The 57,671-nt window shown below is 49.2% G+C and carries 53 protein-coding genes, 1 tRNA gene and 1 pseudogene (1 of these 55 running past the window's edge); 16 read left to right on the forward strand and 39 right to left on the reverse strand.

The features are described 5' to 3' along the window. Nucleotides 1–732: 732 nt before the first annotated feature. The 7 genes and pseudogenes from XMA152_RS04370 to XMA152_RS12695 all read right to left on the reverse strand — a co-directional run bounded on the left by XMA152_RS04370 (nucleotide 733) and on the right by XMA152_RS12695 (nucleotide 8,598). Nucleotides 733–1,290: a hypothetical protein gene (locus XMA152_RS04370; RefSeq protein WP_173482834.1), complete on the reverse strand. Its 558-nt coding sequence runs from the start codon at nucleotides 1,288–1,290 to the stop codon at nucleotides 733–735. A gap of 491 nt (nucleotides 1,291–1,781) precedes the next feature. Beyond that, on the reverse strand, nucleotides 1,782–2,096 hold the full coding sequence (locus XMA152_RS04375; protein ID WP_173482835.1) for a hypothetical protein: 315 nt from the start codon (nucleotides 2,094–2,096) through the stop codon (nucleotides 1,782–1,784). 187 nt (nucleotides 2,097–2,283) lie between these two features. Beyond that, the gene (locus tag XMA152_RS04380; protein WP_173482836.1) at nucleotides 2,284–2,883 is read right to left on the reverse strand and encodes a hypothetical protein; all 600 of its coding nucleotides are present in this window, start codon (nucleotides 2,881–2,883) and stop codon (nucleotides 2,284–2,286) included. A 189-nt stretch (nucleotides 2,884–3,072) separates the two neighbouring features. Next, nucleotides 3,073–4,094, reverse strand: a pseudogene (locus XMA152_RS04385) (IS5 family transposase). 95 nt (nucleotides 4,095–4,189) lie between these two features. Next, nucleotides 4,190–7,228: an efflux RND transporter permease subunit gene (locus tag XMA152_RS04390; protein ID WP_173482838.1), complete on the reverse strand. Its 3,039-nt coding sequence runs from the start codon at nucleotides 7,226–7,228 to the stop codon at nucleotides 4,190–4,192. Between the two features lie 4 nt (nucleotides 7,229–7,232). Further along, complete coding sequence (locus tag XMA152_RS04395; RefSeq protein WP_173482839.1) at nucleotides 7,233–8,312, reverse strand: efflux RND transporter periplasmic adaptor subunit; 1,080 nt, start codon at nucleotides 8,310–8,312, stop codon at nucleotides 7,233–7,235. A gap of 31 nt (nucleotides 8,313–8,343) precedes the next feature. Then, on the reverse strand, nucleotides 8,344–8,598 hold the full coding sequence (locus XMA152_RS12695) for a transposase (RefSeq protein ID WP_173482840.1): 255 nt from the start codon (nucleotides 8,596–8,598) through the stop codon (nucleotides 8,344–8,346). Between the two features lie 356 nt (nucleotides 8,599–8,954). On the opposite strand from XMA152_RS12695, the gene XMA152_RS04405 reads away from it, so the two are divergent. Beyond that, nucleotides 8,955–9,248, forward strand: coding sequence for a type II toxin-antitoxin system RelB/DinJ family antitoxin (locus tag XMA152_RS04405; protein WP_173482841.1), 294 nt, complete (start codon nucleotides 8,955–8,957; stop codon nucleotides 9,246–9,248). Beyond that, complete coding sequence (locus XMA152_RS04410) at nucleotides 9,241–9,528, forward strand: type II toxin-antitoxin system RelE/ParE family toxin (protein WP_173482842.1); 288 nt, start codon at nucleotides 9,241–9,243, stop codon at nucleotides 9,526–9,528. The genes XMA152_RS04405 and XMA152_RS04410 overlap by 8 nt, the downstream gene beginning before the upstream one ends. A gap of 63 nt (nucleotides 9,529–9,591) precedes the next feature. On the opposite strand, the gene XMA152_RS04415 is transcribed toward XMA152_RS04410, so the two are convergent. The 12 genes from XMA152_RS04415 to rpsU all read right to left on the reverse strand — a co-directional run bounded on the left by XMA152_RS04415 (nucleotide 9,592) and on the right by rpsU (nucleotide 18,918). After that, nucleotides 9,592–10,206, reverse strand: coding sequence for a tyrosine-type recombinase/integrase (locus tag XMA152_RS04415; protein ID WP_173482843.1), 615 nt, complete (start codon nucleotides 10,204–10,206; stop codon nucleotides 9,592–9,594). A gap of 286 nt (nucleotides 10,207–10,492) precedes the next feature. Beyond that, entirely contained in the window at nucleotides 10,493–11,044 is a 552-nt protein-coding gene (locus tag XMA152_RS04420; protein ID WP_173482844.1) for a hypothetical protein, read from the reverse strand. Further along, complete coding sequence (locus XMA152_RS04425; RefSeq protein WP_173482845.1) at nucleotides 11,044–11,667, reverse strand: inovirus-type Gp2 protein; 624 nt, start codon at nucleotides 11,665–11,667, stop codon at nucleotides 11,044–11,046. The genes XMA152_RS04420 and XMA152_RS04425 overlap by 1 nt, the downstream gene beginning before the upstream one ends. A gap of 4 nt (nucleotides 11,668–11,671) precedes the next feature. Further along, nucleotides 11,672–11,875, reverse strand: coding sequence for a hypothetical protein (locus tag XMA152_RS04430; protein ID WP_173482846.1), 204 nt, complete (start codon nucleotides 11,873–11,875; stop codon nucleotides 11,672–11,674). Continuing rightward, nucleotides 11,872–12,078 (reverse strand): AlpA family transcriptional regulator, encoded by a 207-nt coding sequence (locus XMA152_RS04435; RefSeq protein ID WP_173482847.1) that lies wholly within the window; start codon nucleotides 12,076–12,078, stop codon nucleotides 11,872–11,874. The genes XMA152_RS04430 and XMA152_RS04435 overlap by 4 nt, the downstream gene beginning before the upstream one ends. 83 nt (nucleotides 12,079–12,161) lie before the next feature. Next, nucleotides 12,162–12,749 (reverse strand): hypothetical protein, encoded by a 588-nt coding sequence (locus tag XMA152_RS04440; RefSeq protein WP_173482848.1) that lies wholly within the window; start codon nucleotides 12,747–12,749, stop codon nucleotides 12,162–12,164. After that, a complete protein-coding gene (locus XMA152_RS04445; RefSeq protein ID WP_173482849.1) occupies nucleotides 12,746–13,948 on the reverse strand; it encodes an integrase arm-type DNA-binding domain-containing protein in 1,203 nt (400 codons plus the stop codon). The genes XMA152_RS04440 and XMA152_RS04445 overlap by 4 nt, the downstream gene beginning before the upstream one ends. Nucleotides 13,949–14,123: 175 nt before the next feature. Next, nucleotides 14,124–14,200, reverse strand: a tRNA-Ile gene (locus tag XMA152_RS04450). Between the two features lie 62 nt (nucleotides 14,201–14,262). Then, nucleotides 14,263–16,095 (reverse strand): RNA polymerase sigma factor RpoD, encoded by a 1,833-nt coding sequence (gene rpoD / locus XMA152_RS04455; RefSeq protein WP_173482850.1) that lies wholly within the window; start codon nucleotides 16,093–16,095, stop codon nucleotides 14,263–14,265. 141 nt (nucleotides 16,096–16,236) lie between these two features. After that, entirely contained in the window at nucleotides 16,237–18,153 is a 1,917-nt protein-coding gene (gene dnaG, locus XMA152_RS04460) for a DNA primase (RefSeq protein ID WP_173482851.1), read from the reverse strand. Nucleotides 18,154–18,188: 35 nt separating this feature from the next. After that, nucleotides 18,189–18,632 (reverse strand): GatB/YqeY domain-containing protein, encoded by a 444-nt coding sequence (locus tag XMA152_RS04465; protein WP_173482852.1) that lies wholly within the window; start codon nucleotides 18,630–18,632, stop codon nucleotides 18,189–18,191. 70 nt (nucleotides 18,633–18,702) lie between these two features. Next, complete coding sequence (gene rpsU, locus XMA152_RS04470; RefSeq protein WP_169451420.1) at nucleotides 18,703–18,918, reverse strand: 30S ribosomal protein S21; 216 nt, start codon at nucleotides 18,916–18,918, stop codon at nucleotides 18,703–18,705. A 175-nt stretch (nucleotides 18,919–19,093) separates the two neighbouring features. On the opposite strand from rpsU, the gene tsaD reads away from it, so the two are divergent. The 9 genes from tsaD to XMA152_RS04515 are packed head-to-tail and all read left to right on the forward strand — an operon-like array spanning nucleotide 19,094 to nucleotide 26,814. After that, entirely contained in the window at nucleotides 19,094–20,143 is a 1,050-nt protein-coding gene (gene tsaD, locus XMA152_RS04475; protein ID WP_173482853.1) for a tRNA (adenosine(37)-N6)-threonylcarbamoyltransferase complex transferase subunit TsaD, read from the forward strand. After that, nucleotides 20,143–20,499 carry a dihydroneopterin aldolase gene (folB, locus tag XMA152_RS04480; protein ID WP_173482854.1) on the forward strand — a complete coding sequence of 119 codons (357 nt, stop codon included), beginning with the start codon at nucleotides 20,143–20,145 and terminating at the stop codon, nucleotides 20,497–20,499. Before tsaD ends, folB begins: the two co-directional genes overlap by 1 nt. Continuing rightward, complete coding sequence (gene folK / locus XMA152_RS04485; protein WP_173480405.1) at nucleotides 20,499–20,978, forward strand: 2-amino-4-hydroxy-6-hydroxymethyldihydropteridine diphosphokinase; 480 nt, start codon at nucleotides 20,499–20,501, stop codon at nucleotides 20,976–20,978. The genes folB and folK overlap by 1 nt, the downstream gene beginning before the upstream one ends. A 43-nt stretch (nucleotides 20,979–21,021) precedes the next feature. Next, a complete protein-coding gene (locus XMA152_RS04490; protein WP_173482855.1) occupies nucleotides 21,022–23,814 on the forward strand; it encodes a monovalent cation/H+ antiporter subunit A in 2,793 nt (930 codons plus the stop codon). Continuing rightward, nucleotides 23,814–24,158 (forward strand): Na+/H+ antiporter subunit C, encoded by a 345-nt coding sequence (locus XMA152_RS04495; protein WP_173482856.1) that lies wholly within the window; start codon nucleotides 23,814–23,816, stop codon nucleotides 24,156–24,158. The genes XMA152_RS04490 and XMA152_RS04495 overlap by 1 nt, the downstream gene beginning before the upstream one ends. Further along, nucleotides 24,155–25,666: a monovalent cation/H+ antiporter subunit D gene (locus XMA152_RS04500; RefSeq protein WP_173482857.1), complete on the forward strand. Its 1,512-nt coding sequence runs from the start codon at nucleotides 24,155–24,157 to the stop codon at nucleotides 25,664–25,666. The genes XMA152_RS04495 and XMA152_RS04500 overlap by 4 nt, the downstream gene beginning before the upstream one ends. Beyond that, nucleotides 25,663–26,160: a Na+/H+ antiporter subunit E gene (locus tag XMA152_RS04505; RefSeq protein ID WP_173482858.1), complete on the forward strand. Its 498-nt coding sequence runs from the start codon at nucleotides 25,663–25,665 to the stop codon at nucleotides 26,158–26,160. Before XMA152_RS04500 ends, XMA152_RS04505 begins: the two co-directional genes overlap by 4 nt. Beyond that, nucleotides 26,154–26,423: a K+/H+ antiporter subunit F gene (locus XMA152_RS04510; protein WP_173480400.1), complete on the forward strand. Its 270-nt coding sequence runs from the start codon at nucleotides 26,154–26,156 to the stop codon at nucleotides 26,421–26,423. Before XMA152_RS04505 ends, XMA152_RS04510 begins: the two co-directional genes overlap by 7 nt. Nucleotides 26,424–26,442: 19 nt before the next feature. Then, a complete protein-coding gene (locus tag XMA152_RS04515; RefSeq protein ID WP_173480399.1) occupies nucleotides 26,443–26,814 on the forward strand; it encodes a Na+/H+ antiporter subunit G in 372 nt (123 codons plus the stop codon). On the opposite strand, the gene XMA152_RS04520 is transcribed toward XMA152_RS04515, so the two are convergent. Further along, nucleotides 26,799–28,577, reverse strand: coding sequence for an O-antigen ligase (locus XMA152_RS04520; RefSeq protein ID WP_173482859.1), 1,779 nt, complete (start codon nucleotides 28,575–28,577; stop codon nucleotides 26,799–26,801). The two genes, XMA152_RS04515 and XMA152_RS04520, sit on opposite strands and share 16 nt — an antisense overlap. A 130-nt stretch (nucleotides 28,578–28,707) precedes the next feature. Between XMA152_RS04520 and galU the strand changes: the two genes are divergently transcribed. From galU to mnmC, 4 genes are read left to right on the forward strand one after another with little or no spacing between them, the layout of a single operon-like run. Continuing rightward, entirely contained in the window at nucleotides 28,708–29,586 is an 879-nt protein-coding gene (gene galU / locus XMA152_RS04525) for a UTP--glucose-1-phosphate uridylyltransferase GalU (RefSeq protein ID WP_173482860.1), read from the forward strand. Nucleotides 29,587–29,595: 9 nt separating this feature from the next. After that, nucleotides 29,596–31,215 (forward strand): glucose-6-phosphate isomerase, encoded by a 1,620-nt coding sequence (gene pgi / locus XMA152_RS04530; RefSeq protein WP_173480396.1) that lies wholly within the window; start codon nucleotides 29,596–29,598, stop codon nucleotides 31,213–31,215. Continuing rightward, nucleotides 31,212–32,477 carry a UDP-glucose/GDP-mannose dehydrogenase family protein gene (locus tag XMA152_RS04535; RefSeq protein WP_173482861.1) on the forward strand — a complete coding sequence of 422 codons (1,266 nt, stop codon included), beginning with the start codon at nucleotides 31,212–31,214 and terminating at the stop codon, nucleotides 32,475–32,477. Before pgi ends, XMA152_RS04535 begins: the two co-directional genes overlap by 4 nt. Before the next feature lie 15 nt (nucleotides 32,478–32,492). Then, nucleotides 32,493–34,460: a bifunctional tRNA (5-methylaminomethyl-2-thiouridine)(34)-methyltransferase MnmD/FAD-dependent 5-carboxymethylaminomethyl-2-thiouridine(34) oxidoreductase MnmC gene (mnmC, locus tag XMA152_RS04540; RefSeq protein ID WP_173482862.1), complete on the forward strand. Its 1,968-nt coding sequence runs from the start codon at nucleotides 32,493–32,495 to the stop codon at nucleotides 34,458–34,460. 45 nt (nucleotides 34,461–34,505) lie between these two features. Here the strand turns inward: mnmC and XMA152_RS04545 are convergent, their stop codons facing one another. The 16 genes from XMA152_RS04545 to XMA152_RS04620 all read right to left on the reverse strand — a co-directional run bounded on the left by XMA152_RS04545 (nucleotide 34,506) and on the right by XMA152_RS04620 (nucleotide 50,562). Continuing rightward, a complete protein-coding gene (locus XMA152_RS04545; protein ID WP_371731417.1) occupies nucleotides 34,506–34,757 on the reverse strand; it encodes a YheU family protein in 252 nt (83 codons plus the stop codon). After that, on the reverse strand, nucleotides 34,757–37,084 hold the full coding sequence (gene ligA, locus XMA152_RS04550) for an NAD-dependent DNA ligase LigA (RefSeq protein ID WP_173482863.1): 2,328 nt from the start codon (nucleotides 37,082–37,084) through the stop codon (nucleotides 34,757–34,759). Before ligA ends, XMA152_RS04545 begins: the two co-directional genes overlap by 1 nt. An 11-nt stretch (nucleotides 37,085–37,095) precedes the next feature. Next, nucleotides 37,096–38,739 carry a cell division protein ZipA C-terminal FtsZ-binding domain-containing protein gene (locus XMA152_RS04555; protein ID WP_173482864.1) on the reverse strand — a complete coding sequence of 548 codons (1,644 nt, stop codon included), beginning with the start codon at nucleotides 38,737–38,739 and terminating at the stop codon, nucleotides 37,096–37,098. A gap of 46 nt (nucleotides 38,740–38,785) precedes the next feature. Next, complete coding sequence (gene ccmI / locus XMA152_RS04560; protein ID WP_173482865.1) at nucleotides 38,786–40,033, reverse strand: c-type cytochrome biogenesis protein CcmI; 1,248 nt, start codon at nucleotides 40,031–40,033, stop codon at nucleotides 38,786–38,788. After that, entirely contained in the window at nucleotides 40,033–40,494 is a 462-nt protein-coding gene (locus XMA152_RS04565; RefSeq protein WP_173482866.1) for a cytochrome c-type biogenesis protein, read from the reverse strand. The genes ccmI and XMA152_RS04565 overlap by 1 nt, the downstream gene beginning before the upstream one ends. Further along, nucleotides 40,491–41,024, reverse strand: a complete 534-nt coding sequence (locus XMA152_RS04570; RefSeq protein ID WP_173480389.1) for a DsbE family thiol:disulfide interchange protein — start codon at nucleotides 41,022–41,024, stop codon at nucleotides 40,491–40,493. Before XMA152_RS04570 ends, XMA152_RS04565 begins: the two co-directional genes overlap by 4 nt. Nucleotides 41,025–41,033: 9 nt before the next feature. Beyond that, the gene (locus XMA152_RS04575) at nucleotides 41,034–42,995 is read right to left on the reverse strand and encodes a heme lyase CcmF/NrfE family subunit (protein ID WP_173482867.1); all 1,962 of its coding nucleotides are present in this window, start codon (nucleotides 42,993–42,995) and stop codon (nucleotides 41,034–41,036) included. Continuing rightward, nucleotides 42,992–43,453, reverse strand: a complete 462-nt coding sequence (gene ccmE / locus XMA152_RS04580) for a cytochrome c maturation protein CcmE (protein WP_173480387.1) — start codon at nucleotides 43,451–43,453, stop codon at nucleotides 42,992–42,994. Before ccmE ends, XMA152_RS04575 begins: the two co-directional genes overlap by 4 nt. Further along, nucleotides 43,450–43,629 carry a heme exporter protein CcmD gene (gene ccmD, locus XMA152_RS04585; protein WP_173480386.1) on the reverse strand — a complete coding sequence of 60 codons (180 nt, stop codon included), beginning with the start codon at nucleotides 43,627–43,629 and terminating at the stop codon, nucleotides 43,450–43,452. The genes ccmE and ccmD overlap by 4 nt, the downstream gene beginning before the upstream one ends. A 55-nt stretch (nucleotides 43,630–43,684) precedes the next feature. Then, nucleotides 43,685–44,434, reverse strand: coding sequence for a heme ABC transporter permease CcmC (gene ccmC / locus XMA152_RS04590; RefSeq protein WP_173480385.1), 750 nt, complete (start codon nucleotides 44,432–44,434; stop codon nucleotides 43,685–43,687). 5 nt (nucleotides 44,435–44,439) lie between these two features. Continuing rightward, nucleotides 44,440–45,120 (reverse strand): heme exporter protein CcmB, encoded by a 681-nt coding sequence (gene ccmB, locus XMA152_RS04595; RefSeq protein WP_173480384.1) that lies wholly within the window; start codon nucleotides 45,118–45,120, stop codon nucleotides 44,440–44,442. Further along, nucleotides 45,120–45,770, reverse strand: coding sequence for a cytochrome c biogenesis heme-transporting ATPase CcmA (gene ccmA / locus XMA152_RS04600; RefSeq protein ID WP_173482868.1), 651 nt, complete (start codon nucleotides 45,768–45,770; stop codon nucleotides 45,120–45,122). Before ccmA ends, ccmB begins: the two co-directional genes overlap by 1 nt. A gap of 79 nt (nucleotides 45,771–45,849) precedes the next feature. Beyond that, on the reverse strand, nucleotides 45,850–46,470 hold the full coding sequence (locus XMA152_RS04605) for a 3'-5' exonuclease (protein ID WP_173480382.1): 621 nt from the start codon (nucleotides 46,468–46,470) through the stop codon (nucleotides 45,850–45,852). Nucleotides 46,471–46,510: 40 nt separating this feature from the next. Continuing rightward, complete coding sequence (locus tag XMA152_RS04610; protein ID WP_173482869.1) at nucleotides 46,511–48,337, reverse strand: DUF294 nucleotidyltransferase-like domain-containing protein; 1,827 nt, start codon at nucleotides 48,335–48,337, stop codon at nucleotides 46,511–46,513. Between the two features lie 244 nt (nucleotides 48,338–48,581). After that, nucleotides 48,582–50,297 carry a sodium:solute symporter family protein gene (locus tag XMA152_RS04615; protein WP_173482870.1) on the reverse strand — a complete coding sequence of 572 codons (1,716 nt, stop codon included), beginning with the start codon at nucleotides 50,295–50,297 and terminating at the stop codon, nucleotides 48,582–48,584. Nucleotides 50,298–50,307: 10 nt separating this feature from the next. Then, nucleotides 50,308–50,562, reverse strand: coding sequence for a DUF4212 domain-containing protein (locus tag XMA152_RS04620; RefSeq protein WP_173482871.1), 255 nt, complete (start codon nucleotides 50,560–50,562; stop codon nucleotides 50,308–50,310). Nucleotides 50,563–50,841: 279 nt separating this feature from the next. Here XMA152_RS04620 and XMA152_RS04625 point away from each other — a divergent pair, with 279 nt between their 5' ends. Beyond that, complete coding sequence (locus XMA152_RS04625) at nucleotides 50,842–54,762, forward strand: NahK/ErcS family hybrid sensor histidine kinase/response regulator (RefSeq protein WP_173482872.1); 3,921 nt, start codon at nucleotides 50,842–50,844, stop codon at nucleotides 54,760–54,762. Between the two features lie 97 nt (nucleotides 54,763–54,859). On the opposite strand, the gene XMA152_RS04630 is transcribed toward XMA152_RS04625, so the two are convergent. The 3 genes from XMA152_RS04630 to XMA152_RS04640 form a co-directional block, all read right to left on the reverse strand. Beyond that, on the reverse strand, nucleotides 54,860–56,488 hold the full coding sequence (locus XMA152_RS04630; RefSeq protein ID WP_173482873.1) for an NAD+ synthase: 1,629 nt from the start codon (nucleotides 56,486–56,488) through the stop codon (nucleotides 54,860–54,862). 257 nt (nucleotides 56,489–56,745) lie between these two features. After that, nucleotides 56,746–57,240: a prepilin-type N-terminal cleavage/methylation domain-containing protein gene (locus XMA152_RS04635; protein ID WP_173482991.1), complete on the reverse strand. Its 495-nt coding sequence runs from the start codon at nucleotides 57,238–57,240 to the stop codon at nucleotides 56,746–56,748. A gap of 43 nt (nucleotides 57,241–57,283) precedes the next feature. Continuing rightward, nucleotides 57,284–57,671, reverse strand: partial view of a hypothetical protein gene (locus XMA152_RS04640; RefSeq protein WP_173482874.1) — the end only. 1,616 nt of this gene lie beyond the right edge of the window; 388 of the gene's 2,004 nt are visible here — the last part of the coding sequence; its start codon lies beyond the right edge, outside the window; its stop codon occupies nucleotides 57,284–57,286.

Genomic DNA, 57,671 nt, shown 5'->3' on the forward strand with positions numbered 1-57,671 from the left:
AAGTATGCAGAATCCATTGGGGCTAGAAGAAAGAGATCTTCATCAAAAGCCGGATATATGACTGCAGCTCACCTTAACCATTGGTACTTTTATCTTGCATAACGCGGGACGGACCATATATGACCTTTGGTCTGAAACCACTCTTCAATTAAACACCAATCTATCGCGGCCTTTGCAAGACCGCTCCAACTTCAAAATCAAAATGCCGAACTCGATCGGACGTGGACGATTGGCACGAGATTCGAATCTGGCACCCCGTTCCCCGTCCGACTGAGAACGAGCACGGTGCTCTTTTTCGTTAAGACGTTGAAAGGATCGAGCCCCGGATGGGCGAGAGTTTCAGCGCCTGCACGGAGCAGGCTCTGAAATGTGCCTTTCGATGTTAGAAAAAGAGTATCGCGCGCAGTGTGCCGAAGGCCGAAGGAGCGGGGTGTGTTTTCTTGCTTCTTCTTTGCTCACACAAAGAAGAAGGCTAGCCGACGCAGTCGGATAGACAGCTTTTGATCTTAAAAAAACAGAGAGAAAAGAGTGGTGGGCCCAGCAGGATGCGAATAACACCCTTAACCTATTGATATAAATATTATTATATAATTTGTTATTCAATATATACCGCAAAAAATACCGTGTATTTATTTTTCCATTAAGTGCGAAAGAAGATCAGTTAACTCTCTAATATCTGAGCAACTAGCCCCTCCCTTAAGTGCATTCATACAAGTAATCGACTTACCCTCTTCAGTCTTCGGACCTGTCGACTTCAACCAAGGTTTCCATTCTTTGATCCGCTCTGCCTGTTCTGCTCGGGCTTTGTCTGTCCATCTCATGAATGTCACCTGTGTTTAGTTCGTTTTCTAGGTTTTTTTCTGAATAGTTAATCTGTTGATTGGTAGCCACATTTGCCGTGTCAGTGCGGATGTAGTTATTAGCTACTTTAGGGTGGGTAAGTTCGTTTATGGTACTAGCGGTCCGGCGAGTATTGTTTTGAACCTTCAGAGCCATGTCCATTAGCGCCAGCATTCGCTCTGGAGTGTTTTGATTAACGGCAAGTTGCATCGTACGTGTAAACAATACATCAAGAAGGTGTACTTGAGATGCTAACTTATCTACAAGTGGCTGGCTGTCGCCCAAATTAAGTTGTTGAGCCATTCTGCGAGCTTGTTTTGCGAATTCAGTCACATCAAGAGTAGTGCTATCTTCTGTGCTGAAGAGCTCTTCAGAGAGCTTTGCAGAGACGAAGACACTACCCTCGCCGGCGATTATAGATTGTTCGAGCTTTGAATTCTTGGATCCCATGACTGTGCATCAATAACTGTTTAAATATACAGTTAATGATAACATGAATGGGTACCAACCAAACACATTCAGCGTCTGTTACCGGCACACTCCGGACCCTAGCCTCAAAACGGTGAATAGTTGCAAAGTGTAAACAGCGACCCAAAGGCTACTGAAGAGAATCCTCAGAAGCGGACGTTAGCCAAACTAACGAACGTAGAGTGACAAGTGACTGCAAGTATCGGGATTAGTATTTAGCCTCTCGGAATTGAAGGCTGTGCTTTACCCTCTGGAACCGCGTGAACAAGTGAACCCAATAACTCTGTGAATGACTGCGCAATACCAGACATTAGCTTCCAATTTTCTCAGAGCTGATAAGCGCACATTGCAGCACTTACACGATCTGATAGATTTCCCTGAAGCCGACATTTGCAGAGAGATCCTATTCCTACTCTCATCTCAGGAAAACCCGAAGAATTCTGCCCTCAAACGGGAGGCTGCCTCAAACCCGGTCAACCATTGAACGACAGACCCAACGGTTTGGCGACACCTGCGGGTATTCTAGAACTGAGAATTACGGGAAGGCTGTAAAGCTTAGATTTTGACAAGAACACTGCACCAACACTCTCGCACTCTCGTTTGATGGCTTCGTTGTCATCATCACTCAAAATCACTACGAGCGGTATTTTCAGATCAAAGCGAATGAGTCTTGAACAGAACTCTATGGCCGTTTCGTCTATTAACCAGTAATCGACTACTAAAACTTCGGTATTTAAGTACCTCATCAACAGAGCAAACGCCTGTGATGCTCGCTCGCAGGCAGGCATGCGCTTTAAAGCCCGACATATTCAGTAAGTGCTCAATCATGGCACAACTCGTATCGTTTTTATCAAGTATCAAGACGGTGGTCATGCGGAAAGCCGAGCAAGGTTAAGCAATAGAATCATAGTAGTCGCAAACGTACCATTAAATCGTGTACTTTTTATGACTCCTAACCCATCAGGACAACCAAGACTAGTCGCGCCACTCCTGACGAATTCGCTTCAATTTCTCCTTCCATGCATCTGCATCGCCATACTCGAAAAAATTGTCAGAACGCTGATGCCAGCCTCTTGGACGTCTAGCGTGCTTTATCGGACACCAAAACTGCTCAGTTCTAGCGGTGATCTCGCGACCATAAGCCATTACCCCATTTCCGTAGCCACAATAAACGCAGTTTAACTTCTCGATCGTATTCAGGTATTGTAATAGGTGACGGTCGAACACAAAGTACTTCGCACGCTTCACGCGTGGTATTCCGTATAGTCGAAAGCAGATCTGTTGGTAGATGGTTAACGAAAGATCGAGCAATGCGATCGGGACGACCATGCCATAAATGATTGGTGCTGAGAGTATGTAACTTAATTTTGCTTCGCGAAGATATTGCCATGATCCAACTCGGTAACGACGCTGAAGGTCTGCAAAGGCCTCTTCAAACTTAACCTTACCTCGCTCAAAGGTGTAGTGAAATCGTTGTTTGTGCTCTTCGAGAAGCCGGTCGACCTCTTCCGAAACATCGTTTTCAGCTTTGCGAAGTCGTTCAAGCAGTTCGTCTAACCTTGAATCTTTTGCCACCAACAACGTCTCCTGTCATAAAAACCTGATTAGTTCTTTTTATCTAACACAACTCAGCATTTCGGCGCAAAGACCACAACAGAATGCCCCTTCAGTTGAGTGAGGCTAGGGAACCTACGATCAAGTATCCAGTTTTCGGTAATCAGATCTTTTAGCCACCATTTTCGCTGGATTTGAGCCAGAACTCCCCTAAATTTCACTGTCTGGAAGCTGATTGGCAGATTCCAGACGGATTTGCCCTGCTATCGAGCCCGTAACATCTGATCTACACGCACAATGTTCGCCAGAGTAAACAGCATCGCCAACTTACCATCATTCTTGTGTAGGCCTCGGTAGCGAGCTTTTACAAAACCAAACTGGAATTTGATGATCCGAAACGGATGTTCAACTTTAGCCCGTATGCTGGCTTTCAGATATTCAGTGCGGATCTTTTCTTTGTTTATCCTTGGGTGTTTTTTCCAGGCACGGATCTTCCCAGGCTGTTCAGCGACATGCCAGTCAGCCTTCCCAGATTTCAGACTTTCGCGCTTATGAGCACCGCGATAGCCAGAGTCTGCAAAGACAAACGATTCCTCGCCATGAAGAAGGGTATCGGCATGATTCAAATCGTGCTCGTTTGCCGATGTTGTTGTGAGGCTGTGAGTTAATCCAGTACGAGCGTCCACTCCAATATGCGCTTTGAGTCCAAAGTGCCATTGATTACCCTTCTTCGTTTGGTGCATCTCTGGATCACGATCTCTTGATTTATTCTTAGTTGATGTTGGAGCCTCGATAATTGTGGCGTCAACCAAGGTGCCTTCTTTCAGGAGAACTCCTGCTTCAACTAACCACTGGTTAACTTCGGCGAATAGCTTTCGTGCCAGACCCTTGCGCTCCAGCAAATGTCGAAAGTTCATAATCGTAGTATGGTCAGGAATCGTCTTATCTAGCGATAGTCCTGAAAACTGGCGCATAGAGGCTATCTCATAGAGGACATCCTCCATGGCAGGATCGCTTAGGTTGTACCAATGTTGCATGCAATGGATCCGCAGCATCGTCGATAGCGGATAGGGTCTGCGACTATTGCCAGCTTTAGGATAGTGCGGCTCTATGATCGATTCCAAACGAGCCCATGGAATCAACTTATCCATTCGCCCTAAAAAGACCTCTTTCCGAGTCTTGCGGCGTTTTTGATTGAACTCGCTATCAGCAAAGGTGAGTTGGTGATCCATTGGATGATCCGATCAGGAGAAAGACGTGGATTCTCTCAGGCAGTAGGACTTATTCGCAACATCCATAGCTGTATACCCAACGTAAACACCAACCATTATTTTCGGTAACTCACCCGATAGAAAATACTGTAAAACACAGGTACTGCTATCAATGTCAGTACTGTAGCGAACGCTAGTCCCCCCATTATCGTTACCGACATATCCGCAAAAAACGCATCAGACAGCAATGGCGCCATACCCAAAATAGTGGTTATTGCTGCTAACGCTACAGGTCGTAACCTTGATGCACTTGCCGTTAGAATGGCAGTATTCGGCGCGCGTCCTTCAGCGATTTGCAGATCTATCTCTTCTAACAGCACGATGGCGTTTTTGATCAACATGCCAAATAAGCTCAAGAAACCTAGCAAGGACATAAAGCCAAACGGCATATCAGTAGCAAGCAGCCCGCTAACAACACCAACAGCTGCCATCGGCACGATTAACCAAATAATCAATGGCTGTCGTACTCGACCAAACAACAACACTGAAATCAGTAGCATGACCAAAAAGCCAACCGGAAGACCAGTACCCAACGCTTGTTGAGCATCTCGAGAGGACTCGTATTCGCCGCCCCACTCCAGTGAATACCCATCTGGTAATGGAATCGCCTCAATGCGCGGTTGAATACGTGTAAATGCCTTTCCTGCGGTTTCATTAAAACCCGGCTCTGCCAACACTGTTATCGTTCTTAATCGATTACGACGGTGAATTTGCGTTTCTTCGTTAACCAGTTCTAGCCCCTCTGACACTTGATAGAAGGGTATATATTCTCGCTGGCCTGAGCTCCATACCTGGCTATTCTCTATTGCATCGACCTCTGGCACATTGAGTCCTGCCATTTTTGCACGAATAGAGTAGCTGTAGTCACCGTCTTGTAAACGCCCCAGCTCAACACCAATAGATGCATATTGAATGGCTTGAGTAAAATCTGTGCGCGAAACACCTGCAATCCCAGCATTAAACGCATCGAAATGCGCATTCAGCGCCATTCCTTTTTCTCGCCAGTTATGACGAATATCGCGGATCTGCCCATCTTGCAACATGACGGCTTCGGCCTTAGCAGCCAACTCTCTTAGCACCTCAGTGTTAGGGCCTGAAAAACGAGCGGCTATCTTAGCGCCGCCACCCGGTCCAAATTGCATCCGCTCGGTATAAAAATGCGCATCCAAATCAACATTAGGCAAACGAGCAGATAAGTCCTCTATTAAAGCGTCAATCTGATCACGTGACTCCATCCTGACGAGGAAGAAACCGTAGCTTTCATTGGGCTGCTGCGGACCATAAGTAAGTGTAAAACGATCAGCACCACGACCAATGAAACTAGTTACCGACACAACATGTTCACTGTTAAGAATTAGAGATTCAGCTTTTGCCACAATATCTGCAGTTTGTCTTATGTCCTGAGATTGTGGGCCCCAGTAATGTACAAAAAACAGTGGTGCATTGGATGCTGGGAAGAAGCCTTGCTTAACCATACCAAAGCCGGCATAAGCCACCAAAGTAATCGCCAGCAGTACTGCAACGGTGATCCAACGTAATTTCAGCGCTGCCGTGAGCACCTTTAAATACCCTGTATATACGATGCCATTACTGGTATCAGACTCTTCTTCAGTGCCTACTTTGTAGAAGTACTTACCAAATAACGGCACAACGGTCGCCGCAAGCACCCAGCTTAGTAGCAAAGAAACCATAACAACGGCAAACAATGAATACAAAAACTCACCTGTTGCATCATCTGACAATCCGATGCCGGAGAACGCCGCAATGCCGATAACCGTAGCGCCAAGCAATGGCCACTGAGTTCGCTTGACGATAAAGCTAGCAGCTTCAATCGCAGACTTACCCTGACGCATACGTAGCATCATACCTTCTGCCACTACAATCGCATTGTCGACTAACATGCCCATGGCGATAACCATTGCGCCTAATGAAATCCGCTCAAGCTGCAAACCCATTAACCACATCAGCAACACGGTGCCCATAACTGTAATAAGTAATACAGAACCCACTACCATGCCGCTACGCCAACCCATAAATGCCATTAAGGTGAGTGTTACCACAGTAACTGACAAAATGAGGTTGTTAATAAAACCTTGTACCGATTCGTCTACCAGTGCAGCTTGATCATATATGGGGGCCAATGTGATACCGGCCGGCAGTTCACTGAGTAATTGCTCAACTTTGGCGTTTACACGCTCACCAACTTCTACAATATTGACATCATTCAAAGCTGACACGGCCAACGTAATCGCTTCATGTCCTTGGTATCGGATCAGCACCGGTTGAATGTCGAGAGGCTCAAAACGCAATTCAGCGACATCTCGAATTTTAATAGAACGGCTGGTACCAGGGACTACCAAAGACAAGTTATATATCTCATCTAATCGATCGACCGGATTTTCGACCAACAAGCGCACTTTTTGCCCTTCAACCTGAATACGTCCGCCATTAAACGGTTTTAGGTTGTCAGCCAATAGATTGGTCAAGTCAGGAAAAGAAATGCCAAAACCGGCCAACTCAAACGGGTTAATATAGGCAACTAGCTGTTCTTGACGCACGCCACTTACCTGAACCTTCGCAACCCCTTCAGTCACTAACAGTTCTCGCCTGATTATGCGAGCAAACTCACGCAATTCATTTGGCGAGAACTCTGGCGCACTTAGCGCGTAATAAATGCCATAAACATCGCCAAAATCATCATACACATTGGGGGTTTGCGCACCGACCGGTAGGTTCTTCTCGACATCACGTAGGCGTTTCCTCAATTCATCCCAGATCTGCGGAAGCACATCCGAATCGAAAGTAGACTTCACCTCTACAGTGATTTCCGATACCCCTGGTTTAGAAATTGCCTCCAATTGATGCAATTGCGACATTTGCTGAATCGCGATTTCGAGTGGCTCGGTGATTTCATGCTCAACCTTTTCCGCACTGGCTCCCGGAAATTGCGTTACCACTTGGACTTGTTTGATGGTAAATGCGGGGTCTTCCAAGCGCCCAATTGAGCCGAGTGCAAATATCCCTCCCACTAACAAAACCAAAATCATTAGCCAGACATTAACCGGATTTTTAATAGAGTAGCGCGCGATATCCATGCGATTACTCCGCCATGTAGGGTTTTACAATCAGACCATCGCGCATTTTGGCGCCACCTGCAGCAACTACACGCTCACCTAGCGCTATTTCACCATTCACTAATGCGTAACTTCCCTCAATCTGCAGCACATTGATGTTCACGCGGTTAACTGTGGAATCTGCATCGTTATAACGCCACACATGAAATCCTTCGGTATCGTTGCCCTGAAGCGCCGTAAATGGAACTAATACGCCGGTATCAACTGTTTTATTGCCTAATGTCACTTTAACAACTGCTCTTGCTCCGGGTGTTAAGCTGCTATCGCGTCCATCGGCTGCAAACACCACCTTATATGTTTGCGTTATTGGATCAGGTTGCGTAGCGTGTTCAACATATTGCAGCACATATTGCTTGTGCGGAGCAGAAACAATGCTCGCACTCGCCTCAACGGGAGAGCCTTTTTGATAGCTGCTGAGTAAACGTTCCGGTACATTAATATTGAAATAAAAGCGCGATACATCTTGTACTTTAGCGACGGTTTCACCCGCGCGGACATAGCTATTATTTTCAACAATGCGCTCAGATACCTGTGCATCAAAAGGTGCCGTTAAAGTTGTATAACTCAGATCTTGTTGTGCCTTATCACGAGCGATAACCGCTAGCTCCCAAGCAGTTTTAGCATCGTCTAATTGAGCTTGAGACGACAACCCTTTCTCAAACGTAGACGTAGTTCGAGCTAAATCTCTTTTCGCTTGATCCAATCGCGCTGTGGTTTCACGTAATCGCTGTTCAAACGGCGTTGGATCGATTTGAGCTAAAATTTCACCTTGCTTGACAATAGTGCCCGTCAGCAGGTTCTCTTTAATTAATCTTCCCGAAACTTCAAAGCTCACTTCTAATGTTTTAACCGCTGACACTTCGGCGGGGAAGGCGCGTTCGGTTTGATTTGGATTACTGATCGTTTCAACCAGTTTGACTGCTTGCACCTGGGCTTGCTCAACCTCTGCCTTAGGTGCATCACTGCAGGCAGACAGCACCAGTAATGACGCCGAAAGCGCTAACGCAACGACTCCCTTGCATTTTGGTAAATATTGAAAACTCATTTTTGTTCCATTGCTTGTATCGCGTTATGTCTCATATCAAGTTGTGTAAATGGGTCTTATTTTCATCCCATAACATTCTGTGGCATCTGAATTTAACCAATCGTTCGCAAAGCACATTTATAGCTTGACCATCATCATCTTGTTGAAACTCTTTGACCCAGCGACCAATGATTTGCTGACTCACATCCAACATTCTGGCCACTTCTGTTCGTGTGTGACCTTGTTCTAGCACCAAGCTCACAGCATCCAATTTAAATTCTTTCGTATACCGCTTTCTTCCGGTCATTTACTTTCTCCAGCTAAGGTTTAATTATATACTTAACTGGACTGAAATTAGATCTCTCTGTTGGATTGGTTAAAGAATAATCCTCAGAAAATTCAATATTTTTCTGGATTTAAACGTCTGCTTCTAGGAATATTAGATATTTCTTAAGGACCGCTATGGGCCAGCACTCGTCGCTAAAGGGCTGGCTTTTATCGTCTGCTGAAGAGGTGGCGCCGTGGATTCTAACTGCACTACTTGAGCAAGAACTTCGCCGGACTATCTTCACGTCCAAATCGAAATCTAACTGATAGACCTCCGCGAGGTTGCGAGTATCTCAATTGAGATACATAATACTGTTACTACTTGGAGGATCAGTTATGGCTCACTCATCAATGTTACACGTTCGCGTCGACGACCAGCTGAAAACCGAAGCAACTGAAACTCTAGCTAACTTCGGATTGACCGTTTCCGACGCGGTAAGGATTTTGCTCACCAGAATTACTAAAGAAGGCGGCTTGCCAGCTGGGCTCACCTCAGATCCTGAAGCTCACGATGCCTGGTTTCGAGAAAAAGTGAATGAAGCTCTGCAAGATAATCGTCCTACCGTTGCCCATAAGGACGTAATGGATGAGGTTCAAGCAATGATCGACAGGAAACGTCGCGGTGCCTGAACTTGAATGGCTAGAGCCTGCCCGTGCCGATCTACTGTCGATAATCGAATACATTGCAGATGATAATCCTGATGCGGCCCAACGTGTAAAGGATGACATTGAATACAAAGTAACAAGATTACAAGACTTCCCCAGAATGGGGCGGCCTGGGCGGGTAGAAGGCACCCGAGAGTTAGTCATCTGGACAAATCATGTAGTCGTCTACGACGAAAACGCGATCTCTGTACGGATTCTGCGGGTATTGCACACCGCACAGCAATGGCCACCTTCTACCGAGTAATTTGTAGCTGACCAACGGTAACCCACTGCAGCTAAAAGGCCACTTTATTGAAGACGGATCTTTTTACACGTCAGTCTGCTCAGCTAAAACTAACGCATCGTCCAGCTCTACGCCCAGGTACCGCACAGTACTATCCAACTTGGAGTGTCCCAAAAGAAGCTGCACAGCACGCAGATCATGAGTCCGGCGGTAAATCAGCGTGGGCTTTGTTCTTCGCATTGTATGCGTCCCATAATCGCAGGGATCGAGTCCGACACTCGTGACCCACTTATCGACGATTCGTGCGTATTGGCGCGTAGAGATGGGCCGACCGCGGCTAATCCTACTCGGAAATAGAAAGTCATTACTGCCTAACCCTTTCTCATCGATCCATACACGAAGAGATTTACGCGTCTCCTCAGTGATCTCGAATTGCACCGGCCGCCCCGTTTTCTTTTGAACGACAATGGCTCTGCGCTGGATGGTGTTTCCGTGGCTAATATCCTTCACCCTCAGCCCGACCAAATCACAGCCTCTGAGCTTACTGTCTATCGCCAAGTTGAACATCGCCAAATCGCGGGTCTGTCCTGCGAGCTCAAGACGGATACGGATTCCCCATATCTCTTTAAGCTTCAGTGGGCGTTTCTGTCCGAGTAGTTTGCCTTTATTCCAGGGTACATTCTGATTTTCTTCACTCATTATTTTATCCTCGTAAGTATCACGAAGAAGTATTGATGAGCATTTCACCCCTTGCTGGCGAACGAGATCAATGGTCTGCTTTTGGGTGATTTGAATCAGTGAAACAATGCGTTTTTACTGAGCTGCAACTCAATCTCGAGAGAGTACTTAGGTCCGGTTTGGGTCGTTTTCTGCCTCCTGTTATGTACCGTTTTTATCACTCAGTCGCAGACGGAAAATGTGGCTCTACTAGCCCAATAAAAAATAGCCCAGAATACCTGGGCTTTGCATGTTGCTGAAATATTTTTCAGAACGGTACAGTAAAACTCGTTTCGTGTAGCTTATCTCTGTATTGTTTTTCTACAGCTTCTATAAGTTCGTCTTTACGACAGATCTCAAGATATGTGGGGTCTTCTATCACCAATTCATGTGCTATTAATGCTTCGGTCATTTCATATGAATCCTTTGCCATGCCATGGGGCTTTAAATAGAGAAAATTCATAATCTTATGATACAAGCGATCTCGATCTTCTTTTGCAACCTGTTCAAAAAAAGCTGTCATCTCTTCCTCATCTTTAAAACCAAGAAAGCCTGGGTCGTCTTCTCTAAAAATATTTGTATCAAATTGCTCACTGATAGCATTCAAAATTTTGTTAGGGTCATTACTATTGTAACGGGTTATTGTTCCTACATATTCCCCACCGAACACCCATAAATAGTTGCGACCATCGAATAAACATCTTGAAACGCCTATTACGCCGCCGTTACCCGCTATTTCGGTTATACCGAAAGTCTTGAGGCGACCATCAAAAAGCTCTTCCATAAGAACTGATTTCTCTAATCTAAAATCTGCTGACATCACTTTACTCCTTGGTATTTTATTAAACTTGTACTGAAGTCACGGCTGTATCTATGGCCGTACCCCTTACCCCTCTCCTTACAGAGGTAAGAGAATACATGTACAGCCTTTGAGTGAGTTTCAGGAAGCCCTCTGTGGACCATAGGAGTCGATTTAACCCAGTAGGTATGAGAGTGACCTCGTTCTTTGTGAAGCTCATCCCAGCGCCTGTATACACTGTCAGGTGAGCGAATGAGGTTACCGTTAAGCCAAACCACTAAGTGGTAGTGGTAGGCTTTAGACGTTTCCTTCTCACGCACCCATAGGTAAGCCACACGCTTGTGTCCTTTCCCGTGGAGCCAACCTTTCAAGCGCGCCAGCATGGTCACGAACTCTTTGTTATCGGCTTCGTATTTGGGACTGTGTGATTCAAGGCGTATTTGATACACCTTATTGTGATAGCTCAGCATAGCTTCCATCTGGCGTATTGCCGGATAGAGCATATCGGTCCGAATACCATCGGTGCCTTTACGGCCAACATTGATCGAGTATTCACCAAGATCAGTCGCAAAGGTGCCGTCGTAGGTTACCGAGCCTTTAGCTGGCTTTTTGATATGTGTTTTATTGGGTAGGGTAATACTCATATACCTAGCTCTCCTCTACTCCCAAACACTCCCAAAGAGTGGTTGGTTGTTGTCCTTGAGATGTAGGCTGAATACTTAGCAAACCTTTACCCTCATTAGGTTTAAGCGGTTGCGTTATAAAATCAAGAATACCCTTAGGCTTAAGTTCATTAGTCTGAAATTCACCGTAGAGAAGTTCGTCAGGATATTGATGAGGTAGATGGTTCATGCGACACCCTCCAAATCAATTTCTTGAATAAATTTAATGATGTCAGTTGAACGCCAGACAGTAATTCTAGAGGTCAGCTTGATTGGTTTGGGAAACTTGCCTTCTGCACACCCTGCCCACCATGTGGACTTGCTAACCGGTATGAGACTAAGCACTTGTTCAAGCCTTAATAGACTTGGTTCTGTTTGGATTAAATTGGTCATATCAGCTCCTTATTGGATAACCGATATGAAATTTTATGCACATCAAGAAGTATTACACGGATAAATAAAAGATTATTTTTCCGCTAGTTCTGTTCACTTGATCTCTGGTCTTCTAGCCATGCCCTATGTTGTCTTAAGAACGACTCGGGGTCCTTATCTGCCAATCCACGTTTGCCTAGATACTCTTCAGCCAGAACCACCATACTCTTTCGCTTATCCTTAGGTTTATGGCTCTCCATCTTGCAGAGTGTTTGAAAAAGATTGTGTTTATCATGTTTAGCAATCTGAGCAGAGTTATTACCTAGCTTAGGTATGCGTCTGTTAGCGAAAAATATTTCCTCCAACTCAATTTTCCCACCACCCGCGAAATAGAGTCTAAAGCAATCGTTGATAGCTATAATTATTTCAGGAGGTGGGTACTGACATCTTTCAACACATTTCATAAAAGCTAATAACGGGTTATCGGCAAACTTTTCATCGCTACGAAAATCATCCTCTAACTGAATTGACCTTTCTTCCACCATACTGCAGAAATGAGTTTGTTGAAGAAGGATTAATTCCCAAATCGGCTCCATTACTGAAAACGTTTTTTCATCGTTCAGAAGATCATGTCGAAGGGTTCTAACATAGTCCCAACTATTGCAGTCACTTAGATTCTTAATGTCTTTCATAAAGACTCCTTAGCTGAAGCCTTCAACCCATCTAAATAATCTGCCCAAACCTGCATCATTTCGGTTCGCTCCTCTATATATGAGGTCCTGTTGTAGGCTCGACCATTAGAGTCTCTCACTGTATGTGATAATTGTGCTTCGATTAGATCCAAACGGAATCTTAAAACCTCATCTAGAAGGGTTCTCGCTGTTGCTCTAAACCCATGCGGGGTAACTTCATGGTTTTCAAAACCCATGGATCTCAATGCTGTTCTAACTCCGTTCTCACTCAATGGCCTAGATCGCCCTCTTGCGCTCGGAAACACAAAAGATCCATTCCCAGTAATTGGGTGCAAATCTCTGAGTACCTTTTGAGCCTGAGATGGAAGCGGAACTATATGAGGGTGACGCAACTTCATCTTTGATGCAGGGATTTCCCATCGTGATGCCTGCCAATTAATCTCAGACCATTCCATCATCCGCATTTCACCAGGACGTTGAAACAACATAGGTGACAATTTCAAGGCCGCTTGAACAGATGGAGAACCCCAATAGTGATCAATAGAGAGCAGCAACTGCCCTAAACGCTTGGGGTCTGTTATTGCTGCCCGGTGAGTAACTGGCGCTTGCTTTAAAACTCCGGATAATACTGAGCATGGATCCAACTGGGCTCTACCCGTTAAGATTGCGTATTTAAAAATCTGGCTAATGGTTTGTTTCGCTCTGTGAGCCAAGTCAATTGATCGAGTTTCAACCACTCTCAAAAGGCTTAGTAGCTCGATTGCATTTATAGCGTCAATTCTGGACGACCCAATGACTGGAAGGATGTCTCGATCAAGTAATCTCTGGGTTCTTTTTCCGTGATCTATAGACTTATCAGACATGTGGTGCTGAAACCATTCAGCAGAGATGGAGGCAAAGGTATTAGAAGATGCAACTGCCTTTGAGAGATTTTCCACTTTTCTATTATGAAGAGGGTCTTCACCATATTTTAGAAGATGCTTTGCCTCTAAATGAGCTTCCCTAGCTTGAAGTAGAGACACCTCTGGATAGACGCCTAAAGCTAGGGTCTTACGTTTACCATTGAAGCTATAGTCGTACCGCCAATATTTCTGCCCTACTTGAGTTACTAGGAGATAAAGGGAGCCTCCATCTGATAACTTGTAACTTTTATCTTTCGGCTTGGCCGTTTTGATCGCTATGGCTGTTAACTTACCCATATCCACTCCAATTTACGGTACATGAATTATGAACAACCCTTACATACCGTAATTTATACCGTAATAATTTTAGGCTTTGTTTACATTTTATTGGACTAACATGGACGCACTATAAACAAAAAAGCCCGCATAATGCGAGCTCTAGGACAATATTGGATTACATCGGATTGTGAGATGGTGGGCCCAGCAGGACTTGAACCTGCGACCGATCGATTATGAGTCGAGCGCTCTAACCAACTGAGCTATGGGCCCTAAGAAGCGCGCCCATAATACCTAGCGGGCTTTATGGGCGCAATAACTTATAAATCAAAGATTTATTCGTCGATGAAACCGCGTAAGTGATCGGAACGACTTGGGTGACGAAGCTTGCGCAGTGCTTTCGCTTCGATCTGACGAATACGCTCACGCGTTACGTCGAACTGCTTACCAACCTCTTCTAGAGTGTGGTCAGTATTCATATCGATACCAAAGCGCATACGAAGTACTTTTGCTTCACGAGCAGTTAGACCCGCCAAGACAGCACGCGTCGACTCACGTAAACCTTCACCTGTCGCCGAATCAACAGGAGAGTGCATCGTTGTATCTTCAATAAAATCACCAAGACTCGAATCTTCGTCGTCACCGATTGGTGTCTCCATCGAAATCGGCTCTTTAGCGATCTTCAAAACTTTACGGATCTTATCTTCCGGCATCTCCATACGTTCTGCTAGCTCTTCCGGTGTCGCTTCTCGACCAAACTCTTGCAGCATTTGACGTGAGATACGGTTCAGTTTGTTGATCGTTTCGATCATGTGAACTGGAATACGGATAGTACGTGCTTGGTCGGCAATCGAACGAGTAATCGCCTGACGAATCCACCAGGTCGCATAGGTCGAGAACTTGTAACCGCGACGGTATTCGAACTTATCAACCGCTTTCATCAGACCGATGTTACCCTCTTGGATCAGATCCAAGAACTGCAGGCCACGGTTGGTGTACTTCTTAGCGATCGAGATAACCAGACGTAAGTTGGCTTCAACCATCTCTTTCTTAGCACGACGTGAACGTGCTTCGCCGATCGAGAGTTGACGGTTAACCTCTTTGATCTCGGTGAGATCAATGTTCAGCTCCTCTTCAACGGCAACCAGACGACGCTGTGCACGTTTAAGATCATCTAGGCTTGCTGAGATGGCGTCAGAGTAGGGTTTACCCGCTTTAACAAGATCATCGAAGTAATCAGGATTAGTTTCATTACCTGGGAAGGTTTTAATGAACTGATCACGCGGCATACGGCACTTCTGAGTACACATACGCATGATGTTGCGCTCTTGTGTACGGATACGATCGATGTAGCCACGAACACGGCTAACCAACATATCGTAGTAGCGTGGAGACAGTTTAACGGGAGCAAACACCAGTGCTAGCTCTTCAAGGGCTGCACCAAATGCTGATGAATCACGACCTTTGCTCTCTGCTTTAATCAGTTTAGCCAGAGCCTCTTCGATGGCACCGAAACGTTCAGCCGCCTCTTCTGGGTCTGGACCACGATCCTTTTCTGAATCATCATCGTTGCTGTCGTCGTCATCCGAATCATCGTCTGCGTCTTCAACCTCCTCCTCTTCAGGAATAGGATTGTTATTGGCGATTTCAGCATCAGGATCGATGTAACCGCTGAACAAATCGCTTAAACGACCCTCCTCTTCAACGGTCGTTTTGTAGGCATCAAGCACCAAGGCAACACTGCCTGGGAACTGAGCAAGCGCCCCCATGACACCACGGATACCCTCTTCAATACGTTTCGCAATTTCGATCTCGCCTTCACGAGTCAGCAGCTCAACGGTACCCATCTCACGCATGTACATGCGCACGGGATCGGTAGTACGACCGGCATCCGACTCCACTGCAGCAAGAGCGGCAACCGCCTCTTCGTCAGTATCGTCACCTGCATCACCGTCGGTCATAAGAAGCGTTTCAGCATCCGGCGCAACTTCAGACACGGAGATACCCATGTCATTGATCATGCGGATGATATCTTCTACCTGATCGGGATCGGCGATATCTTCAGGGAGGTGATCGTTCACCTCAGCGTAGGTCAAATAGCCCTGTTCCTTACCTTTAGCGATAAGTTCCTTAAGGCGTGATTGCTGCTGTTCAGTGTTGTCAGACATTTAAAATCCTGTGTCTAGCCACGTTGGGCGCGCAAAAATTGCAAGCGCCGAAGTATAGCTAAAAAGTTCAACCTCTGCCAGTTAAAGACGGATTAACGGCAGGGTTATTAATAGTTTATAAGTGGGGACAGAAAGAAGGGTTTACAAGGCCTTACGTGCCAAGAGTTGCGCCAGCTGTTGTTTCTCTTCGTTAGTCAGTGGTCGCTCACGCGAGAGACGTGTCAATTCAGCCAATTCGTGCTCGTATTTACGTGATAATAAGCGCCCCATGGCATCATCCAGCAACACCTTGGCATCGACATTATCGAGCACTGGATCGACCTGTGAGATCTCATTAAGCATCAACAGATTAGGCGCCATTTCTGGGTCACGCTGCCAATCCAACAGCAGCGTACCTAGGCTCGCATCGGGAGTGGTCTGCAGGTAGCCGAGCAACTGCCTAAGCAGCGATATATTCTCGACGTAGAGCCCTTCCAATTCGGTCGCTTGAACCACCTGATGCGCCAAGTCAGGACGGTGCAGCAGTATCGAGATCGCAGAGTTAACCAAGTTGATCTTAGTACTGATACCCGATCTCACCGGCCCTGAAGCTTGTGAAGTCTGAGAGGAGTAAGAATCTGAGTAGCTCGGCTCCGATTCGAAATAGCGCGGATGCTGATACTCACCCGAGTCATAATCCGGCATCGACTCTGGCTTATACGAGGGTTTGGGTCGAGCGGCAGGCTCAGGCGCGATCGTCTCCACTTTGGAGTGCAGGTTAGCGATAGTATCCAACTGTTCTATTGTTAAGCCGGTCATCTCGGCAACCCGATCCAACATCATCTGCTGCAGCACTGAGGTCTGCATGCTACGAATTTTTGGCAGTGCTTGAGTCGAAAAGCGAGCTCGACCATCCATCGAGGTGAGATCGATATTGTCACTCAACGCTTTAAAGAAATACTCACTGAACGGGAGAGACTCATCAACTCGTGCCGTAAAGGCATCCAGGCCCTCACTGCGTACCAGTGTGTCGGGATCTTCACCATCCGGTAAGAAGAGAAAACGGGCTGTTAGGCCATCTTTCATGACCGGAACACAGGTATCCAACGCACGCTTGGCCGCTTGACGCCCTGCAGCATCCCCATCAAAACAGAAGATCATTTCAGTCACTATCTTAAAGATACGCTCGAGGTGCGCTTCAGTGGTTGCTGTACCCAAGGTAGCCACCGACCAGGTTAAACCGTGCTGCGCCAAACTCACCACATCCATGTAGCCTTCCACGATCAGCAGACGCTCTAATGAGCCGGTATGCTGACGCGCCTCATAGAGGCCATAAAGCTCTTTACCCTTATGGAAGGTATCGGTCTCTGGGGAGTTGAGGTATTTCGGTTTTTCGTCCGTTAATACACGTCCACCAAAACCGATCGTGCGACCACGCATATCACGAATAGGGAACATAATACGGTCACGAAAACGGTCGTAACGACGGCCGCGCTCTTCGTTCTCGACCATCAAGCCGGACTTTAGCAGCAGCGAATCGGCGTCCTCAGTCTCTTTGGCAATGTGTTTCTGCAGATTATCCCAACCCGGAGGGGCATAACCCAATTGAAAACGCGCAGCGATCTGACCACTTAGGCCACGCTCTTTCAGATAGGCTACTGCTTTGGCTTTGTCGCTGTGATTGCGCAACTGCTGTTGGTAAAAGGCGTTAGCACTCTCGAGCAGATCGAACTGTTTCTTGACCTGTTTCTCATAAGCCACATCGCGCTGACGATCATGCTCACGCGGCACATCCACACCAACGGTACGCGCTAACTCTTCAATCGCTTCAGGAAAGTTGAGCTTCTCATACTCCATAACAAAACCGAGCGCATTGCCGCCAGCACCACAACCAAAACAGTAGTAGAACTGCTTATCAGGACTGACTGAAAACGACGGGGATTTCTCTTTATGGAATGGGCAGAGTGCGGAGTAGTTTTTACCGGCACGCTTAAGCTTGATGCGCGAATCGATCACATCAACGATGTTTACTCGCGCTAAAAGGTCATCTATGAAGTGCTGCGGAATTCTTCCTGACATTCAACTGCTCGCTGTCTGTTCCAGCGAACACTCTATCAGAGTTTCGCTTTGACCTTACCTGAAACGGCTCCAATGTCGGCACGACCTTGAAGTTGCGGCTTGATGATGGCCATTACTTGGCCCATCGCCTGCATGCCGGAAGCATCGGTTGCAGCAATTGCTGCATCGATAATTGCATCGATCTCTACATCACTGAGAGGCTGCGGCAAGAAAGTTTTAATCACCTCCGTCTCTTGCTGCTCCTTTTCCGCCAGTTCAGGACGCTCAGCCGCCTGATACTGGGCAATCGAGTCTTTGCGCTGCTTGACCATCTTGTCTAGCACCGCGAGCACGCGATCATCATCAAGTTCGATGCGCTCATCCACTTCGATGCGCTTTAACTCAGCCAGCATCAATCGGATCGTTCCAAGACGCACTTTATCTTTAGCGCGCATTGCAACCTTCATTTCATCAGTAATCTGACTCTTCAATGAAGACATCTCAATAACCTAATCTATCGTTTACTACAAAGACTCGACCACAAGGAATCTAGTCTGCGTCTTTACTTAATTAGTAAAGGCGAACGCGACGAGCGTTTTCACGCTGAAGCTTTTTAGCGTGACGCTTAACTGCTGCTGCAGCTGCACGCTTACGAGCAGTTGTTGGCTTTTCGTACGCTTCACGTTTACGAACTTCAGCTAGGATACCTGCTTTTTCGCAAGAACGTTTGAAACGACGTAGTGCAACGTCAAATGGCTCGTTATCTTTAACTTTAACGGCTGGCATGTTTTCCAATTACCTTTCAAGTTTGGTTTAAATTAACCTCGGACGTAATTTTCCGAGGGCGCCAAATAATACAGAGCACCACAGCTGATGTAAAGCAATTTAACGCTTCACTAACTAGCCAGATTTCTGAATAATATGAGGCACCATTAATAGCACTGATTAAGGCCAGCTCTGAATGCTTGTACTCGGTATTGAAACCTCCTGTGATGAAACCGGCGTAGCGCTCTATGACAGCGAACGCGGCCTTTTAGGTGACGCGCTCTACTCGCAAGTAGAGATGCACGCTGAGTATGGTGGCGTCGTACCAGAACTCGCCTCGCGAGATCACGTGCGCAAGCTAATCCCACTGATTAGAGAAGTCTGCAAAGAGGCTGAGTGTACGCTGCACTCTATTGATGCCATTGCTTACACAGCTGGACCTGGACTGATTGGCGCCCTGATGGTGGGCGCCTCTACTGGTCGAGCATTGGCTCTAGCTCTGGGCATCCCTGCGGTGGGCGTCCACCACATGGAGGGGCACCTACTAGCCCCGATGCTAGAGGAGACACCACCAAGCTTTCCTTTCGTCGCGCTTTTAGTGTCAGGTGGCCACACCCAGCTCGTCAGCGTCAAAGGGATCGGCGAATACTCTCTACTGGGGGAATCTTTGGACGATGCCGCCGGCGAAGCCTTTGATAAAGCGGCCAAAATGATGGGGTTGGACTACCCTGGTGGCCCGCTGATCGCCAAACTTGCCGAAAGTGGCAACAGCGATCGCTACACCTTCCCAAGACCGATGACCGATCGTCCCGGGCTCGATTTTAGTTTCTCAGGTTTGAAGACCTTCACCTTGAACACGGTCGAAGCAGCAAAGCGCGAAATGGGCGAACTGGATCAACAAGCCTCAGCTGACATTGCGGCCTGCTTTGAAGATGCCGTGGTCGATACATTGGCGATTAAGTGTCGCCGTGCGATCCAGCAGACCGGCTTTAAAGAGCTGGTGATCGCAGGTGGCGTTAGCGCCAACAAAAAACTGCGTAAAAAATTGGGCGATATGGCCAAAAAAGAGGGCGCTAAACTCTTCTACGCCCGCCCCAAGTTCTGTACCGACAACGGCGCGATGATTGCCTATGCAGGCACTCAGCGCTTAATGGCTGGGGAGCGATCACCACTCGCCATTACAGCCCAGCCACGCTGGCCAATGGAGACACTAACTGCCCTTGGTTCAGTTGGAGAGGTGCAATAATGGACACAATTTTTATAAAAAATCTTAGATTCGAAGCGATCATTGGCATCTATCCGCATGAACGGACAGAACTTCAGCCTATGGTGATCAATTTAGAGATGGCCAACGATATTAGCGACGCGGCCAAGAACAATGATCTAGAGGCCTCTATCAATTACGCCGCCGTCAGTGAAGCGGTTATTCAGTTCTGCCAAGAGGCCAAAGCGGAGCTACTGGAGACACTCGCCGAAAACCTATCCGAGTTCTTAATGGCTCAATTCAATATTCCTGGACTGCGTCTTGAGATCGGCAAACCGATCGCCGTAGCTGAAGCGGAACTGGTCGGCGTTCGAATTGCTCGCGGAGTAAGTTTCTAGTGCACCACATTCTGCTCGGCGTCGGTAGCAACCATCATGCTGAATCCAACATTCGCGCCGGCCTAGAGCAGCTCACTCACTTTTGCAGCAGCATCGAACACTCACCCTGCTACCGCAGCTCCGCTATCGATCCATCCCAACCCGACTACCTTAATCTGGTCACCAAAGCTGAAACAGAACTAGACAAGGCGTCGTTGATTGATGCACTGAAGTCGATTGAAATTCAGCAGGGACGCATGAGCGGTCGTTACTGCGCCCTCGACATCGACCTGCTCTGCTTTGACCAAGAGATCGTCGAAACCGAGCAGTTCAACCTGCCACATAAGGACCTGGAAAATTACGCACACGTGTTACTGCCAGCCGCCGATCTATGCCCAAACCAGCAACACCCAACGCTTGGTTATACCTTTATTGAATTATGGAATAAAAAAAGGGATCAGTTGCTTGAAAATCAATCCCTTTACCCGCACTCTTTATAGATCAGAAACAAGATAAAACCTTACATTTCAGAGGTCTACTTCGGTGCTAAACCTGTTCTGGATCCCCCTACTGACACTCATTGGGGTGTTCGTATCACTTTCTGCCAACAAGGTATCGAGAACGGCCTGTGCGTTTGCGACAGCCGCACTGCCAGCGGTGGCTTTGGCTATCCTGATCTCTTACGCACCTTCGGTACTCGATGGAGAGCGTTTTGTTGAGCAATTCGAATGGATTCCAGCAGTCGGATTAGAACTCGCCTTCCGACTCGATGGGTTTGCACTGCTGTTTGCCCTATTGATCTTAGGTATCGGTCTTCTCGTTATCCTCTATGCTCGTTACTACCTCTCCGAGCAGGACAACATGCCGCGCTTCTATGCGATGTTGATTCTCTTTATGACTGCGATGCTGGGCATTGTGCTGTCAGAGAACCTGATTCAACTCTGGCTATTCTGGGAGTTAACCAGCATCAGCTCCTTCTTGCTGATCAGCTTCTGGAATCATAAGAGCGAAGCGCGCAAAGGTGCTCGCATGGCACTGACCATTACTGGTATGGGTGGTTTGGCGTTGTTTGCAGGCATTTTGCTGATCGGCCAGGTGGTCGGCAGCTACAACCTGACGGATGTGTTGGCTCAAGGGGATCTAATCCGCGGCTCTGAGCTCTACCCTTATATTCTAGTCCTGGTGCTTCTGGGAGCCTTTACTAAGTCCGCACAGTTTCCATTCCACTTCTGGTTGCCCCATGCCATGGCGGCGCCGACGCCGGTCTCCGCTTATCTTCACTCAGCAACGATGGTGAAAGCGGGCATCTTTTTGATGGCTCGACTCTACCCGGCGCTTGCGGGTACCGATATGTGGTTCTTGATAGTCACCTTGACCGGTCTTGCCACCTTGCTGGTTGGCGCGTACATGGCTCTGTTTAAGCACGACCTTAAAGGACTTCTCGCCTACTCCACCATCAGTCACTTGGGCCTAATAACGCTACTGCTCGGTTTAAACTCGAAGCTTGCGGCGGTCGCTGCCACCTTCCACATCATTAACCACGCGACCTTTAAAGCCTCACTGTTCATGGCAGCGGGCATCATCGATCATGAGACGGGTTCACGGGATATGCGCAAGCTGAACGGCTTGTGGAGATACATGCCTCACACAGCAATGCTAGCGATGGTCGCGGCACTGGCCATGGCAGGGGTACCGCTACTGAACGGCTTCTTGTCCAAAGAGATGTTCTTTGCAGAGACCCTACAGCAGGGGTCACTGGGTGCGCTCTCATGGATTCTGCCTGTTCTAGCGACTGTTGCCGGTATCTTTTCGGTTGCCTACTCGTTGCGCTTCATTCATGACGTCTTCTTTAACGGTGAACCGATCAATCTTCCTAAGACACCGCATGAGCCTCCACGCTACATGAAGATTCCGGTCGAGATACTGGTCGCACTCTGTTTTGTCGTGGGTATTGCCCCTGGTCTGGTAGTTGCAGAGATTCTACACAGCGCTGCAACCTCTCTGCTGCAAGGCGAGACGCCCTACTACAGCTTGGCCATATGGCACGGATTTAACTTCCCACTGCTGATGAGTTTCATTGCACTGTTGGGTGGCATTGTCGTCTACGCGACCCGTAAGCAGTTGTTTGAGTTTCAGGCGCAATTCCCTGAACGAGACGCTAAAGCGATCTTTGATCAAAACATCAAGCGCATTGTGGATGCTGCCACAAGAATTTACGGCACACTTGAGAACGGATCGCTGCAACGCTACACCATGCTGTTCATCTTGAGTGTTGCGCTCTTTACGACGGTTCCAATGACGAAGCTGATCAATTTAGAGGGTGCTCGCCCACTGCTGCCGGTCGATGGTATTAGCATCGTCGCTACCATCATTTTGGTCGTCTCCACACTGGTGACGCTGATCTGGCACCGCAAACGGATGATCGCACTGATTGCTGTCTCGGTCGTCGGCTTAATCGTCTCGCTTATCTTTGCCCGCTTCTCAGCACCTGACCTAGCACTGACTCAACTCTCAGTTGAAGTGGTCACGGTGATACTGTTGATGCTCGCACTCTTCTTCTTACCACAGGTCACTGCAAAAGCCGCTAGCCCCTCATCGGTGGTACGTGATCTTGGTTTGGCAACCTTGATTGGTGGTGTAATGGCAACCATTAGTTACGCCATGATGACGCATCCGCAAACCTCGATTGCCGACTTCTTCATCGCCAATTCAAAAATAGGCGGTGGTGGTACCAATGTGGTCAACGTGATTCTGGTCGACTTCAGGGGCTTTGATACCTTTGGCGAGATCACCGTACTGGGCATTGCCGGTTTAGGTATCTACAAACTGATCGCACGCATGAAACTCTTCATGCCATCAGCTGATCTTAACGGCATACCTTGGAGCAACGATCACCACCCGATGATGCTTGCGACCGTCTCAAGAGCACTGCTTCCTTTAGCACTTTTGGTGTCGGCTTACATCTTCTTACGTGGCCACAACCTACCAGGCGGTGGCTTTATTGCCGGCCTAGTAACCGCTGTAGCACTGATCCTGCAGTACATCGCCAACGGTGTCGATTTCATGCGCGAACGCTCGAAACTGAACTACCAGTGGCTGATCTCTGTCGGTTTGATCATCGCAGGCGCGACGGGAATGGGCAGCTGGCTGTTTGGCTACCCCTTCTTGAGCTCGTGGTTTGATTACTTCTATTTGCCGGGTATCGGAAAGTTCGAGTTGGCCAGTGCCATGCTGTTTGATCTAGGGGTCTACCTAACCGTCATTGGATCCACCCTGCTTATACTCGGGAACCTAGGCGCATTAACCACCCACGCACGTCCAGAGGAGTCTAAATAATGGAGCTACTGATCAGTTTGATTATTGGCCTACTCACCGCTGTTGGGGTATTTCTAGTACTTCGTGGTCGTACTTTCCCAGTGGTACTTGGCTTAACGGTGCTCTCTTATGCCGTGAACCTGTTTATCTTTTCCGCAGGTCGACTCGTCATTGATGGTGCCGCGGTGTTGAAATCTGGCCTAGCAACACCGGACCCTGTTCCGCAGGCGCTGGTTCTCACCGCTATTGTTATCGGTTTTGCGATGACGGCCTTCGCGGTCATCCTTGCTATTCGCGCGCGTGCCGACCTAGGTAACGATCATGTTGATGGCCGACTACCAGAACAGAGTGGGGAGCAGAAATGAACCACCTAATCACTCTGCCCATCATTCTGCCTCTTCTGTTAGCCACGCTGCAGTTATTGCCTGTTTTTGAGAAAAGCATCGAACGCCAACGTGTCATCAGCCTGGTAGGTTCGCTCACTCTGGTGATCGTCTCAGTCGCTCTGCTCATGTCAGCATCAGCGGGTAATGTAACGCTTTATGCACTGGGTAACTGGGATGCGCCGTTCGGCATCCAGCTAGTTGGAGATCGCCTATCGAGCCTGATGGTTCTGCTGACCTCAGTTCTACTGCTGTCGGCCAATCTCTATGCCAGCGCAGGGGACGATAACCAAGGGCGCTACTTCTACCCATTGATGATGTTTCAAGCGATGGGGATCAACGGTGCTTTTCTGACAGGGGATATATTCAACCTGTTCGTCTTTTTTGAGATCCTGTTGATCGCCTCCTACTCTCTACTGATTCACGGTGGCGGAAAACACAAAACCAGTGCAGCTGTGCACTATGTTTTCTTGAACCTTGTTGGCTCAGCGATCTTTCTGTTTGCGCTAGGCATCATCTACGGCACGCTCGGCACCCTTAACATGGCCGATATGGCGCTGCGAGTACGTGAGCTTAATGAGTCTGAGATTCAATTGACCAAAATTGGCGGCATGATGCTGCTCTCGGTATTCGCTCTGAAAGCGGCGCTACTGCCTCTACAATTTTGGCTACCAAGAACCTACGCATCGGCCCCAGGCCCGGTCGTATCCCTCTTTGCCATCATGACCAAGGTGGGTATTTACTCGATCATTCGCGTTCAAAACCTGATCTTTGGTGATAGTGCAGGTGCTCTAACCGATCTAGGTCAGGATTGGATCTGGGTTTTAGCGCTTGGCACACTGGTGATGGCCACTCTGGGAGTTATCTCGGCACCGAGCGTGAAACGTCTGGCCGCTCACCTAGTCATTTTGTCTGTCGGCACGCTGTTGGTGGCGGTCGGTTTTGGCAGTGCAAACTCTCTATCAGCAGCACTTTACTACGCCGTTCACTCTACGCTAGCGGGCGCAGCTTTCTTCCTAATCGGGGACATTATCGCTGAGCAGCGTGAACGCTCGTTTGACCGAATCGTGGCGGGTCGCTCTTTAGCGCAGCCGATGAGCATTGGGATACTCTTTTTCATTGCAGCTCTAACTCTGATCGGTATGCCACCACTGTCGGGCTTTATTGGTAAGTTTTTGATCATGAAGTCGATCGACAGCAGCACGGCACTGGTCTGGGCTTGGCCGCTGTTATTGATCGGCAGTTTGGCTGCACTGGTCGCCTTTTCACGCGCCGGCTCGACACTGTTTTGGCGCTCCAACGGTAAACCGGATAGCAGCAAGGCCTCAGCAATTCGTAAATTTGTTGCGGTCGGCATACTGCTGAGCGCTGCACCGTTGATGAGCTTATTTGCCGGCCCAATCACCCAGTACACAGACGCGACTGTTGAGCAGTTACAGGCGTTTGAGCAGGACCCGACACAGATTATGGCTAAAGGAGTGCAACGATGAGTTTCGTACGATCTTGGCTACCACGGCCGTTCTTATCACTGGTTCTGTTAATTGTCTGGTTGCTGATGAACAACAGTTTCTCGCTCGGGCAAATAGTGCTGGGGTTGATCCTAGCCTTGGGAATCCCACTACTGACAGAACCTCTACAGACTCAACAGATGGCGGTTAAGAGACCGCTAAAACTGATCAGATACATTCTGGTATTACTGTGGGATATCGTGGTCGCCAATCTTGCGGTAGCCAAATTGATTCTAGGGCCAACCAAAGCACTGCAACCTGGTTTTATCGCCTACCCGCTTAACTTAACGGGGGATCTACCGATCACCCTGCTTGCCTCAACCATATCACTGACGCCTGGAACCTTGAGTGCCGAAGTGAGCAAGGATCGAGAGTGGCTTTACATACACGCCCTTGATCTTCCCGACGAGCAAGCGTTGATTGATGAGATTAAACAGCGTTACGAGACCCCGCTGAAGGAGATATTCCAATGTTAGAGATCAGCCTTAAAATCGTTCTCGTCATGATCAGCATCGCTCTTATCATGAACACTTACAGTTTAGTCAGAGGCCCCTCGTTGCCCGAGCGCATTCTGAGCTTGGATACGCTCTACATTAACAGTATTGGTTTGATTCTGATCTATGGCATTGTGCAAGCCAGCTCCATCAACTTTGAAGCCGCACTGTTAATCGCCATGCTCGGCTTTGTCAGCACGGCCGCGCTCTGCAAATACCTTCTGCGCGGCGATATCATTGAGTAAGGGATAGGACAGAAGAACTATGAATTTTGCGATTGAACTGATCCTATCTCTGCTACTACTGCTAGGAGGATCGTTAATTCTGATTGGCTCACTGGGTCTGATTCGTCTTCCTGACGTTTACACTCGTTTGCACGCGCCTACAAAAGCGACCACCCTCGGTATGGGTGCGATCTTGATTGCATCAATGCTATTCACTCTGTTCGATCAGGGTTCATTAAGTGTGCAGCAACTCTTGATCACGCTGTTCCTGTTCATCAGCGCCCCTTTGACAGGGCACCTGTTAGCCAAAACAGCCATGCATCAGCGCTTAAAACAGATCGACAAGACCAAAAACGCGGAACTGATTGAAGTAGCTAGGGATCGAGAAGCCCCCAATCACTCTTCGGATTGAAGCAAGGCTAGGCTCGATGTAACCAACTGCTCACCGGCCTCTAATCGACGGTGAGTATCTTCGATGGATCGATCCTTAGGGTAGATCGCTTTTGCTTGATCAATCAGCGCTAGCGCACCCTCCTCATCCCCAATATTCTGACGAGCAATCGCCACATCTCTATAGAGTTGAATATCCGGTATCTGTTCAAGATAGGCTTCGCCCCACTCAATAAAGCCCAATACAGCATTCTGATCTTGATGCTCTATCGCACCATAGAGTGAAGAGCGCATTACAAAGTACTCACCCAACTCTTTAAAGTAGACATTGTTGAGCGCGAACCTCAAATGGGTGGGCTCAGTGCCGCGATGTTTGTAGTACTGCATGATTCCGGTCTGCGACAACAGCGAGTGAACCAAAAAGAGCACCATAATCGGCACAATGAATAGTGGACTACCTTTCAAAAGAGCCGTCGCACCCAGCGAGAGTTTGACCGGTTTGATAAGAGTGCGGTACGAGAAGAGCACGGCTAACAGCAGTGTCAGTAGAATCCAGTGGTATGTTGAAATATAAAAAGGTAACTCTGTCTGGGTATGCAGAGCGATGGGTAATAGCAGTGCGGCAAGCGCCAACCCCTCTCCCCACCCTAAACGGATCAACTGCAACACAACCCCTAAGACCCCGATACCAATGGCCAGCAGTGCGACCAAGCCGCCCTCGTCCATCCAAAACAGCAGTTCATTATGAGGATGGGAGAATCGAGGACTTCCATCGACCGCTGAAGCGTCCGTTGTCTGATAGTAGGTGACACGCTCTTTTTGGAATTCAGACTGGAAGCTACCGATGCCGTGACCAAACAGCGGCGAGCGTTCAAACACATCCAGTGCGATACGATAGATATGAGGACGAGCATCCTTACCCTCCTCTGCCAGTTTTTCGATCTTATTGTAGGCCTGCAGTGCACCATCATTGGCTTGATAACCGGCAATAGCTCCGGTTCCCAGTGTGAATGCCAACGCAATCGCCAGTAGCGGCTGACTGATTAGTGCTTTAATGCGCCCTGCGCAAATCAACAATAGTGCCAGCAAAGCACCGATCAAACCGACCCTAGAACCGGATGCGGCGACCTCTAGTGACGCTAGAAACAGCGTCAGAAACAGCGCTGATTTTTGCGGCCAGCGCTGTTCACTGAAGGTTTTCGTAGTCGCTAACCAAAGCGCTAGCGCCACCGCCGTTGCCATCAATGAGGCTTGTAAATTGGGTTGCTGGAACATCCCCAGCAGTCGATTGCCCGATGAGATAGGCACCCAACCTCTAAACAGTGGGTGTGAAATCATCTGTACCAGGCCGACCAGAGCATGAATCAACATCGACGCCAATAACAGATAGAGCAACTGATTCATCTGTTGCTCACTGAGTCGATACTGCAACACAGAGAACCAGAGCGCGATACCGCCAAACACCACACCGAGTCGAATCAGCCACTCGCCGGGGCGATCCATACCTGAGACAAATCCCGTCAGGTAGAGCCCTATCGGCATCGCTAAAATTAACCAAAGGTAGTTTGGACGCACCCATTCACCTGACTCTATAATCTTGAAAATGGCGCCCGCAATGATAAAGAGCACCGGCAACCAGACCACCGCATTAAACGGTAGATTCAACCCTTCACCACCTAAATTGTCTTGGTAATAGAAGGGCGCAACCAGAAACAGCAGGCTCAAAAGAATCGTTAAAACTTTAGATGCACGACTCTCATCTGAATCTTGGCCCAATAGTTGCATGTAATCTCCGTAAGTTTGGGTAAATAGCTGATGACTATTAAGTAATAGCACATGTAAGAAAATTGTCGTGCATTTATGCTTATAATGACAGTTATACCTACAAAGTAGATTTGTTGATAAAGGAAATTCAATGCTCTCTAAAGTGATCATCCCCGTTGCCGGCCTCGGTACTCGAGTTCTTCCAGCCTCTAAAGCCATTCCTAAAGAGATGCTGCCCGTCGTCGATAAACCGGTTATCCAACACGTCGTGGAAGAGGCCGCACGCGCAGGATTTCGCCAGATTGTTTTGGTGACACGCTCGGGCAAAGAGTCGATCGAAAACCATTTCGATGCCAACTACGAGCTAGAGCAGATGCTTGCGCTTAAGAATAAGACTGCTCTTTTGAATGCGGTAGAGAACTCACTACCAAAGGGCATCGAGGTCATCTCTGTGCGCCAACCTAGTGCAAAAGGTTTGGGGCATGCGGTGTTGTGTGCTGCCCACGTCATTGGTTCAGAGGACTTTGCAGTCATGCTGCCCGATATGGTGATTGACGATGAGGGTCTTGCCAGCGACTTCTCTGAGATGGTGAAACGTTACCAGAAAAACGGTTCTGGCCAGATCATGGTAGAGGGCGTACCACAGGAACATGTGGATCGTTACGGTATCGTTGATTGCGGCGGCCAACAGTTGACCGCCGGCACAGGCGCCCCAATTCATGGCATGGTTGAGAAACCACCCGTCGATCAAGCGCCATCAAACCAAGCGATTGTCGGTCGTTACATTCTGCCTAACCGTGTGATGGAGCTGTTGAAGACGACACAACCCGGTGCCGGCGGCGAAATCCAACTGACCGATGCGATGCTTGAGCTACTGTCAGAATCAACAATGGAGGCCTACAGCATGCGCGGCACCGTCTATGACTGTGGTAACAAAGCGGGTCTTCTACAAGCTAACCTTGCATTCGGTTTGAAGCACCCTGAAACCGCTGATGCGATGCGTGACTTCCTAGCTAAGAAGCAACTCTAAGAGGTCGATATGACTCAAGCTTGGTCGAAACTGGAACAATCAGCTGCACGCCTGAGTGCACAGCATCTTCGTGAATTGATCGATACCGATCAACGCTTTGAATCACTCTCGTTCCGACATGAAGGGATGTTGATGGACCTCAGTCGTCAGCGCATTGATGCTCAGGTGATGAATGAGCTACTTGCTCTGGCCGACGAGAAGCAGCTTCCGTCAGCCATCAAAGCGCTGTTACAAGGTGAGCACGTCAACAACACAGAAGACAGAGCGGCGCTTCACTCTGCCCTTCGTCTTCCTAAAAGTGCACAGCTCCGAGTCGATGACCAAGATGTTGTCAGTGATGTTCACAAAACCTTGGATCGCATGGAGCAGTTTGTTGACCAGATCCATCAGGGGCAGTGGCGTGGCTACACGGGGAAACCGATCACCGACGTTGTCAACATCGGTGTCGGGGGCTCTGATCTTGGGCCGTTGATGGTGTGTGAAGCGACCCACCAGTTCCGACCAGAAGCGTCATTGAACATCGGTTTGCACTTTGTCTCCTCTATGGATGGCAGTCAGCTCTCGAATCTTTTGCTCGAGCTGGATTCTGAAACCACTCTATTTGTTCTGTCGTCTAAATCCTTTGGCACCATTGATACGCTAGCTAACGCGGCAACTGCGGTGGATTGGCTACAAGAGCGTAGCGGTCTAAATCGTGAGCTGCTGATCAAGCAGCACTTTATTGGGGTCACTGCTGCTCCTGAAAAAGCCGTCGCTTGGGGCCTTTCTGAAGAGACACTGCTTGAGTTTTGGGAGTGGACCGGCGGGCGCTACTCTCTCTGGTCCGCGATCGGCCTACCGATTGCTATCAGCATAGGGATGCAGGGCTTCCGTGATCTGCTGGCTGGTGCACACAGCATGGACAAACATTTCGAAGAGGCGGAGTTTGCCTATAACCTTCCGGTTCTTCTGGCGCTGATCGGTATCTGGAACATCAACTTCCAGGACATTCATGCCCATGCGATCTTGCCGTATGACGGTCGATTAGCCCATCTTCCCGCTTATCTAGAGCAGTTGGAGATGGAGAGTAACGGCAAGAGTGTTGGCATTGATGGAAACTCGATTGCACAGCGTACCTGTCCGATTCTTTGGGGTGAAATTGGCCCGAATGCACAGCATGCGTTTTACCAGCTTCTTCACCAGGGTACTGAGCGTGTGATGTGTGACTTTATTGTCCCTGCACGCCGCTACGTCGATCGTGAGAGCTCACTGCAAGAGCAGCACCAACTGGCGCTGGCCAACTGTTTAGCTCAAGCTCGAGTGCTTGCGCTAGGCGATGCAGCGCTGACCGATGGTGTTGAGCGTCCAGCCTGGCAACGCTACTTCGGCAACCAGCCCAGCACGGTTCTGATGCTGGATGAGCTAACGCCTTACAACTTAGGCAGCCTGATTGCCCTCTATGAACACAAGGTCTACGTCCAAGCAGTTATCTGGGGCATCAACCCATTTGACCAGTGGGGTGTTGAGCTGGGTAAAAAAGTGGCGAACGATCTAATTACTGCACTCAACCAAAGTGCCGACCATCAGTACGACCCGGCTACCGAGGGACTTCTGAATGAGATTCAAAATTTGCGAGGTAACGGACAATGAAGATCAGCGTTTGGGGACACGAACTCAGCGCATGGATTGCCCGTGCGCAATTGGCTGCCTATGGTAATGACATCTACCACGCGGTCGCCGATAACGAACCCATTGAGAGCCACCTGCGATCTGAGCCAGGACTTCTGACCAGCATCCAAGCAGCCGAGTTTAATCAGCGTCTGATTATCGACCCTCATAAAGCCCTAGAGTCCGATGTTCACTGGATAGCCATGGAGTCGAGCGCTTTCGATGAAGCGAAAACGCTGGTCGAGCGTTTAGCCGAATCTGACAAACCTCTGCTTCTGATTAACCAGAGTAACTTTGGGGTTGGCGCCAGCGATGAGCTGCAGTCGATGCTGGATGAGAGCAAAGGGCAGTACGTCGTCTACTTCCCCGATGTATTGCAAGCAGGCCAAGCGATGCAGCAGTTTGCCAACCCTCAGGCTCTACTGATCGGCAGTGAGCACGAGGTAGCAACAGATCTACTGCTAAGCCTGTTACGCCCCTTCCACCTAGGGCAGAGAGCCATTCAACGCATGACACGCCGTGAGGCCGAGTTCGTTAAGTATGCGATCACCGGTATCTTGGCGCTCCGTCTAGGCTACATCAACGAGATGGCGGGACTGTGCGATCAACTGGGTATCGATATTGATGCGATTCGCCGTGGCATGACGACCGATGTGCGTATCGGTAGCCACTACCTGCAACCAGGCTCTGGATTTGGTGGTCAGCAGTTCACCCAATATCTAGAAGGACTATCAACACTGCTCAGTGAACAGAAGGGCTCTGTCTTTGTCGACACCCTACTGCAGCAGAATGAGGTCAATAAAGAGTGGCCATTTAGAACCCTGTGGCAACACTATCAGTGTGACCTAAGTAACAAGACCTTTGCTATCTGGGGAGTTGCATTCAAGCCAGGTGTGGCCGACGTTGAGACCTCACCAGCACTGCGCGTCATCGATGCACTGTTGGCGCAGGGGGCTAAACTACAGATCCATGATCCTGAAGCGCTACAGACACTAGCCGCGCGCTATCCAGGCAACCAGCAGATACAACTGATGACGCATAACTACGACGCCTGTGAGGGCGCCGATGCGCTGTTGGTACTGACGGCCTGGCCAGAGTACGCATCACCCGACTTCAATCGCATCGCCTCCCAGTTGGAGAATCCTCTTATCATTGATGGGCGCAATCTGTATGATCCAAACCGCGTCCAATCAGCAGGCATAACCTACTACTGTATGGGACGCAGCTGTTTAACCAAAACCTAATTTCAAAAGGTTGCTGTGACCGATAAAAAGATTGAACACGCCCAGCTGAACTGGCGTGACGAACAACCCGAGTCGACTCAGTTTGGTGATATCTACTTCAGTGTTGAAGATGGTATCGCCGAGACTGAGCATGTGTTCATTCAATCCAATCAGCTTCCAGAGAGACTAGCATCACTCGACAAGCCAATGTTCACCATTGGTGAAACCGGATTTGGCACCGGGCTTAACTTCCTAGTGGCTCGCCACCATTTTTTAACGACGGCTAAACCGCAGCAAACACTGCACTTCATCAGTTGTGAAAAGTACCCAATGCACCTCGCTGATCTTAAGCGCGCATTGACACCCATTGGCGCAAAAGAGCCGTTCGCAGAGGGCGTTGATCAACTGGTGAGGCTATGGCCTGCTGCTCTACCTGGGTTTCACCAATTAAGCTTCGACAACGGGCGAATTCAGTTATGGCTCCTATTCGGCGATGCAGCCCAACAACTGTCGCAGATCGACGCTAAAGTAGATGCATGGTTTTTAGATGGGTTCGCTCCGTCAAAAAACCCTGAGATGTGGCACGAAGGTCTGTTTAAACAGCTGGCCAGATTGAGCAGTGAGAACAGCAGTTTTGCGACCTTTACTTCTGCCGGCATCGTTAAACGAGGCCTGCAATCGGTGGGTTTTGAGATCAAAAAGATTCCCGGATTCGGTCGAAAACGAGAGATGATTCACGGCCAATTTAATCAGCCCAACGGTTCACAATCGTTGACTAAGCCATGGTTAGCTCGCCCGACTGCTCAAGAGAATATTTCAAACTGCGCTATCATCGGCGCTGGGCTTGCCGGTGCGACCGTTGCTCACGCTTTGGCCGAACGGGGCATACAGGTTGATCTCTATGAACGGGCACCGAAACCCGCAACGGGCGGCTCCGGTAACCCACAAGGGGCGCTCTATGCCAAGTTACCGGCGGTGCCGACTGCGGCATCCCGCGTCCACGCCAACGGCCTGCAGTTTACCGTCAATCAACTCAAGGCATTAAACCTTAATGACCAACTGCATGCTGATCTGTGTGGCGTGTTACAGCTCGCTGTCAGTGAAAAAGATCAAGCACTGCAGCAGAAGTTGATCGAAGCAAACAACTACCCTGAATCGCTGGTTAAACGGGTATCTGCAGAAGAGGCCTCTGATCTGGCAGGTACCGTCACAGAACATTCGGCACTCTATTTTCCAGACGCGGGTTGGGCATCGCCTCCTAAACTGGTCGACTATCTACTCAAACATGACAATATTCGCAGCCACTTTAACTGCCCCATTGAAACCCTTGAGCGTGACGGCAGCCAATGGCTAATCAACGGTGAAGCCTATTCACAGGTGGTTATCTGCAGTGCGTATGAGACAGAGCTACTAACAGGGTTAGCGAAGCTTGATCTGAAGCCTATTCGTGGCCAGACCAGCTGGTGCTCATCCGAAGAGACACCGAACTTAAAAACCGTGGTGTGCGGTGAGGGGTACATTTCACCGGCTCTGAATGGACAGTACTGTTTTGGCGCCTCATTTAAGGTGAATGACACCTCTCAGGATCTGAAACAGGCAGAGCACCAACACAACTTAGATCTTCTTGAACGGGCGCTGCCTGAGCTGTCTGAATCGGTGCAAAACAGAGAACTCTCTGGACGAGCATCGCAGCGAGCAGGGACTCGCGACTACCTGCCGATGGTCGGGGCTTTGTGTGATACAGAGAAATTGGTTGAGCAGTACCAGCGCTTAAGTGTCGATGCCAGTACCGAGTTCAATGACACAGCGCCTTGGCTTGAGGGGCTCTATGTCAGTGTGGGGCATGGATCTAAAGGGTTGATCACTTGCCCTATCGCAGCGGAGATCATTGCCGCGCAAATCACCCACCAGCCTTACCCCTTAGAGCAGGAGTTGGTTGATATCTTATCGCCACAGCGATTTGCGATCCGCGATCTGATTCGAACGGCTCATTCAAAAGGCTAATGCGAACCGCTAGCAAGCTTGAGCCAGGTTTAATCAGCTAATCGCTTATTCTGAGGCTTGCTCTGCGTTCTGCTGCTGAATCTTGGCAAGATCTTCAGCAGGGATAATGGTTGTGGTCTCGGTTTTACTGTCGAACATGATCAGCGCTTTACCGGTAAGGATCTGCTCTCTCACCTCTTCGACACGCTCTTCAAGACTCACTTCCTGTTCACCATAGTCTGTCCCATCTCGGGTAACAAACTCTTCGATCATGCCACGTAGGGCATCATCCGAAAGCATATTCGCTGGAACAATCACTACACTCTTCCTAACAACTGGTTAAATTCATTTTCATCTAGCAAGCGGATGCCCAACTGCTCTGCTTTGGCCAATTTGGACCCAGCACCTGGTCCTGCGACCACCGCATCCGTTTTGGACGATACACTGCCAGAGACCTTCGCACCCATCTCTTGAAGAAGCGCTTTCGCTTCACTGCGTCCCATAGTTTCAAGCGTACCAGTAAGTACCCAAGTCTGCCCTTCTAATGGCGCACTGGCGTCGCTGACCCTTCTCTCAGAGTACCAATGCATACCGAACTCAATCAGCTGCGTTTCAAAACGCTGCAACTGTTGGCACCAAGTCTCATCTTGGATCGCTTCTAGGACGCCAGCTGCCGCACGACTACTCAATTTAGGCACAGCTTTAAGCGCATCTTCATCTGCAGCCAAAAGCGCTTCGACTGTTTCAAAATGGGCTGCCAAAGCCTTAGCACCGGTCGCTGCTACACCTTTAATGTTAGACCCCTCAATCAGCTCAGCAAAGCTGACACTGGCCTGCAGCTTGGCGGCAATCTGCTCCTGCTCTTCCAGTTGAATGCCTAACGACAGGAGATCATCCAGAACCTTCTGGTTATGTTCCTCCGCCATAAAGTGGGTAATCTCATGGGCTACTTCCAGACCAATATCTGGAAGAAGGGTCAACGTACGAGACTGCGCCTGACGAATTCGTTCAAGCGTCCCCAAACTTAGCGCTAAAGTTCGAGCCGTCTCTTCCCCTACTTCAGGAATACCGAGGGCATAGATAAAGCGAGCTAGAGAGATGGTTTTAGACTGACCGACCGCATCGATCAGGTTTTGCGCTGACAGCTCAGCATATCCCTCTAGGGTTAACACCTGATCTTTGGTCAGTCTAAACAGATCCGCAGGTGATTTAACCAGCTCACGATCCACCAGTTGTTCAATCGCCTTGTCGCCCAGACCATCAATATCGAGCGCTTTACGAGAGACGAAGTGGATCAACGCCTGCTTCAACTGGGCACTGCAACTGAGGCGCCCAACACAACGGTAGACCGAACCTTCGACCTTCTGCTCCTGTCCTTTGCTGCGCTTAACGAGCTGCACACGCTCCACCTCAGAGCCACACACAGGACAAGCAGAAGGGATAGCAATCGGTTGTTCATCACCGGTGCGACGATCGGTTGCCACTTTGACGATTTGCGGAATAACATCACCTGCGCGGCGAATAACAACCCAATCCCCTACTTTCGCATCCAGTCGCGCGATCTCGTCCATGTTGTGTAGGGTGGCATTACTGACCGTGACTCCACCGACGAATACGGGTTCTAAACGAGCAACAGGGGTCACAGCACCTGTACGGCCAACTTGGAAATCAACATCGAGAAGCTGTGTCACCTCCTCTTGGGCAGGGTACTTAAACGCCGTAGCCCAGCGAGGATCACGTGAGCGGAAACCTAGGGTCTCTTGCACCTCTCGCGAATCGCACTTCAATACCACGCCATCTATGTCATAAGGGAGAGCGTCACGTTTAGCACCCAGAGCCTCGATGTAGTCGAAACAGGCATCCGCGCCCTCAACACGAGCGATTTGATCACTGATCTTGAGGCCCCAGCTATTAATTAACTGCAAGGTCTCATAGTAACTATCAGGCAGCTCATCGGAACCAACGCCCGTTCCATAACAGCAGAAGGTCAAAGGACGACTGGCGGTAATCGATGGGTCGAGCTGACGCAGGCTGCCTGCTGCAGCATTACGCGGATTCACAAAGCTCTTTTGACCCGTCTCACGAGCCTGTTGATTGAGCGCTTCAAACCCAGCCCGCGGCATATAGACCTCGCCACGCACTTCAATACGCTCTGGCCAACCCGCTCCCATCAATTTCAGAGGGACACTTTGGATGGTGCGTACGTTGCTGGTGATATCCTCACCGGTAGAGCCATCACCACGGGTCGCTGCTCTAACCAAAAAGCCATTCTCATAGAGGATGCTGACGGCCAGACCATCCAGTTTGGGTTCAAGCGTAATCGCCAGCGAGGCATCGCTGTCCAACCCCTCTTGAGCACGACGGTAGAATGCATGAACGTCATCACGATTGAACTGGTTGCTCAGACTCAGCATAGGGATCTCGTGTACCACTTCAGCGAAGCCACCCTCGGGTTTAGCGCCGACACGTTGAGTTGGCGAATCCGCGGTAACTAGCTCAGGGTGGTCTGCTTCGAGTGCTTCGAGTTGGCGATAGAGGTGGTCATACTCAGCATCCGTGACCGAGGGGTCATCGAGTACATAATAGCGATAGGCGTGCTGTTGGAGCTGCTCTCTGAGCTCCAGAATCTGTTGTTCAATCGACATAAGGTTTGGACTTATTTGGATTTGCGAGTACGACGGCTCTTAGCGCGTGAACGAAGCTTGTAGGCCTTCACCAACTCACGATAGTGCTCCTGAGTTTGGGGACGCATCACTGAACGATCACTGTCGAGCATCTCGCCACCCAGTGCCTTAGCCAGAGTCTCCGCCGTGGCCAACATGCAATCAACCGCGTAGGAAGGATCACGTGGTTCGGTCATCGACATAAAGAAGGTGACCGCAGGCGTCTCATGGTCAGCCAAGGTCTCTATATTGAATGAGCCAGGTTCACCCACATCACTCATGGTAAATTGAATCGGTGAGTGATCACTGTTGTCTTCGAAACGATGGAAAAGATCCATCTGACCAAACTCCATACCACAGCGTTCAACCACGGTTTGAATATGAGCACCCGACAGGGAGCCACCCTTGGGTGCAACAACAAAGACAACCAAGCGGGTTTCTGGATCACTGAGGTCAAGTTCACGGAACTGTCGTCCGGTCGATGGAGATGCAGCGGCGACTGCAGCCTCTTGAGTCTCGGAGTCCTGTATCGCTTCAGCCTGGTCGATCAGCTCAGGCTCTTCGATCTCTGGCAGCGAGCTCACCAGTGATTCAATATCCTCAAGCGGTTCATCAACGGCATCCACATTAGGCTCAAGGAGCTGATCGAACTCACTGGCCTCTGGTTCCGGCTTTTTGGCAGGTGATTTGCGTTTACGAACTGGCTTCTCTTTTTTGGCGCCCGCATCGACCAACTCATGAATTGGGCGATCAAGATCTAGGCCAAATAGGTCATCGACGTGACCGACAGGTTGTTCTGCAACGGGTTCAGCCTCTGGCTCTGGCTCTGGCTCTGGCTCTGGCTCTGGCTCTGGCTCTGGCTCTGGCTCTGGCTCTGGCTCTGGCTCTGGCTCTGGCTCTGGCTCTGCAGTCTGTTCGACTGTAATCTCTTGTTCAAGCGCCTCTTCAGGTGACTCGTCAGCAATTTCAACTTCAGGTGCTGCGGGCTCTTCCTGAACGGCTTCCTCTTGGATTGCCTCTTCTTGGACAGACTCTTCTAGAACGGCTTCTTCGATGGGTTGCTCAAGCGTTTCTTCAGGCTCAGTGCTATCTTCAGGCTCAGGACTGTTCTCAAGCTCAAGGCTACTTACAGGCTCAGGACTGCTCTCAAGCTCAGGGCTGTTCTCAGACTCAGGGCTGTCAATAGAGAGCGTCGGCTCACTGGGCTTAAGATTGGTTTTGCGAGGAGCCGATACGATACCTTCATCCGATAGGCTATCAAATGGATCGGGCTCAAGATCATCGACTCGAAGATCAGCGAGAGGGTCATCAATCACTGGCTCAGCTTCAACAGAGGATTGTTCAGGCTGCGCCGTTAGACTATCAAGTGGGTCTTCAGTTTGACTGGCTTGCTGAGCTTCGGCTGCCATTAAGGCATCGATATCGGGGCGCTCAACTTTGCGCTTTACTCGAGCACCCCCGTTAGGCAGTTCAGGATTATGTTTATCGGCAATTTCATCAGTGTCAGTCGATTCAGAGGAGGGATCGATCTTCATGCGGATTCGATTGGAGCCACCGCTGATACGTCGCCATCCATCGACAAGGATAAGCAGAATCAGCACGGCACCTGCCGCCATCAACCAATCTCTTAACTCCATTAAACGCTATCCTTGAACCACTGAAATTTATGCTTTTTGTAAACCCCTACTTTACAACTTCAGAGACCACTATTTCTAGTGGTTGAGACAAACCTTTTGTAGGTATATCAGTGATTTCCGCAATCATATCGCCTGGCTGTGGAGTCACATCACCACTGAGGCTGATTCGGGCGCTGACTGAAACGGTCTCATAACCCGATAGACGGGCTTGAGGTGTCATCGCATTGGCATCACTTAACACCAACTCAACCGGCAAATCGGCCGCCGTTAAACGCACACCTGCCAGTGGCATACCACCCTCTAAAGGACGCGCAACAATGAAGACTGGCGTCTCTGCTGGTACATTAGCGAGCAGTTCAGCAGCCACTGAAACTTTTACGGGTATAGCCGCCATCGCAGGCATTTCGATATCGCTGACATCTTCACCCAAGGCGATTAACTCATTTCGAGCACGCTCAACGCCATTCTGTAACGACTGAGCAGAAGCACCATCGGCATTGATTAGCGCTGTTGACCAGAAGCCAATCGCATCGCGATAGGCCTTACGCTCAAAGGCATCGATTCCCAAAATGCCTAGTGCTGTGATTTCGAACGGTTCCGCCGCTAGCGTTTTATCAACTTGGTCACGAACTTCAGGCGTCATGCCACCGGCAACGAAGAACATAGACTGAGCCAACTGCCCCATCACTGTCGCGTACTGAACATCCTGAGGCGTGAGGTAGGCTAAGGTATTTTGATAAGCCTCTAACGCACCCTGATAATCTTGTTGGCCCATCAGCGTGCTGGCTAACAGATACCAACCTTCTGGGTTTGCGGGTTGTAGCTCCAGCTCTTTACGCAGCTGATCAATCGCTTCTTGCAGCGTGGGCTGACGACCATCAAATGGATCTTCAGACATGTTCAGTGCCACTTCTAGCGCTGGTGCACTACCGACTTTGGCGTAAAGCCCTAATGAAGCAACCACCACCACTAACGCGATAAAAGAGGCAGCCATAAACTGTTTAGTTGAGATCGATTCGGAACTGAGCGAACGACTCTCCGTGCTGGCATCAATCAGCAAGTTCTTTTCAAGCTCTGTTTTAAGAACGGCAAAGTCCTCTTGTGACAATGATCCCGATGCGACCTCTTGCTCCAACTCCTGAAGACGATCTTTAAAGACTTCGACGTTATCGCGTTGCGGGTCAGAGGTAACGACCGTATCGACTTTATCTTTGAACTGTTTCCAAACCGGGTAGATAACAAACAGAATTGCTACGACCGATAACAGCGCAATACCCAACCACAAATACAACATTACTCTTTATCCTGTTTTAAAAGCGCATCGAGACGTGCCTGATCATCAGAGCTTAGCGCTGCCTCGCTCACTTTTCGACGCGAACGGCGCTGCCATACAACCGCAAAAATCACTAACACACCAAAGCCCAATACTAAAAACGGCCCATTCCATAGCAACCAAGTCTGACTGTTCATTTTGGGGCGGTAGAGAACAAAGTCACCGTAGCGAGTCACCATAAAATCGATGATGGTCTCATCTTCAGCACCCTCATCGATCATGCGAAACACCTCGGTGCGTAGGTCTTTTGCGATGGGGGAGTCCGAATCGGCAATATTCTGGTTTTGACACTTAGGGCAACGCAGTTCAGCCGCTAAAGCATGAAAACGCTTCTCATCTTCCACTGATTTGAAGTTGTGGGTATCAATGGCTGCGAAGCTGGAGCTCGACAATAGAACCAACAGAAACAGTGCGCGAATCATGAAGCTTCACCCTTGATCGTCTCAATGACGGACGAGAGATCCTGCCAAACTGTTGCATCCACCGCACCAACATGACGGTAACGAATAACGCCCTGCTGATCGATCACGTAGGTCTCTGGAGCACCGTAGACCCCTAGATCCAATCCGAGACGACCTTGGGGGTCAAAAACAACCTCTTTGTAAGGGTCTAGATAGCGACGTAACCAATCATTCGCTTTGGTTAAATCGTCTTTATAGTTGATGCCATAAATGGTGACACCCTGGCTGGCCAACTGATTAAGGAAGGCGTGCTCCTCTTTACAGGTGGGACACCAAGTAGCCCAGACATTGACCAGTGCGATGTCGCCTTTAAAATCATCCACCGTCAGCTTGCGGCTTGGATCAGTAACAGAGGTCAATTCAAACTCAGGCATCGGCTTGTTCAACAGTGCTGAGGGCAGTTCGCGAGGATCTAGATATAGGCCCTTCCAAAGAAAGAAGCCTAAACCGATAAAGAGCGCCAGCGGAGCAAATAGAAACAGTTTCTTCATGACGACTCCTTAAGCCAATTTCGCATCGCGCTGCGACATCTTACGGTAACGCTTATCCATCGCCGCGAGGAAACCACCAAAGGTCATCAACAGACCGCCCAACCAGAGCCAGCGAACATAGGGTTTAAACTGGAGACGAATCGCCCAAGCCCCGCCCTCTAGAGGCTCACCCAGTGCCACATAGAGATCTCTAAATAGACCCGCATCAATCGACGCTTCGGTCATCACGTTGCCACGGGCGGTGTAGAGACGCTTCTCGGGTGTCATGACTTCGTAGAGTTGACCATCCTGGTAGACGTTGATGACACCCTTGTCAGAGGTGTAGTTAGGTCCTTCAACGTGCTCGATACCTTTAAATTCAAAGACATATTGTCCAACCTCTTGGCGATCACCGGGCGCCATACGCAGATCACGATGTTCAGTAAACGCTGAGACCATCGCGATACCCACCGCAAGCACTGCCATACCCAAGTGTGCCAAATGCATACCCCAGTAAGCACGAGGCAGTTTTTTCAGTGAGGCAAAGAGTGAACCTGAACGCTTACCGGCACGATCGTATAGATCGACCAGTGCACAGAAGACGATCCAGTAGGCCAAGATAATGCCCACATAAGTCCAGTGATCCCAACCCTCGCCACCACGAATCATCATGGTTGCGACGCCAAAGACGACGGCAAGCACTAAAGGACCGATCAGACGTTTGAGCAGTTGAGATGCATCAGTTTGACGCCAGCGCACCAGCGCGCCGACACCCAGAGCCACCATCAGCAGAGCGCCTAGAGGAACCGTCAAAGCATTGAAGTAGGGAGGTCCAACCGACATTTTACCCATACCCAGTGCATCAATAAGCAGAGGATAGAGGGTGCCTAGTAGCACTGTGAATGCGATGACTGTCAGTAGAACGTTGTTGACCAACAGCAGGGTTTCACGCGAGACCAAGGTAAAGCTAGAGTCACTCTTCACCTGAGCAGCACGAATACCGTAAAGCAGAAGCGATCCCCCAATGGCAACCGCAAGCATGACCAGAATGTAGAAACCACGTGCTGGATCCGATGCAAAGGCATGCACCGAGGTCAGAACGCCGGAACGAACTAAGAAGGTTCCTAACAGACTTAACGAGAAGGCAAAGATCGCAAGCAGTAGCGTCCAGCTTTTGAAGACGCCACGTTTTTCAGTGACTGCCAGACTGTGAATCAATGCAGTGCCAACCAGCCAAGGCATCAATGAGGCATTTTCGACTGGATCCCAGAACCACCAGCCGCCCCAGCCAAGTTCGTAGTAGGCCCACCAACTGCCTAGTGCAATACCCAGCGTCAGGAATGCCCAAGCGACGTTCGTCCATGGACGTGACCAGCGAGCCCAAGCGGCATCCATACGTCCGCTCAACAGGGCTGCAATAGCAAAGGCAAACGCAACCGAGAAGCCAACATAGCCCATGTAGAGCATTGGAGGGTGAACAATCAAACCAAAATCTTGCAGCAGTGGGTTAAGGTCGGCGCCCTGAGCCGGTGAACGAGGCAAAAGACGCTCGAACGGGCTTGAAGTAAAGATGACGAACGACAGGAAACCGGTCGTGATGATGCCTAACACACCTAAAACACGACCAATGATATCCAAGGGCAAGGCTTTACTCTTCAGAGCAACAGCCAAAGTCCAGCCAGCAAGGGTGAGCACCCAAAGCAGAAGAGAACCCTCATGACCACCCCAGACGGCACTGACACGGTAGTACCAAGGTAGGGCCGTATTAGAGTTATTGGCAACGTACTCAACACTGAAGTCGTTGGTTAAGAAGGCGTAGACCAGAAAAGCAAAGGCCAGACCAACAAAAAAAGTTACACCGATCGTCAGCGGGCGAGCGTAGCTGACTAACAACAGGCTCGAACGCTGAGCACCTACCATCGGAACAACCGACAGCAGAATGCTTAAAAACATAGCTAAGATTAGAGAGTAGGTTCCCAGTTCGGCAATCACTTGTTGAACTCCTCTTTTGAAGGCATCGGCATCTTACCGCTCTTCTCTAACGCTTCTGCCACTTCAGGCGGCATGTAGTTTTCGTCATGCTTCGCAAGAACTTCAACGGCTTGCAGTGTGCCAGAGGCGTCAAGTTTACCCTGCGCAACAATGCCCTGCCCTTCACGGAACAGATCAGGAAGAATACCGCTGTACTCAATGGCAACCTTGTTCTCGTAGTCGGTCACCTCAAAGGTAACACGCAACGAGTTTGGATCGCGTTTCACACTGCCTTCAACGACCATGCCGCCGGCACGAATACGGGTGTCTGCAGGGGCTTCACCCTTGGCAATCTGAGTCGGAGAGTAGAATAGGTTAATGTTTTGACTCAGTGCATACATCGTCAGACCGATCGCGGCACTGGCGCCAAATACAATCATAAGAACAATGATTAATCGCTTTTTACGTTTTGGATTCATGACTTAACACTTTCACGTTGAATGCGGCGGCGAAGCGAACGACGAGTCTCGCGGCCTTGAATAATGGGCAGATAAAGGCAGAGTGCGATGGTCAGCAGACCCAGCCCATAACTTAACCAGACATACAGGCCATGACCGCCCATATTTAAAAAATCTGCAAAGGTTTCAAACGCCATAGTTCACCTAAAATTTGAGTTGGCTGTAAGGTAGTGTCATTTTCTGACACAAACCTTAACTACCAAGAAGCTCTTTTACCCAGCCTGCACGGCGTTCGCGAGTTAAAATCTCATTACGAAGACGCAACATCATCGCTAGCCCAAACACTAGGTAGAGAGCGATCACCATCACCAGAAGTGGCATCCACATCTCAGCGGGCATGGCCGGTTTCTCTGTGATTTTAAAAGTGGCTGGCTGATGCAGTGTGTTCCACCACTCCACCGAGTATTTAATGATCGGAATGTTAACCAGACCCACTAACGCCAATACCGCCGTCGACTTAGCGGCTGTGGTTTCACTCTCAATAGCCGAGTTGAGCGCCATCACCCCCAAGTAGAGGAATAGAAGCACTAACATTGAGGTTAAACGCGCATCCCAAACCCACCAAGAGCCCCAGGTAGGCTTACCCCAAATAGCACCGGTTGCCAGAGCTAACACAGCGAGCGCAGCTCCCAGTGGCGCCACAGATTTGGCTACCATATCGGCCACTTTCATCTTCCAGATCAGGCCAATTGCACCGGCAATCGCCATCAACATATAGAAGCTCTGCGCCAGAATCGCCGTCGGTACATGCAGATAGATAATGCGGAAGCTATTGCCCTGCTGATAATCCGATGGCGCAAACGCTAGCCCCCACACCAGACCAATAACAAACAAAAGACCACCAATGGCCGCAAACCAGGGAATCAATTTACCGGTGATCGAGTAACACCAACGAGGTGATGCCAACTGATAGAACCAACGAGGTAACCAACTACTAGCCATAACTTTTATCCACTCACTGAAATTCGTAATGCCGCACCGGCTGCAATAGGCGCCAATGCCAATGCTAATGCCAACATAGCCCCCAACAGCGCCAGATAACCGTCTAGGGGCAAACCTGTTACTGCTGCTTGTACGGCGCTAGAGCCAAAAATGAGCACCGGAATATACAAGGGCAAAACCAACAGAGAGATCAACACGCCACCACGACGCAGACCCACCGTCAGTGCTGCACCGATCGCACCGATCAGTGACAGCGTTGGAGTGCCCAACAACAGACTGAGCATCAACCCGGGCATCCCCTCCGAAGGCAAGAACAACATCACACCCAAAAGGGGTGCCACTAAAGTCAACGCCAAACCTGATAGCAACCAGTGAGCTAACACTTTGGATAGCACCACTAAAAAGACTGGCTGAGGTGATAGCAGCAACTGCTCTAACGAGCCATCTTCGTAGTCCGATTTAAACAGGGTCTCCATCGACAACAGTGTTGCCAAAAGAGCCGCTACCCAGACCAGACCGGGGGCTAACTGAGAGAGAAAATTCGGCTCTGGGCTAACTCCGATTGGAAAGAGTGACGCGACAATTAAAAAGAAGATCAGCGGATTCACCAGTTCGCTTTTGCGACGAAACGCGAGCGTAAGATCACGCTTAAAAGTCTGCTTAAACAGCTGTAGAGTGGAACTCATTATGACCACTCCCGTTGAGACGAGGCGAAGTGTTCAACATTGATGGTATGCAGAGGAATCTCTGCACTAAGATCCTGGTGCGTAGTCATAATGACACTGCCACCCGCTTGAATGTGCTCAACCATTAACGCCTCTTTCGCTGCCACACCAATTTTATCGATTGCTGTAAACGGCTCATCGAGTATCCAGAGTTTCGCTCTGCTCATATAGAGTTTTGCCAGTGCGATACGACGCTTCTGACCGGCGGAAAGCTGATGCGCAGGAACATCTTCAAACCCTTTCAAACCCACACTCTCTAGTGCTTGTTGCGCTCGACTAGCGTCCAAAGAGGGGTGTAATGCACACTGCCAATGCAGATTCTCCTCTGCCGTCAACATGGCACTGACACCGGCTTGGTGACCTATGTATAGTAGTTCTGATAGGAATTGTTCACGCACCTCATCCATTGGCTCACCGCGCCAATAGAGCTCACCTTCATAATGGGAGCTGAGACCACACAAAATACTCAGCAGCGTCGTTTTACCGGAGCCATTGCGTCCTTCAACCTGCCAGATTTCACCTTCGGAGACAGTCAGCTGTAGATGATCGAACAGAATACGATCATCACGCTCACAAAATAGGGATTGGGCTGTTAAAAGCGCCTGCGCCACAAAGACTCCAAAAGGTTAGCAAATTACAATTCGCGAAATTATAACCTTATTACCATCTGTAGTCAGGTAGAGATAGCAGTTAAAGCGGAGTATCGCCGTGCTTGAGACGGACATACATCAACGCTACGGAGATTGCGTCACCTAACGCCGTATGACGTTGAATCATAGGCATATTCAGTTTGTCAGCAATAGTGTCGAACCGCAGGTCGACATCACCCCCAACGTGACGCCACTTAATGATGTCGTGATAGACGTGCGACAGCTCGATCGCCTTATTAGGAAGACCAAAGCCAAACGCAGGACGCAAGAACTTATCGAGCATGCGAATATCGTAGTTGACGTAGTAGCCGAGGATGGGGCGATTACCGACAAACTCCAACACCTGCTCCAGCGCCTCCTCAATGGAGACACCGTCGGCCAGATCGGCTGCGCGGATTTTATGGATTTTGATCGATTCAGCCGTCAAATCAGCCGGTGGTTTCAATTTAATATCAAGACGATCACTGGTCTTTACGCGCTTACCTTTGATTTTGACGGCGCCAATCGACAGTATTGATGCCTCGCTGACATCAAGACTGGTTGTCTCACAATCTAACGAGACAACCTCATCACCCTCATACTGATCAAAAAGAGAGACCCAACGCGGATCTTTAACCGCACGTTTGTCTTTAAATTTGCGTATAGCACGAGGCAATATCATGTTTAACCAATATCCTTTTGGTTCAGAAGCACTATTCAGCTTAGCTCGACAGATGGAATCGGGACGTTAGTGATTTCTTAAAGCTTTTCACGACTAACAGAGCATCCCTTAACAACTCTCTATCCATTTTATTCAATTGTTGCAACTCAATGATATTAGGCGTTGGGTCAATACCATCCTCTGCCTGCTCTGCACGACGGATCTGCTGACGCAGACGAATGTTCACAAACAGACCTAGTGCTTCTGAGATATCTTTAGAGACACTCTCTTGCATTACCCCTGCATCGACCAGGGCCTCTAAACGCTCAAAGGTATTGGTAGCAAGGATTCTCTGCTCAAGCGCGAAGGTTCTTACGCCATGAACAATAGGAAAAATTCCGCCCTTCTTGATATCCAACTCTCCACGCTCTTTTAAATTGCCAAAGAAGGTTAACGGTGTATCAAACTCAACCGCCGCTTTAGCAAAATGCGAGAAGAACAGATCATTGTTACGCATAGTACGCAGGAACCAGTTTCGAGCCACTTTAAACAGTGCTACGTTACCCGCGACCGGCTTGGCATCCACCGCTATCGCCAGTCGCATCTGGTCCTCGGGATCGCTGCTCATCGACCAGTCCTGCAGTTTCTGGGTCCAGTCATCGACTGAATTGATCCACTCAGGGTTAGAGACCATGATATTGCCGGGACAAGGCGGGAAGCCAAACGAAATTAACGTCTCACTAAAGCGCTGCATGGTCTGTCGCTTTTCAGCCCAGTTAAGGCCATTACGAAAGATCAACGCGTTGTCTTGATCCGTCTTCATGATCTGCTCACCGCGACCTTCAGACCCCATCACAATCAAGCAGACGTGAGGCTGCATATCGGCCGGCACCACCAGATCAAACAGCTTAGCGATGATCCGTTTATTCATCGCCGCAAGAAGATCCATAGTAAAACGAATACGAACACCGGTAGAGATCAGCGCTTTGATGAGGTTGTTCAACCCTGTTGCTGCCTCTCTGAGATCCTCTATCGTACTGGCTCGCTCAAGGCGCAGACCAATCACGTGCGAGTGACTAGAGAAGTAGGAGAGCACGTCCGTCAGTTGCACCACGCCAACCAGGGTATCGCCCTCCATGACAACCACACGCTCGATCTGTTGCTGCGTCATAATGACCAAAGCGTTAAAAAGGAAGTCGTCCGGCTTACAGGTGATCAATCGATAGGTCGCGATGGTCGCAACATCCTCATCGACTGAACCATCATTGAGAACAATAGCATTGAGAATATCGGTACCAGTCACCATACCAATACGACTACCACGACGAACTAAGACCGAATCCGACTTAGTCTCGCGCATCAGTTGAGTCGACTCTTTAATGCTAGTCCCTTCATTAACGATCAGAGGGTCACGAACCACCGCCTCTTCTATCGTCGCCAGCATAAACTCAGCCATATCCTGGCCTTCGCCCTGCTGCGCAACGATTTCTGATTTCGCGGCTAGATTTTGTTGGAAATAGTCGGCAAAACCGGGATTCGAGTCGATCAGCTCAAGCAGGATATCGGTCGAGAAGATATGACAGATCGTCTCCTCTTCGGCTGTGAAGTTATGAATGGCAGAGCCATGCATCGCGGACCAACCACCAAAGTAGTCCTCATTCTCATAGTGCATGAAGACGTGTAGCATCTCATCATCTTCATCCTGAGGCTCACTCTCTGCTACGCGACCTCGAAAGACCACATAGACACCTTCTGACTGATCACCCGCTTTAATGATCACCTCACCAGATTGGTAGTAGCCGATATCAAGATTGGAGCGCAAGAACTCCTGTTCGGACTCAGTCAGCAGGCTAAAAGGGAGATTCCCCATCTTAAAAGAATCAGGCATTGGACCCTCACTTCGGTCGTCGAATAATCAATTGAGTATTGCGCGTTTTAGAAAAAATTGCAGGAACTCAAATCAACTTTTTCTGAAAAGCGTCACGGTTTTAGTTTCACTAAATTCGTTCCTACAAAGTTAGGTTGTAGGAGGGAATTGGCGCGCAGCGACAAACCCCGACATCTATACAAAGCCACCATCGGCAATTAAAAAAGGCGCCCCGAAGGACGCCTTTCTCATTGTCAGCTAGCTCTTAGTGAGACTGAGCTGCGCCCGCACCACGTGGGATACGGATGTCTTCAACGATCTGCTGGATTTCAGCAGGTGGTTCAGCTGTCATAGAAGAGACAACTTTAGCCACAACGAAGTTCAGGATCATACCCACAGTACCGAAGCCCTCTGGAGAGATACCGAACCACATTTCGTCTTTAGTGCCGCCCATGAACTTGAAGTACACGATGTAAGCCATAGTCGATACGATACCAACGACCATACCAGCGACTGCACCTTGAGTGTTCATGCGCTTGCTGAAGATACCCATTAGGATCGCAGGGAATACAGAACATGCTGCTAGACCGAATGCCAATGCAACAACCTGTGCTACGAAGCCTGGAGGGTTAACACCGAAGTAACCAGCCACAAGAATCGCAACGACTGCTGCACCACGTGCGTATAGAAGCTCCTGCTTGTCGGTGATGTTCGGATTGATGGTTTTCTTCATCAAGTCGTGCGAGATCGATGTCGAGATTACCAACAGAAGACCCGCTGCTGTTGATAGTGCCGCTGCCACCGCACCTGCTGCCACTAGAGCGATTACCCAAGCTGGAAGCTGAGCGATCTCTGGGTTAGCAAGTACCATGATGTCACGGTTAACTGTTAGCTCGTTTGCATCTGTTTTGCTGTAGAAAACAACGCCATCGTTGTTTTTGTCTTCCCACTTGATAAGACCAGTGTTTTCCCAACGAGCGAACCACTCAGGGATGTCTTCGTATTTAACACCCGTGTTAGCAACGCCAGAAGCCGCAGTTTCAGCAGTACCGTTTACAGTCTGGATTAGGTTTACGCGACCGAAGCCCGCAACACCTGGTACAGATGTGTAAAGGATAGCGATGAAGATAAGCGCCCAACCAGCTGAGATACGCGCATCTTTTACGCGAGGTACAGTGAAGAAGCGAACGATTACGTGAGGAAGACCTGCAGTACCACACATTAGTGCAGCCGTCATGAAGAATAGGTCAACCGTAGTTTTAGAACCTGCAGTGTACTGAGCAAAACCTAGCTCAACAGACAATGCATCCAGAGTCGCAAGTACTGACTGACCGCTCTCCAGAGTTGCACCTAGTGCAGTCTGTGGAAGGAAGTGACCAGTTACCTGAACTGATAGGAAGATCGCAGGAACCATGAATGCAAGGATCAATACACAGTACTGAGCAACCTGAGTGTAAGTAATACCCTTCATACCGCCTAGTACAGCGTAGAAGAATACGATCGCCATGCCGATAATTACACCTGTGTTGATGTCTACGTGTAGGTAACGTGAGAATACGATACCAACACCACGCATCTGACCAGCCACGTAAGTGAACGAGATGATGATTGTACAGATAACCGCAATCGTACGAGCAGTGTTGCTGTAGTAACGGTCACCGATGAAGTCAGGCACTGTGAACTTACCAAACTTACGTAGGTAAGGTGCAAGTAGCATCGCTAGTAGTACGTAACCACCTGTCCAACCCATTAGGTAAGCAGATGCGTCACGACCGATGAACGATACGATACCCGCTAGTGAGATGAACGATGCAGCAGACATCCAGTCAGCAGCAGTCGCCATACCGTTTGCAACAGGTGGTACACCACCGCCTGCAACGTAGAACTCTTTAGTTGATCCGGCACGTGCCCAGATCGCAATACCAATGTAAAGGGCGAAAGAGCCACCTACAAATAGAAACGTTAACGCGTCAAGACTCATGATTTACTCCTTACTCGTGAACGTCGTATTTTTCGTCAAGTTTGTTCATGCTAGACACGTAAGCCCAGATCAACGCGACGAATACAAAAATTGAACCCTGTTGAGCAAACCAGAATCCTAGCGGGAAGCCGAAGAATTGGATTTGATCAAGAGCGTCGACGAATAGCACACCGCATCCAAACGATACGACGAACCAGATCGCCATGTAGGTGATAATAATGCGAAGGTTCTCACCCCAGTATGCCTGCGCATTTTCTTTGGTCATTGACATAACCTATCCCTTTACAAGTTGTTGTTATAAACAAAAAGGCTGTGATTACCACAGTTGTCGACATCATACCTAAGCCATCTCCCTAAAAGGAGAGCAACTTTAGTCGCACAGACTTAAGTAAGTGGCTGATTTTAATGATTTTTCAAACTTTTAGATATACCTTTATAACCAAAATCACATCAAAAACACTGTTTTTAAGCATTGAACTGAAACTTTTGGTCGAAACGGCACAAATCGTTAGAATGTCCTGCAACCGTTGTTAGGAATTACACCATGCTGTCAGGTCTATCCGTCACCCTTATCGCTTTAGGCTACCTTGGCCTACTATTTGCGATCGCTTACTTAGGCGATCGAAGTCGTGCCGGAAAGAGCTGGGCGGGCAACCCGATCATCTATTCACTCTCCTTGGCGGTTTACTGTTCATCTTGGACCTTTTACGGTGCCGTCGGACGAGCCCACACCACTGGCTGGGAGTTTTTGGCGACCTATATTGGGCCGGTTATTGTCTTCATTTTGGGCTGGCAGGTTATTGAGAAGATCAGTCGCGTCAGTAAACAGCAGAACATTACTACCATCTCCGACTTTATCTCGTCACGTTACGGCAAAAGCCAAACCATCGCCGTTCTGGTTACTGTAATAGCAGTTTTGGGAACCATTCCCTACATCGCGCTTCAGCTGAAAGCGGTCGCAGTGAGTTACAACGCGATCGCTCCGGCTGCGACGGAAGCGCTGAGCAAAGGTAGTGATACCGCCCTTGTTGTAGCGCTCACAATGGCCCTATTCGCGATTTTGTTTGGTACTCGCCATATTGATGCCACTGAGCACCATCAGGGTTTGGTATTAGCCGTTGCGTTTGAGTCGGTCATCAAATTGACGGCCTTCCTTGCGGTCGGTTTCTTTGTCACCTTTGAATTCTATGGTGGTGTAGAGCAGACAGTTGCCAGTGTTCAATCGCAACTGCACTCGACTAACTTTTCAGGCTCGCTGTTTGCGGGGAGTTTCTTAACTGAAATTCTGCTGGCCTGTGGTGCGATCATCTGTCTACCACGCCAGTTTCATGTGACCATTGTCGAGAACATCAAACACAACAATCTTAGAATCGCCCGCTGGCTCTTCCCTGCTTACCTATTTCTACTAGCGCTATTCGTTCTACCCATCGCGTCGGCCGGTGCTATCTCACTGCCAACTTTTGCGCTTAACCCGGACTCCTGGGTACTGACCTTACCGTTAAGCCAGGGCCACCCGGGGCTGGCAACCTTTGCTTTTATCGGTGGTCTTTCAGCGGCGACCAGTATGGTTATCGTGGCCTCTATTACTCTGGCTACCATGGTCTGTAACGACATAGTCATTCCTATTCTGCTGCGCATTCCGAGTCTTCGCATTGCAGAGAGCAAAGATCTTGGCCGACTACTGTTAAGTGTGCGCCGTATCACCATCTTCATGCTTCTGTTGATGGGCTACTTCTACTACCGAATTTTGGGGGACCAGGGTTCCCTCGCCTCCTTTGGTCTACTCGCCTTTGTCGCAGCGATTCAATTCTTACCCAGTATCATCGGTGCGTTGTACTGGAAAGAGGGCAACCGAAGCGGTGCCATTGCTGGCTTAGTAAGCGGCTTTGCACTCTGGTGCTATACGCTAGTCTACCCTGTATTCGAAGTCGCCAATTTAGTTCCTGATACACTGATACGTGACGGTGTCATTCCAACTTGGTTACAACCAACCTCCCTATTTGGAATTCAAGGAATTAACCCACTGACTCATGGTGTCATCTGGTCTCTGGGAATTAACATTCTGGCCTACTACCTAGTATCCAACCTAACGCGCGCCCGTTTAGTAGATCGAATTCAAGCCAGTGCGTATGTCGATAGCCGACGTGACGAAACAACAGAGCCAGGTCGTCAGACGACGCCCGTCACCATCAGCGACCTGCAGATGCTTGCTGAGCGTTTCTTGGGCATTCGCCGCACACAAGAGGCGATGAACGAGTATTGGAGCAGTCGCGATGAAGAGCCATTGTCAGCGGGTGTCAAAGCGGATAACGAACTGATCCAATATATAGAACGCCTACTGGCTGGTGTTATCGGTGCGTCATCAGCCCGCATCGTCATGGACTCGACACTGCGCGGTAAAGATATGCAGATTGGCGATGTCGTTGCGATTGTTGATGAGGCATCACAGGCACTGCGTTTCAACAAATCGCTGCTACAGTCGACCATTGAGAACGTCTCTTTGGGCATCAGCGTAGTCGATCAGAAGTATCGTCTGGTTGCATGGAACCAAAAGTTCATCGACATGTTCGACTACCCAGAAGAGCTAATTAGCGTCGGCCGCCCCATCGAGGAGATTATCCGTTTCAACGCGGTTCATGGTGAGTATGGATTCTCTGGAAACTCCATCGATGAACAGGTTGAACAGCGCATGCAGCTGCTGCGTTCTGGCAAACCGCACGGGTTTGAACGTTATCGCCCGAACGGCCAAGTGTTAGAGGTACGCGGTAACCCGATGCCCGATGGCGGTTACGTCAACACCTACATGGATATTACCGAGCACAAGCGTGTCGAAGATGCACTGCGTGAGAGTGAGCAGAACATCCGTGTCTATACCGACAACGTGCCGGTCATGATCAGCTATCTTGATCCGGAACAGAACTACCTATTCGTCAACAAAGCGTTTGCTGATGGCGTTGGCATTAACCGACATACCATTGCCGGCACACCTAGTCATACCATCATGCCTAAAGATCAGTATGAGTTGCGCCAGCCGTTCGTGAGACGTGTATTGCAGGGTGAACGTGTCAAATTTGAAGCTCGCTTACCGACCCAAGACGATTCACTGCGCTTTGCTGAGTTAACGATGATTCCGCACATTGGCGAGTACGGGGACATCTTGGGTTACTTCACACTTTACCAAGATATCACAGAGCGCCGTAATGCCGAGATCGCTCTGCAAGAGACTAATGAAAACCTTGAGAAACGTGTTGAAGAGCGCACCCAAGCGGTATCCCTAATTAACAAAGAGCTGCGCAAAGAGAACACCGTCCGTGCGCTAATGGAAGATGAACTACGCCAGGCCAAATCGGATGCTGAAGCGGCCAACTTAGGTAAAACACGATTCTTGGCTGCGGCCAGCCACGACCTGCTGCAACCACTGAATGCGGCTCGTCTCTTCACATCGGCGCTGGCTCAACAGAGTCACCAGAACGAGACCGCACAGTTGGTTGATAACTTGGATGGTGCTCTGCGATCAGCGGAAGAGCTCATTACTGCCATACTGGACATCTCCAAGCTGGATGCCGGTGCGCTAGAGCCCAACATGACTCACTTCTCTGTCCAAAACGTCTTCTCGAACCTGGATACTGAATTCACCGCTATGGCGGAGAAGAAAGGGCTGAAATTCAAGAGTATCGACTGCAAAGCGGTGGTGCATTCAGATCAAACACTACTGCGTCGTATTCTGCAGAACTTCATCTCAAATGCGATCCGCTACACCAACTCGGGCCGAGTACTGCTGGGTGTTCGCCACCACAGCAAGTTTATCCGCATTGAAGTATGGGATACCGGTGTCGGCATTGCAGAGGATAAGATCTCTGAAGTCTTTGAAGAGTTTCGTCGCATCGACAACCCACGCCACTCAGAGGTACAAGGGCTCGGATTAGGCTTGGCGATTACAGAACGTATCGCCAAGATGCTGAAGCATAAGCTGAATGTTCGATCCTGGCCGACCAAAGGCACGGTCTTCAGTGTTGATGTTCCGCTGGGCGACCCTGCACTTGCTGTGAAGCAGAAACCACAACAGCGTGGCTGGATCCGCTCGAAAGGCCTAAACGGCGTCAACGTATTGGTGATCGATAACGAACCGAAGATCCTAGAGGGGATGACCGCACTACTGACCGGCTGGAGCTGTGAAGTACGAACCGCCCTCTCCATTCAAGCGGCTGTTGAAACCTGTAGCGATGGTTCATTCAGACCGGACATCATGCTGGTCGATTACCACCTTGGCGAGACCGATACCGGCATCATGGCATTGAAAGAGCTAGCTGAACTGGGACTCGGCGACGTGCCGGCAATCATCATCACCGCCGACCGAACCGACGAGGTTAAAGCAGAGATAACAGAACACGGCGCGATACTGCTGAACAAACCGGTCAAACCAGCCGCTCTGCGCCAGCTGATCAGCAAAAACGTCTCGAAGTAGCTGTTGGAGCGGTCTTAAACTTGTTGTTGGAGCGGTCTTAAAAAGGCCGCGATTTTTTGACGGCTGTGTCTGGCCTTCAGCCTGACACCACTTTCTTTTAAACCCCAGCCTTCCACCCAGACGTTATCGGATAACGTCGGTCACGACCAAAGCCACGATTGGTAATACGCGTTCCGATCGGCGCTTGGCGACGTTTATACTCATTAATATCGATTAGACGAATCACTCGCAGTACATCGGCTTCGTTGTACCCCTCAGCAATAATCATCTCTGCGCTGTAATCATGCTCGACGTACATCTCGATGATCGCATCCAACTGATCGTAATCTGGCAAGCTGTCTTGGTCTGTTTGATCTGGACGAAGTTCAGCCGAGGGTGGACGAGTGATGACACGCTCTGGGATGACCGGGCTGATCGTATTGCGGTAACGCGATAGCTCATAGACCAGAGTTTTCGGAATATCTTTAAGAACACAGAAACCACCCGCCATGTCACCGTACAAGGTTGAATAACCGACGGCCGTTTCCGATTTATTGCTGGTCGTAAGAACGAGGTAGCCTTTCTTATTAGAGATCGCCATTAACAAGACACCCCGACAGCGTGCTTGCAGGTTCTCTTCCGTTGCATCGACCTCTGTGCCAGCAAATTCGCCCGCCAACTCCTGCATGAATGCTTCATACATCGGTTCAATCGAGATCACTGAGTGGCGAATGCCTAGAGCCTCTGCTTCCAGTGCAGCATCTTCGACACTGATAGAGGAGGTGTACTTAAACGGCATCATGACACACTCAACGCGATCCGGACCCAAGGCATCCACAGCAACTGCAGCCGTTAATGCCGAATCGATACCGCCAGATAGGCCAAACACTACCCCCTTAAAGCCGTTCTTGTTAACGTAATCACGCACACCCATTACAAGCGTTTGGTAGACCATACTATAGTGATCAGCTTCGGGCGTTGAAGGCTGTAGCGGCTCAACAGCACCCGATTCAAGATCGATAGATACCTTGTAGATACCCTCTTCATGATGAGGCGCCATGTAGGCTAGCTGCCCCTTGGCATCCACGACCTGCGAACCACCATCAAAGACCAACTCATCCTGCGCACCCACTTGGTTTACATAGACAATCGGGGCATTTGCAGTGGTTGCACGATCTTGTAACGCCTCGGTACGCTCATTGGTTTTACCCATGTGATAGGGAGATGCATTAGGCACAAGAATCGCTTTAACACCGGCCTCGGCCTGGCGTTGAGTCGGCTCTCTCTCCCAAATATCGGCACAGATTTGCAGCCCTAAAGTGTGACCCTTGTACTCAAATACACCGTCATTAGTGTGCGGTTCAAAGTAGCGATCTTCATCAAAGACAAGATAGTTAGGCAGATGCTGTTTGGCATACTCGATCAACACCTCACCATCCTCAATGATGGCCGCCATGTTGCGTAACTCGCCCTCTTTCTCAGCTGGATAGCCCACCAACAAAGCAATGCCGCGGACCTCAGTTTTCAAGCGATTTAGAGCTTCATCAACCCGTCGTTTAAGACTGGGACGCAGAAGCAGATCTTCAGGCGGATAACCGGTTATCGACAGCTCCGAAAAGACGATGATATCCGTATCACCTTGAGACGCTGCATCCATAGCAGCATCGATCATCTTTTGTGTATTACCCGGAATATCACCGACAAGAAAATTGATTTGAGCGAGCGCGACGACAAGTTGCTGAGACATAAAGCGATCTGAAATCTTCAAATTAAATAGATTGCCAAAGTATACGCACATCCCCCGTAGGAGGGAATTTGAGCAAAGCGAAAAAGCCCGAAAATTCATTCATGACGACTGGCTTCAGCCTATCACCACCCCAATAAAAAGCACCCTGTTGGAGCTTTCTCAAAGAGGAAGCGATCAGGTGACTGGTTTTAACCTGTCATCCGCACCATGGAAAAACACACCCTGTAGGAGGCCACCCAAAGGGACGCCGACCGCTTTTAATCATCCGCAGATGTTTGGCAGAAACTTGGCAAATACTCACTAGGAATCAACGACTCATCCGAATCATCACTAATACATCGCCAAGTCGTCGGAAAATCCGGATTCTCCGCCCGCAACACAAACCGCCGCCCTTCCAGCGCATCAATATTGGCAATCGATACCCGAATCTCGCCGGCAGAATGGCTCCACCAGGCATTTTTCACATAAGCGGAGTTATCACCAAAGTATTCATTACTGATACCTAACTCACTTAGAGCTTTGGTCCAATGTAATTTAGAAAGCCCTGAAGTACCGCCATTCGCAATCGCATAATTAACTAGCGCCAACTTGATGGGCTCAGTCGCTGCCAGAGCATCCATCAACTTGGCACGCACCGTGAATTGGGTATACGCAGGCAACGCAATGGAAGAGAGAATAGCGATGATCACGACCGCGATCATCAGTTCGATAAGGGTATAGCCACCCTTCCTTGGGTGATTGTAACCGTCCATGGTTACCTCCTTTCAAAAATACCACCTTAAATCTTGTGAGTTTTTAATTGTTGGTTGTTGATAGGGTTATTGAATCGCTACAACTAATACCACCAGAAGTATTAGTAACTGTAAGTTTAAATGAAACACTTGAGTCTTTCGGAGCTAAGACAGTCGCTTTTGTTTCACTGATATTAGATATGTTTTGTATGGAGCTGTTAGCACTAGAAACAGAGGTGGCGTTCTCTGCAGCATTTGTAATTGTATATTCAAGTGTAAATTCCTTATTTTTCGTAACAGTTGAAGATGGTGATGTAATTTCAACCGTACAAAAACCATCTAATGAAGAGCAATCGTCAGATACAAAAACCGATTGCCCCCCCATGTCACTAGAAACACCTACGAACTCTTCTAATCCGTTTGTTGGGGAACAGATCTGGTACCCGCTATCA

This window comes from Marinobacterium sp. xm-a-152, assembly GCF_013282965.1.
In the GTDB taxonomy this organism is placed as follows: Bacteria; Pseudomonadota; Gammaproteobacteria; order Pseudomonadales; family Balneatricaceae; genus Marinobacterium_E.

What these genes read in the sequence shown, in the direction of transcription:
- XMA152_RS04370 (WP_173482834.1), bottom strand. Translation starts at nt 1,290, where the DNA reads ATGGGATCCAAGAATTCAAAGCTCGAACAATCTATAATCGCCGGCGAG.
- XMA152_RS04375 (WP_173482835.1), bottom strand. Translation starts at nt 2,096, where the DNA reads ATGCCTGCCTGCGAGCGAGCATCACAGGCGTTTGCTCTGTTGATGAGG.
- XMA152_RS04390 (WP_173482838.1), bottom strand. Translation starts at nt 7,228, where the DNA reads ATGGATATCGCGCGCTACTCTATTAAAAATCCGGTTAATGTCTGGCTA.
- XMA152_RS04395 (WP_173482839.1), bottom strand. Translation starts at nt 8,312, where the DNA reads ATGAGTTTTCAATATTTACCAAAATGCAAGGGAGTCGTTGCGTTAGCG.
- XMA152_RS12695 (WP_173482840.1), bottom strand. Translation starts at nt 8,598, where the DNA reads ATGACCGGAAGAAAGCGGTATACGAAAGAATTTAAATTGGATGCTGTG.
- XMA152_RS04405 (WP_173482841.1), top strand. Translation starts at nt 8,955, where the DNA reads ATGGCTCACTCATCAATGTTACACGTTCGCGTCGACGACCAGCTGAAA.
- XMA152_RS04415 (WP_173482843.1), bottom strand. Translation starts at nt 10,206, where the DNA reads ATGAGTGAAGAAAATCAGAATGTACCCTGGAATAAAGGCAAACTACTC.
- XMA152_RS04420 (WP_173482844.1), bottom strand. Translation starts at nt 11,044, where the DNA reads ATGTCAGCAGATTTTAGATTAGAGAAATCAGTTCTTATGGAAGAGCTT.
- XMA152_RS04425 (WP_173482845.1), bottom strand. Translation starts at nt 11,667, where the DNA reads ATGAGTATTACCCTACCCAATAAAACACATATCAAAAAGCCAGCTAAA.
- XMA152_RS04430 (WP_173482846.1), bottom strand. Translation starts at nt 11,875, where the DNA reads ATGAACCATCTACCTCATCAATATCCTGACGAACTTCTCTACGGTGAA.
- XMA152_RS04435 (WP_173482847.1), bottom strand. Translation starts at nt 12,078, where the DNA reads ATGACCAATTTAATCCAAACAGAACCAAGTCTATTAAGGCTTGAACAA.
- XMA152_RS04440 (WP_173482848.1), bottom strand. Translation starts at nt 12,749, where the DNA reads ATGAAAGACATTAAGAATCTAAGTGACTGCAATAGTTGGGACTATGTT.
- XMA152_RS04445 (WP_173482849.1), bottom strand. Translation starts at nt 13,948, where the DNA reads ATGGGTAAGTTAACAGCCATAGCGATCAAAACGGCCAAGCCGAAAGAT.
- rpoD (WP_173482850.1), bottom strand. Translation starts at nt 16,095, where the DNA reads ATGTCTGACAACACTGAACAGCAGCAATCACGCCTTAAGGAACTTATC.
- dnaG (WP_173482851.1), bottom strand. Translation starts at nt 18,153, where the DNA reads ATGTCAGGAAGAATTCCGCAGCACTTCATAGATGACCTTTTAGCGCGA.
- XMA152_RS04465 (WP_173482852.1), bottom strand. Translation starts at nt 18,632, where the DNA reads ATGTCTTCATTGAAGAGTCAGATTACTGATGAAATGAAGGTTGCAATG.
- rpsU (WP_169451420.1), bottom strand. Translation starts at nt 18,918, where the DNA reads ATGCCAGCCGTTAAAGTTAAAGATAACGAGCCATTTGACGTTGCACTA.
- tsaD (WP_173482853.1), top strand. Translation starts at nt 19,094, where the DNA reads ATGCTTGTACTCGGTATTGAAACCTCCTGTGATGAAACCGGCGTAGCG.
- folB (WP_173482854.1), top strand. Translation starts at nt 20,143, where the DNA reads ATGGACACAATTTTTATAAAAAATCTTAGATTCGAAGCGATCATTGGC.
- XMA152_RS04495 (WP_173482856.1), top strand. Translation starts at nt 23,814, where the DNA reads ATGGAGCTACTGATCAGTTTGATTATTGGCCTACTCACCGCTGTTGGG.
- XMA152_RS04500 (WP_173482857.1), top strand. Translation starts at nt 24,155, where the DNA reads ATGAACCACCTAATCACTCTGCCCATCATTCTGCCTCTTCTGTTAGCC.
- XMA152_RS04505 (WP_173482858.1), top strand. Translation starts at nt 25,663, where the DNA reads ATGAGTTTCGTACGATCTTGGCTACCACGGCCGTTCTTATCACTGGTT.
- XMA152_RS04510 (WP_173480400.1), top strand. Translation starts at nt 26,154, where the DNA reads ATGTTAGAGATCAGCCTTAAAATCGTTCTCGTCATGATCAGCATCGCT.
- XMA152_RS04515 (WP_173480399.1), top strand. Translation starts at nt 26,443, where the DNA reads ATGAATTTTGCGATTGAACTGATCCTATCTCTGCTACTACTGCTAGGA.
- XMA152_RS04520 (WP_173482859.1), bottom strand. Translation starts at nt 28,577, where the DNA reads ATGCAACTATTGGGCCAAGATTCAGATGAGAGTCGTGCATCTAAAGTT.
- galU (WP_173482860.1), top strand. Translation starts at nt 28,708, where the DNA reads ATGCTCTCTAAAGTGATCATCCCCGTTGCCGGCCTCGGTACTCGAGTT.
- pgi (WP_173480396.1), top strand. Translation starts at nt 29,596, where the DNA reads ATGACTCAAGCTTGGTCGAAACTGGAACAATCAGCTGCACGCCTGAGT.
- XMA152_RS04535 (WP_173482861.1), top strand. Translation starts at nt 31,212, where the DNA reads ATGAAGATCAGCGTTTGGGGACACGAACTCAGCGCATGGATTGCCCGT.
- ligA (WP_173482863.1), bottom strand. Translation starts at nt 37,084, where the DNA reads ATGTCGATTGAACAACAGATTCTGGAGCTCAGAGAGCAGCTCCAACAG.
- XMA152_RS04555 (WP_173482864.1), bottom strand. Translation starts at nt 38,739, where the DNA reads ATGGAGTTAAGAGATTGGTTGATGGCGGCAGGTGCCGTGCTGATTCTG.
- ccmI (WP_173482865.1), bottom strand. Translation starts at nt 40,033, where the DNA reads ATGTTGTATTTGTGGTTGGGTATTGCGCTGTTATCGGTCGTAGCAATT.
- XMA152_RS04565 (WP_173482866.1), bottom strand. Translation starts at nt 40,494, where the DNA reads ATGATTCGCGCACTGTTTCTGTTGGTTCTATTGTCGAGCTCCAGCTTC.
- XMA152_RS04570 (WP_173480389.1), bottom strand. Translation starts at nt 41,024, where the DNA reads ATGAAGAAACTGTTTCTATTTGCTCCGCTGGCGCTCTTTATCGGTTTA.
- ccmE (WP_173480387.1), bottom strand. Translation starts at nt 43,453, where the DNA reads ATGAATCCAAAACGTAAAAAGCGATTAATCATTGTTCTTATGATTGTA.
- ccmD (WP_173480386.1), bottom strand. Translation starts at nt 43,629, where the DNA reads ATGGCGTTTGAAACCTTTGCAGATTTTTTAAATATGGGCGGTCATGGC.
- ccmC (WP_173480385.1), bottom strand. Translation starts at nt 44,434, where the DNA reads ATGGCTAGTAGTTGGTTACCTCGTTGGTTCTATCAGTTGGCATCACCT.
- ccmB (WP_173480384.1), bottom strand. Translation starts at nt 45,120, where the DNA reads ATGAGTTCCACTCTACAGCTGTTTAAGCAGACTTTTAAGCGTGATCTT.
- XMA152_RS04605 (WP_173480382.1), bottom strand. Translation starts at nt 46,470, where the DNA reads ATGATATTGCCTCGTGCTATACGCAAATTTAAAGACAAACGTGCGGTT.
- XMA152_RS04610 (WP_173482869.1), bottom strand. Translation starts at nt 48,337, where the DNA reads ATGCCTGATTCTTTTAAGATGGGGAATCTCCCTTTTAGCCTGCTGACT.
- XMA152_RS04615 (WP_173482870.1), bottom strand. Translation starts at nt 50,297, where the DNA reads ATGAGTCTTGACGCGTTAACGTTTCTATTTGTAGGTGGCTCTTTCGCC.
- XMA152_RS04620 (WP_173482871.1), bottom strand. Translation starts at nt 50,562, where the DNA reads ATGACCAAAGAAAATGCGCAGGCATACTGGGGTGAGAACCTTCGCATT.
- XMA152_RS04625 (WP_173482872.1), top strand. Translation starts at nt 50,842, where the DNA reads ATGCTGTCAGGTCTATCCGTCACCCTTATCGCTTTAGGCTACCTTGGC.
- XMA152_RS04630 (WP_173482873.1), bottom strand. Translation starts at nt 56,488, where the DNA reads ATGTCTCAGCAACTTGTCGTCGCGCTCGCTCAAATCAATTTTCTTGTC.
- XMA152_RS04635 (WP_173482991.1), bottom strand. Translation starts at nt 57,240, where the DNA reads ATGGACGGTTACAATCACCCAAGGAAGGGTGGCTATACCCTTATCGAA.